This window comes from Nocardia sp. NPDC051900 (assembly GCF_044452545.1).
Classification (GTDB): Bacteria; Actinomycetota; Actinomycetes; order Mycobacteriales; family Mycobacteriaceae; genus Nocardia; species Nocardia sichangensis.
Genome location: NZ_JBITBU010000031.1, coordinates 1 through 52,286, shown reverse-complemented (window position 1 = coordinate 52,286; position 52,286 = coordinate 1). Strand labels below are relative to the sequence as shown.

Genomic DNA, 52,286 nt, shown 5'->3' with positions numbered 1-52,286 from the left:
GTCGATCAACCAACTACCGGAGACCTCGCCACATTCAAAACCCGCCCCCGCCAACCAGTCTCACACCTGCGGCATTACTTCGAGACACGCTCTAGCTGGTAATCCCCCTCGCACCGTAATTGAACTCGGCGTCAAGTTCAATAACTGTCAAAAGGGAAATCTGCGACAACCGCATCGGCAAGGAAACCGTGTGATGCGACCAGAACAGCCGCTAACGGTCGCACCGGGACTGCGCCGGTATTTCCGGTGACAACGCGGTCCCCGGCCAGTTCACTCAGCTCGCGGCCCCGTCGATTTTCAACACGTTGGCCCACAGGCGGGTAGCCGTTCGAACGAGGTCGTCCAGCGAGGTTTCCTCTTCGAGGGCACGCCTCGAAGTAGGCACGGTTGCTCGCCTCGATGACCGCTACCGGAGCGGCCCAGACCCTGCCCAGCCGGGGAAACCGGCTGGGCAGGGTTGGCGTCACTTCGCCGGGGCCGGGGCCGGGGCCGGCATCGGCTGGTTGATCGTCGTGAAGTACTGGACTGCCGCCATGATCGCGACCGGAGCGGTGACGAGAATCTGGCCTGCCAACGTCCCCAGCGCGCCGAGGGCCATGATTCCGCCCACACATCCGATGGCGGCTGCCGGAATGAAGCCTCCGAACAAGCCGATAATCGCCGCGGAAGCGACGGTCGCCCCGGCGATCCCGCCCAGCACGCAACCGACAGCCGCGCCGCCGATGCCGCCGACGGCGGTACCGATCGTCGCGCCCATGAGGATCGTGGAGGACAGTCGCGCCCAAGCGGCTTGTTCCCGGTCGTACTGGGTCTTCCAGGGAGCCTGGTCTTCGTAGGGCAGCGCCACCGGCCTATAGGCGGCGTGCTCGAGGTCGAACTGCGGCGTCAAGGTAGCAGTGCGGTCGCGGATATCGGCGGCGATCGGGAAGACGAAATCATCGACCCGGAAAGACAATTCCGAACCCGCCACCACAGCACCGCCGGGGGCCTTGATCTTCAGCACCCCCTCTTCGACGGCAATCGAGCCGGCCGCGAGATCGATCACCGATGACCGCTCTCCGACCGATACCTTGTAACCGACCGCCGCGGTATCGGCCGGTGCCGCCGATACCGTTCCGGCGGTTATGCCGAGCGTCGAGACGAGCAGCGACGCTGCTGCAATCGTTTTCCTCATCTTTTTCCTTCTTCTTTGTGCCTCGAACCAGACGTTCGAGAGACTGCGAACACGCACGGGTGCGATTCGATTCGGTTCCGCCGACGAAACCGTCTTCGACCGCTCCCGCGCATCGCGCCCGACTCCATCCACATCAGATGGAATCGAGGAATTTCACCAGCGCCTCGTTGACTTCCGCTGGTCGCTCCTGCTGAATCCAATGGCCGGCGCCTGCGATCACAATGTTTTCGCGCAGATCCGCGAGGACCGATGTCATCGTTTCGGCCGGCATGAACATGCGAACCGCGTCTTTGGAACCGGTCAGGAAAAGCGAGGGCTGCGTGATGACGTGACCGTCGAGCGGGGCCGTGAGCTCCCAATTCCGGTCCATGTTCCGGTAGTAGTTCAGTCCTCCGCTGAAGCCCGTGTGCTCGAACGCCTCAACGAATACCCGCAGCTCGTCCTCCGACAACCACGGGGGACGCGGTAGTTCTCCGCTCGGCCGCCGTGCCAGAGCCTGCGGCGAGGGTGTGTCGTTATTGAGGAGTGTCCATCGAACGTCCTGCGCGAGCATGGCATCCGCGACTCCCGGCTCCTGGAACCAGCACATGTAGAACGAATCTCCCAGCCGGGAACGCAGAATCCCCAGCGGTGGAACCGGCGCGCGCGGCGCCGGTGGAACGCTCAGTCCAGCCACCGCCCGCACCCGGCCGGGATAGGCCAGTGCCATCTGCCAGACCACGGCGGCACCCCAGTCGTGTCCGATGAACACGGCATCCTCCACGCCGAGGGCGTTCAACAGTCCTACCAGGTCGGCACAGATCGTCAATACGTCGTAGTCCTCGATCTCGGACGGCCGCGAGCTACCTCCGTAGCCGCGCATATCCGGGGCGATCACGCGATACCCGGCCTCGGCGAGGGCGAAAACCTGATGACGCCACGAGAATGCGAGTTCGGGAAATCCGTGGCAGAGGACAACCACCGGTCCCTCGCCATGATCGACGACCCGCAGTTCGATCCCGTTCGTGGCGATCCGCCGAGATCCGAGCGCCTGCCACGCCGCAACATCGACCGTCATCCGCACCTCCTCCTGCTCGAGCCTCGGCGCCCCGGTCACCGGCCGTCCCGGTACCGGGCGATCAGCTCGGCCGGGAAACCCAGATCGGCCTGCGCAACCGCCTTCGTCAGCGGCATGCCCAACTCGCCCAGTCGCGAACACCCCTCCGGTCCGATTGCTTCGTACGCGTACACGGCGAGTTGGTCAGTCCGGTCCTCGATGGATTGCCGGCGCCGCCGCCCTTCCTCGCTGAGGGCGAGTCCGGGCCCATCCAGAAGCCACCCGCGAGCACGCAACCGCTCGATGCCTGCGGCCCACTCCTCTTCGCTCCAGTACCGGCTGACGCGGAGGACTTCCGCGCTGATGGCCCCCGTCGCGGCATGCGTGATCAGCGCCTCCATCCCATCGAGGCCTTCGGTGAACAGCAGCGCGACGTGTCCGTCGCCTCGGAATTCGCGCAGCAGAGTCTGCGCGTGCCACAGCACCAGGTGCGGAGCGTCCGGCCACGGCAGCTGCGCGTGTCCGGCGAACAGCGGACGTCCCTGAGGCCGATCGCAGGCGCGTTCGGCGGCACGGCGTGCGAGATCGGCCGCCTCCCGAACCGTTGGACCGTCGACGTCGTCGCCCCATGCTTGGCGCAGCGAGCGGTCGACGGCCTCGTACCGCGCCTCCAGGACGTGCCCGGGCGTGGCGGTGTGCCAGGCCGCGGGCAGCGCGGAGCGCACCGCCACCGGATTGAAGTTGAAGAATGTCGCGACGGCGACTTCCGCGGGTACCGGGCCCATCGCTGCCGAGCGGGGCGCGAAATATGTCGGGGCCCGCCCCTGCAAGCCGATTTCGGCATAGCACTCCTGCCCGTGCGGGCTGAAGTAGATCATCCCGTGAATCAGTTCGAGAGCACGGAAGGTGAGCCGGGCGGTCTCCGGCGAAACAGTGGACATCGTCATTCTTTCGAATTCGACTGGCAGAAAGGTCACGGAACTCATCGCAGCTCGCCGACCGGGCCGGCGCCCTCGCTTGCGGCGGGTGCGACACCGACCTCGCGAAGCGGCCTGCCCGCGACCAGAAGCCTGCGAGACAGATCGTTCACAGTCAGGAGTGGGGCCATGCAGTTCCCTCGATCGTCGTGTTTCGGATCTAGGCTTCGACCCTCCCTCCGGCGGGCCGAACATTGAAGCTGAACTCAACATCAAGTTGTGACCTACGTCAAGTCTTGATCCGAAATCAACGTCATCTGCGGTCCTGCCGGAACGGCGGAACTCCCGGAGGCGCCGGTGTCGGCTGTCGCTCGACCCGCAGGGCTCCCGGTGGCTTCGACGACCTTGTCGGGGGCGACCCCGGCCGGTGGACCGGGAGCTATATTGTCGAAGACGACGGTTCGCCCTTCACCGAAAGTTCGAGTACCACCGTCTGGCACACCGGCCTGCGACCGGTCACACGACACACGAAATCACACAGGAAATGACCGGAAAAAGCGGGAAATGATGAGCACCAGTCAGCGCGGAGGTCGCCTGAAAGGTGCTTTGTGCGGCTCGGACGGGCCTGGCTCACAGCGGGGAGATGCGCAGCGCGTTGACCCATAACCGGGTTCCGATGCGCGTCAGTTCGTCCAGGTCGACCCTCAGATCCTCCGATGCGTCTTCACCGGTCACGAAGTAGTCGAACGCGAGCCGACTGATCATCCCGGACAGTGCGCGCGAGGCCAACAGCGGATCGACCTCCGTGTCCGCGAGTCCCCGCGCCTGCAGGGACTCGATGCTGCGGGCGTTTCGCCGAACGAACGCCTCCGCGCGCCGCTGACGCAGTTTGCGGAACTCCGGGTCGATGCTGGCTACCTGTTCGAGCAACGCCATCAGCTTGGCATTGCGCTTGTACGCCTCGAAGTACGCCCGGTTGCTCGCCTCGATGATCCCAGCCGGGTCGGCGTCGGGGTCCAGATGCGGCATTCCTGGATGCATCATGTCTTCCTGCGCCAACTCGAGGACAGCCGCGAAGATCTCCTCCTTGCTGGAGAAGTACGTATAGAAGGTGCCGGACGAGCATTTGGCCTCTGTGGTGATGTCGACCAGCCGGGTGTCGAGGTAGCCCGAACGCTCGAACACCGTACGGGCAGCTGCGATCAAGGCCGAGCGCGTCCGCAATCCCCGACCGGTAGCCGGAAGCTCGCGCAGCAGCGCGGAGTTCGCCATGGACGGCGGCGGGCCCTCGGGTTCTTCCCCGGCGGTCGATCGTGACATGGGAACAGTTATAGCAACGCAACCATCGGAGCTCGCCAGATCATGCCGCGGCGAACCGCAGGCGACGTCGACCATTGCGGCGGAGCCACGGTTCAGGGCGAAGCCGATCGCGACGATCCGGCCTTCGAAGGCGATGCACTTGGTCGACCCGCTGTAGGCGTCGCCGCCGACCGGGTCGGAAACGACATCCGCGCCGTGGCCGCCGGTGAACTCCTTGACTGCTTGCACGAAGTCTGCGCTCGGTTTATCAGCGCGTACTCCGCGAATGCGCCGCTCGGCAGTGCGGTGGTGCCGACGACCCGATCACCGACCACGGCGCGTCCGACACCGGCTCCGACCGCGACGACCTCGCCGCAGAGCTCGACACCCGGAGTGAACGGCAGTGGCGGCTTGACCTGGTACTGGCCGCGACCGAGCAGCACGTCCGGGAAGTTGGCCGGAACAGCCATCACCTTCACCCTGCCTGTCCGTCACCGGCGGTCGGCTGGGCGACGTCCTCGAGCTTCAGGACGTCCCGCGGCTCGCCGAGTTCGTTGACGCGTCATGCCTTCATAGAAGTTTCTCCTGACAAGTGCCGATGGTCGGGGATTCAGATCCCCGCGGCGTCGGCGATGGCGATGGCCTTGTGGACCAGAGCATCGATGCGCTCGACGGTCGGGGTGCCGGCTGCGGCCTTGTTCGCGGGAGTGTCCATCGCCCGGCGCATGACACCTTCGGCGATGATCGCCACCTTCCACAGACCGAGCGCGTGCCAGAACTTCAGCGCCTGCGGGTCCCGGCCGGTCTCGTCGAGGTACATCCGGGCGAGTTCGTCCCGGTTCGGGAATCCCGCGAGTGTGGAGACCGGGAAGTCTCCCCCCGTGTCCTCCCCCGGCTCGGGCCAGTAGGCGAGCATGGAACCCATGTCGGCCAACGGATCTCCGAGCGTGGACAGTTCCCAGTCCAGCACGCCGACGACCTCGCCGCTCGTGTGGGCGACGATCACGTTGCGCAGGTGGAAGTCGCCGTGCACGAGCGCGAGTTCGGTCTGCTGGGGCACCGCGGCCATCAGCCTGCGGGTCAGATCGTCGAGTTCGGGCAATTCCCGGGTCTTGGACTTCTCCCACTGGCCGGACCACCGCGCGAGTTGGCGTCGCGCGTACGGCTTGTGGCTCGCCAAATCGGACAGTCCGGTCTGCTCCAGGTCGACGGCGTGGATTTGCGCGAGGGCGCGCGGCAGGGACTCCGCGATCTCGCGACGCCGTCGCTGAGGAAGTGACTCCGCGATCTCCATCGTGTCGACGACCTGGCCGTCGATGAAGTTCATCAGCACCAACGGCACGTCGGAGATCGCGGAATTCTCCGCGACACCGAGGATCCGCGGTGCAGGGACGCAAGTGCCCGCGAGCGCGGACATGATCCGCGCCTCCCGCGCGACGTCGTGTGCCGAGGCCAACAGGTGCCCCAATGGGGGCCGGCGCAGCACCCAGCGCCGACCGTCGTCGTCCCGCACGAGGTAAGTGAGATTGGACTGACCGAGACCGATCCGGTGGAAGCCCAGCCAGCCGGCGAACTCGATCCCGAGGTCGCCGAACCAGCGGGTGACCGCCGTCGGATCGATGCCGATCTCATCTCGCGCCGAGGTCTCAGGCACCGAGCGTCGCTCCGTTCCGGTAAGGCGCCACATCGCCGAGCCGCTGGCCGCCGATGCCGCGCGAAGCGCCGGTGACGATCGCGGTTCTGCCGCTCAGATCCAGAAAAGACGCTCTGGCACGCGACGGCATGGGAGTCATGCTCAGATACCGTCCGGTCGCAGGTCGCGGTACTGGCGCAGTTCGCGGCGGGCGATAGCGCGCTTGTGCACTTCGTCCGGGCCGTCGGCCAGGCGCAGGGTCCGCAGGTGTGCGTACGACATGGCGAGCGGGAAGTCGTCGGTGATGCCCGCGCCACCGTGCACTTGGATGGCCCGGTCCACGATCTTCAGCGCGATGGCCGGGGCGGCGACCTTGATCGCGGCGATCTCGGTCTGTGCTTCCTTGTTACCGACGGTGTCCATCAGATATGCGGCCTTGAGGGTGAGTAGCCGGATCATCTCGATGTCGATGCGCGCTTCGGCGATCCAGTCCTGGATGTTGGCGTTGTCGGCGATCGGCTTGCCGAACGTGACGCGCGACTGGGCGCGCTTGCACATCAGTTCCAGCGCGCGCTCGGCCGCGCCGATGGCACGCATGCAGTGGTGGATGCGACCGGGGCCCAGCCGGGCCTGGCTGATCGCGAAGCCCTCTCCCTCGCCTTTGAGGAGGTCCTCGACCGGAACCCGTACGTCCTTGAAGTCGATCTCGGCGTGACCTTCTCGGTCGGCGTAACCGAAGACCGGCAGATTGCGCATCACGGTCACACCGGGTGCGTCGATCGGTACCACCATCATCGACTGCTGCCGGTGCGTCGGGGCGGCCGGATCGGTCTTGCCCATGACGATCATGACCTTGCAGTTCTTGTGGAGGGCGTTGGAGGCGAACCACTTCCGGCCGTTGAGGACGTATTCGTCACCGTCCTTGACCATAGACAGTTCGACATTGGTGGCATCGGAGCTGGCCACACCCGGCTCCGTCATCGCGAACGCGGACGCCATAGTGCCGTCGAGCAGGGGTTTCAGATACTTCTCTTTGTGCTTCTCGGTGCCGAAGAGCTCGAGGACCTCCATGTTGCCGGTGTCGGGGGCGTTGCAGTTGCACGCCTCGGGCGCGATGTGGCTGCGGCCCATGATCTCCGCCAGCGGCGCGTACTCGAGGTTGGTCAGTCCGGCACCGGTGGCAGGATGTGGATGGAAGAGGTTCCACAGGCCCCGCCTTCTCGCCTCGGCCTTGAGTTCCTCGAGTATCGGCGGATGGAAATGTGGATCGCCGGCCGCGCGCATCTGCTCCTCGTACACGGTCTCGGCCGGGTATACGTGTGCATCCATGAAATCCAGCAGTTCGTTCTGCAACTGCTGGGCGCGTTCGGAGATGTCGAACAGGGACATGAGAACTCCTGACGGGTCCGGAGGGAATCGGGGGTGCGGCGCTCGTTGTGGCCGACGTCAGCCTCGACGAGGTCGATGCCGCGGGAGGACCTCAGTCCTGCGCCAGCACCTTCGTCTGGTAGCGCCGCATGCCGCGCAGCCATCGGTCGTAGTCGGCGGCCTTGTGCCGGTACATGTCCAGCACCTGCGGGTGCGGCAGGATCAGGAAACGCTCTTCGTCGATCGCGGCGATCACGTCGGCCGCGACCTGGGCCGGTTCGAGCACCTCACCGGCGCTGGTGACGGCGCGGGTTGCCGCGGCGCCGAGGACTTCCCCGGACTCCCCACCGAACAGCAGCTTCGTATTGACGCCCTGTGGGCACAGGCAGCTGACCCGCACCCCTTGGTCTCCGTAGGTGACGCTGAGCCACTCGGCGAAACCGACCGCGGCGTGCTTGGTGACCGCGTAGGTGGCCGACCCGATCTGGGTGAGCAGCCCCGCCGCGGAGGCGGTGCTGACGAAGTAGCCCGCACCCCGCTCCACCCATGCCGGGACCAGCAACTGCGCGGCCCGGATGTGGGCGCGCAGGTTCACGTCGATCGCCAGGCTCCAGGCGGCTTCGTCGGCCTCGAGCCCAGGCGCACCGACGATTCCGGCGTTGGCGAAGTACATGTCGACGGGACCGAAGTGCTTGTCAGCCAACGCGATGAGTTGGCGAATCGCCTCGGTGTCCGATACGTCCGCGCCGGCGGACACCGCGGTACCGGGATGGTCGGCGTTGATCCGGTCGGCGACGGCCTGAGCGGTAGATGCGTGCAGGTCTGCGACGACTACGCGGGTACCCGCACCGACGAGAGCCCGCGCGATAGCGCCGCCGATGCCTCCGCCGCCACCGGTGACAATGGCGACCTTGCCTGCAACCTGCACTACCGAACCTGCTTTCGTGTCGATGGGGGCGCGCCGCCACATCCGAACGGACGGCTCCTACTACCAGCTGGACCCGATGCGGCCCCTGACATCTGTATAGTTGAAGTCGACGTCAGTTTCAAGCACTGCCACGCGCCGAGAATCGGCTCCAGTGCCGCCTCATCGCGAGCCGGACATGACCACACCTCTTGGTCACGCCACCCACCCCCGCTCCCTGCGAACGCGCAGGGTGGCGCGAAGCAACCAAGGTGCGCTTCGATAGATGTCGAAGGAATCAGCAGACGGGTCACGAAAGAGGTGACTTCATGCTGTTTCATACCTGTCTCGCGGTAGCTGGTGGAAGGTTCCCGGCATCCGCCTCGACCGTTCCGACACAAGTCGCGCGACGTCCTCGCGCTCGTGGCTGACGTCGTACAAGTTGGCGAACTTCGCCGTCTGGGCAGCAACAAGCTCGGCGAGATGCTGCTACTTCCAGTTGTGTTTGCACTCAGGGCATCAGGGTTGAGAGCACCACTTCCAGTGCCTTGCGCATATCGTCGGCCTCGATGCGCATCAAGGTTTCTTCGTCGAGCGCGCGGTGGTCGAGGCTGTCGTCCATGGCTAGGCGGTATTCGCGCTCTTCCTCTGCACTTTCGATGACATTTCGGATGAATCGACCGTTGCCGGCGAGGTCGACGCCGCGGCGGGGCAGGCCGCTCTGGTCGGTGCCTTCGGTGGCGTAGAGCGTCGCGCACGACTCGCGCAACAGTTCGACCGCATCGTCGGATACGGCAGAATCGCGTCTGGCGGCGATGAATTGGGCTATCTCGCAGAGTTCGCCGGGCGAGTAGGAGTCGAACTTCACGCGCTTGGCGAAGCGGGAGGACAGGCCGTCGTTGCTGGCCAGGAAGCGGTCGATCTCGCCGTCGTAGCCTGCGATGATGACGACCAGGCGGTCGCGATCGTTCTCCATCCGCGCCAGCAGGGTGTCGACGGCCTCGCGCCCGAAGGCGTCACCACCGGAAAGGCCCGCCTGGATCAGGGTGTAGGCCTCGTCGACGAACAGCACGCCGTCCATGGCCGAATCGATCAGCTGGTTGGATTTGATCGCGGTCGAACCCAGGTGCTGGCCGACGAAGTCGGATCGTTTGGCCTCCACGACCTTGTCGGTCTTCAGCAACCCGAGCCCGCAGTAGATCTTGGCCACCACCCTGGCGATGGTGGTCTTGCCGGTGCCAGGCGGGCCGGTGAAGGCGAGATGCTGGCCGCGGGGCATGCTGTTGAGGCCCTTCTCGGCCCTGATCTTGGCCATCATCGCCGAGGACTGCAGCTTGGCGACCTGCACCTTGACGGCACCCAGGCCGATCTGCGCCGCCAGTTCCGCGCGGGCGGCGGCCAGGATCAGCTCGGCCCTGTGATGCTGTTCCTCCTCGGCCGCCTCCGCCAGCGACGGCGCGGACGCCGGATCCCAACGGTCGGTGCGTGATTCGATCTGTTCCTTGGTGGTCACCATGATCCGGAACTTGGGATCGCGCATCGCGGTGGCGTTGGCGGCGAACCCGGGGACCTGCGTGTAGACGGTCTCGAACAACGCCCGCGCCTCGTCCTCGTGACCTTGTTCGCGCAACGCCAGCCCACGGCAGTACATGGCCGCGGTCCGGGCCGCCGGAATCGGGCCGCGCTCGGCCAGTTCGAGCCTGCGGGTCGCCTCGCCGAAGAGGCCGAGGTGGGCGCAGGCGGTGCCGACCATGACGTGCGCGCCGGCCGCCATGTATTGGTCCTGCCAGTCGGCCGACCCGGCCAGCACGCCCATCACCTCTTGCCACAGTTGACCGGTGAAATAGAGCACGCCGCGCGCATAGGCGCAGACCTTGTCGTCGACGGCACGGTCGGGATCCTCGGTCAGCTGCCTGCGACGCTCGTCGAGTTCGTCGAGAACGCGTTCGGCCGCATCGAAATCCCGGTCCTCGACGAGATGCATCGCCTGGGCGAGCCAGATCTCGGTGAGGCTGGCGATCGGATAGTCGATGTACTGGCCGATCTGGAACCGACCGGCCAGTTGCCGCGGCGGGAGACCGAGACGGCGCTGCTCACGCAGATGCGAAGTAGTCGAGGTGCGGTGTAACTGGCGTAGCACTTCCTGGGTGGCGTCCCCGGCCGCGACGCGCCCGAGCCAGGCGTCGCACATGTCGGGATCGAGCTCGGTCGCCCGGCGGAAGGCGACTTTGGCGTACTCGAGATTCTTCGCGGCTTGCTGGCCGTCGACCATCAGACCGAGCGAGAGGACGCCCGCATCGAAGACCTGTTGCGCTTGCCGAATCGCTGACATGCCCGGAAATTAGCGCGGACTCGGCTGTCCAGCCCAGCGAACCCGGACGGCGAGCACCGGCCATTCACGGACAGTTCACCCCGCCGCGCGCGCTCGACGCGATAACCGCATGTCGTTGCCACACCGCGGGTTACGACAAAGCGAACTCCGCGTCGGGCCACCGCCGCGCGGCACCGTGATTGCTACCTTCCTGATCGTCGTAACCAGGGAATTCGGGAGTCATCACGTGATCGAGTCAACGGCGATCGAGCCGCAGCTGTGCAGAGTCTCGGTGATCGGCGGGAATACTCAGGTCGATGTCGCGCTGCCCGCCACGATCCCGATCGCCAATTTCATTCCAGATGTGGTGACGCTCATCGCCTCTCGCAATCCGGACCTGTCCGAACACGAGGAGGACGGGCCGCTGGTCGCCCGGCACTGGACGCTGTCCCGGCTGGGCCACACCGCGATCGACCCGGTCCGGACGCTCACCGAGGCCGAGGTCTTCGACGGCGACCTGCTGGTGCTGGCCGCAGTGGATTCGGTCGACTCCCCCGCGCTCTTCGATGACGTAATCGACGCCGTGGCCCGGCTGACCGACAACTCGTTTCGCGGCTGGACCGCCGAGTCCGCGGGCCTGGCCGGGCTCGGCGGCGCGATCGCCGCGGTCGCGAGCGCCTGCCTCCTGTTGCTGTACGCGGCGGGACACGGGGCCGGCGGATGGGCCGGGGCGGCGGGCAGCGGGTTCGGGCTCCTAGTCCTGGTCGGAGCCGGGCTCGTCGCCCGGTGGTATGCCGCGACACTGGCCGCCACGGTCCTGGCGCTGTGCGGGTTGCTGCTGATGGGCGCCGGGGCCGCGGCGCTCGTGCCCGGTCTGCCGGGCGCACCGCACCTGCTGCTGAGTTGCGCCGTCACGATACTGCTCGCGACGATCGCGATGCGGGTGATCGCGGTGCGCCCAACCATGTTCACCGCCGTCATCACGATCGCGGCGTTCGGCCTCGGCGCCGCGGGTACGACCACGGTATGGCAGGTGGCACCGTCCAAAACCGCGGCCGGAGTCATCTTTTTCGCACTGCTCGGCATCACGCTGACGCCGCGGATCGCGGTCGCGGCAGCGCGGCTGCCGGTGCCGCCGGTGCCGACCGCGGGCGGAGTGATCGATCCGCGCGACCATGAGCCCCGACCGACCATCGAGGGCATCGGCGCGATCGGCGCGACCTCGATTCCCTCGGCGGCCGGGCTGGGCGAACGGGCCCGCCGGGCCAACGACTATCAGTCCGGGATGATCGCCGGGATCGTGACGGTGACGGTGATCGCGACGATCATGGTGGTCGCGACGGCCCGGGACCACCTCTGGCAGACCGCGTTGCTGGCGGTGGCGGTCGGCATCGTGCTGGCCCGGCGCGGGCGTGCCTTCTCCGACCTCACCCAGGCCGCGCTGCTGGTGCTCGGCGGCTGCTCGGCGCTGATCCCGCCGATGGTGCTGCTCGGCACCCAACTCACCGATGCCGCGTTGCCCGCTGCGGGCGCGCTGCTCGTCGTCGCGGCACTCGCGCTGCTGATCGGGGTGGCCGGGCCGAAGCTCGAGATCTCGCCGGTCGTGCAGCGGGCCGGCGAGCTGCTGGAGTACCTCATGATCTGCCTGATCGGGCCACTGGTGTTCTGGATCATCGACGTCTATGCCCTGGCCCGCAATGCGTGACCACGCACGATCGGCACCGGCCGCGCTCGCCGTCGCGGCACTTACGATCACGGCGGCGTTGCTGCCCACCGGTCCAGCCAGGGCCGTCGCTCCGCCCGGGGTCGATCCGGGCCTGCTGATCACCGGCGCCCCGGTGGCCCCGCCGGAACCCTCGCAACAGCGACTGCTGTGCTCGGAACCCAACTGGACGGGACCACCTCCGGCTGGGGTGCCCGCCGCCCAAAAGGCGCTCGGGCTCGCCGCCGCCTGGGAATTCGGTCGCGGCGCGGGACAGGTTGTCGCGGTGATCGACACCGGAGTCACTCGCCATCCGCGGTTGACGGTCGACGCGGGCGGGGACTACGTCTCCGATTCCGACGGCACGACCGACTGCGACGGGCACGGCACCCTGGTCGCCGGGATCATCGCCGCACACCCGTCCCCGGACGGTGGCGATGGTTTCGCCGGTGTCGCGCCGGGAGCCACGGTGCTCGCGATCCGGCAGACCAGCCTGGCCTATCAAGCCAAGAACAGCTACGGCAATGACCGGCCCGATGGCATGTCGGCCGGTGGGTACGGCACCGTCGCCACCCTGGCGCATGCCGTGGTCCGCGCGGTGGATCTGCACGCAACGGTCGTCAACATCTCCGAAGTGTCCTGCCGGCCCGCCGGTGCCGGCCCGGTGGACGGGATGCTCGGCGCCGCATTGAAATACGCTTACGACCGCGATGTCCTCGTGGTAGCGGCGGCGGGAAACCTGCAATCGCAGGGCGCGTGCAAGCAGCAGAACGGCGCCGGCTGGGATTCGGTCAGAACGATCGCGACGCCCGCGTGGTTCTCGCCCTATGTCCTTTCGGTGGCCTCGGTCGAGCCGGACGGCTCGCCGTCGCCGTTCACGCTGTACGGGCCGTGGGTCTCGGTGGCCGCCCCCGGCAGCAACCTGATTTCACTCGACAGCAAACCTGGTGGCACCGGCCTGGTCAACGGCACCCCACAAGCCGACGGTCAGGTATCGCCGGTGGCGGGAACCAGCTTTTCCAGCGCCTACGTCGCAGGCCTGGCGGCCCTTGTGCGCGCACGCTTTCCGCAGCTGTCCGCCAAAGAGGTGATGGATCGCATCATCGGCACGGCGCATGCCCCCGGCGACGGCCACGACGCCCGGATCGGCGCGGGCATGGTCGATCCGGTAGCCGCGCTCACCGCCGTACTGCCGAATCCGCCGCTCCATGATCCGGCGGCCGGCGAACAGATCGCGGGCCCGGCCCCGATCGCACCGGTGAACCCGTGGCCGCGGCGCATCGGCGTGACGGGCGCCGCGATCTGCCTGACCCTGCTCGCCATCTTCTCGACGCTGTCGATCCCCTTCCGCCGCAAGCAGCGCATGCCGCTCGTTCTGCCCGGCGACGACTGAACGGAACAGCCATGAGTACACAAGGTTTCATTCGGCTGGCCCGGATCGCCCCGCCGCGGCCGCCCGGCGGCGACGTGGTGCTCAACGCACCGCCGGAGATCACCGCGCCGGTGCCCGGCCCGCTGTGGCAGCGCCTGCTTCCGCTGGTCATGGTGGTCGCCATGGTCGGCATGATGGCGCTGATGTTCACCATGAGCGGCCGGTCGATGCTGACCAACCCCATGGCCATGATGTTTCCGATGATGATGCTGATGTCGATGGTCGGCATGTTCGCCGGTCGCACCGGTGGCGGTGGCAAGAAGGCCGCCGAGCTCAATGAGGAACGCAAGGACTATTTCCGCTACCTCGATCAATTGCGCCGTGACGTCCGCGGCACCGGCGCTGCGCAGCGGGCGGCGTTGATCTGGAGCCACCCCCACCCGGTCGACCTACACGCCCTGATCGGCACACGGCGGATGTGGGAACGCCGGCCCGGCGATTCCGATTTCGGGCATGTCCGGATCGGCGTCGGCAGCCATCGCATCGCCACCAAGCTGGCCAGGCCCGAGACCGGCCCGCTGGAAGACCTGGAACCGGTGGCGACGGTGGCGCTGCGCCGGTTCGTGCGCACTCACTCGGTCGTGCACGGCCTGCCGACCGCCATCTCGCTGCGCGCGTTCCCCGCGGTCAACATCGAAGGCCCGCGGGAGCACGGGCGCGCGCTGCTCCGGTCGATGCTGATGGAGCTGGCGACTTTTCACGGTCCGGACTTCATGATCTTCGCCATCGTCACCGCCGACCCCGATGCGGACGCCTGGCGTTGGACGAAATGGCTTCCACACCTGCAACATCCGCGAGACCGCGACGGGATCGGTGCGGCGCGCATGCTTTACGAGTCGCTATCGGAGCTGGAGACCGCGTTGAGCGAGGACCTGCTCGAGCGCGGCCGGTTCCTGCGCAACGCACCGCCGACCGCGGGCCGGCTCCACGTGGTCGTCGTCATCGACGACGGCTATGTCAGCGGTTCCGAGCGCACGATCAGCGACGCGGGCCTCGACTCGGTCACCGTCTTGGACCTGACCGCGCCACCAGCCGGGCTCGCGGTCCGGCGCGGCCTGCAATTGGTCGTCGACGAGGACGTGATCGGCGCGCGCACCGGCGGGTCGGTGGAGAATTTCGCGGGTCCCGATCGGCTGAGCCCCGAGGTGGCCGCCACCTTCGCGCGCGCCATGGCTCGGTTCCGGATCGCCACCACCGCCCAGATCGTCAATCTCGGCGACGACGTCTCCGGCGATCCCGGTCTGATGTCGCTGCTGTCGATTCCCGACGCCGCGACGATCGACGCCGAGTCCGTGTGGCGGCCTCGATCCGCGCGCGAACGCCTCCGTGTTCCGATCGGCGTCACTCCCGACGGCACGCCCGTCGAGATCGACATCAAGGAATCCGCGGAGAGCGGCATGGGCCCGCACGGACTGTGTATCGGTGCCACAGGTTCGGGCAAGTCGGAATTCCTGCGCACGCTGGTGTTGTCGATGGTGACCACCCATTCGCCGGATCTGCTCAACCTCGTCCTGGTCGACTTCAAGGGCGGTGCGACCTTCCTCGGCCTCGACCCTCTCCCCCATGTTTCCGCGGTGATCACCAATCTCGAGGAAGAACTCTCGATGGTCGACCGCATGCGTGACGCTCTCGCCGGTGAATTGACCCGCCGTCAGGAACTGCTCCGAGCGACCGGGAACTTCGCCAACGTCACCGAATACGAGAAGGCGCGCACCAACGGAGCCCAGCTCGATCCGCTGCCCGCCCTGTTCATCATCGTCGACGAGTTCTCCGAATTGCTGTCGCAGAAACCGGATTTCGCGGAACTGTTCGTAATGATCGGCCGGCTCGGGCGATCGCTGCGGGTGCATCTCCTGCTGGCATCGCAGCGCCTCGAGGAGAACCGGCTGCGTGGTCTGGACTCGCACCTGTCCTACCGAATCGGCCTGCGCACCTTCTCCGCCGGCGAGTCCCGCCAGGTGCTCGGCATCACCGACGCCTATCACCTGCCCGGTCAACCCGGCGCCGGATATCTCAAGAGCGACTCCTCGGACCCGCTGCGGTTCAACGCGACCTACGTGTCGGGCACCTATGTGCCGCCCGCCGGTGACCGTGCCGTCGCCGAGGCGACCGGCACAGCGGGCGCGGTCGACCTCTTCACCGCCGCGGCCGTCGCGGTCCGCGCGGCGCAGCCGGTCCCGGTGGAACTGCCGGACCTGAGCGAACTGCTCGGCGAGACCGCGACCGAAGCCCCCGCCCCCACGCACGAGCAGTCACTGCTGCAGGTGGTGGTCGAGCGGTTGACCGGGCACGGCAGACCCGCGCACGAAGTCTGGCTGCCGCCGCTCGACATCTCGCCCACCGTGGATATGCTGCTGCCCGAACAGGATTGGCGTTCGGAGAGCAACCGCAACGGCAATCTGTGGTTGCCGATCGGCATCGTCGACAAGCCCTACGAACAGCGGCGCGATGTCCTCACGATCGATCTGGCCGGCGCCCAGGGCAATATCGCGGTGGTCGGTGGGCCGCAGTCGGGCAAGTCGACCACCCTGCGCACCATCATCACGGCCGCGGCGGCGACCCACACCCCCGAGCAGGTGCAGTTCTACTGCCTCGATTTCGGTGGCGGCACCTTGTCCGCGCTCACCGGTCTCCCGCACGTCGGGTCGGCGGCAGGTCGCCTCGAAGGCGACCGCGTCCGGCGGACAGTGGCCGAGCTCAGCATGCTGTTGCGGCAGCGTGAACGCCGCTTTCTCGACCTCGGCATCGAGAACATGCGCGACTTCCGGAAACTGAAGGCACAGCTCGCCCAGCTGACCGAGGACGAACGCGCGGCGAACCCGCTCTCGGCCGACCTGTTCGGCGATGTCTTCCTCGTCATCGACGGCTGGGCGGCGTTCCGGGAGGATTTCGACATCGTCGAAGGCCAGGTGCTCGGTTTGGCCGCGCGCGGTCTGTCCTACGGCATCCACCTCGTGCTCGGCGCCAACCGGTGGGCCGAGATCCGGCCGGTGGTGAAGGACCAGATCGGCACCAGGATCGAACTGCGCCTCGGCGACCCGTCGGACTCGGAGATGGATCGCCGTGCGGCAGTGGGCGTTCCGATCAATCGCCCGGGCCGCGGCATGACTCCCGACAAACTGCACATGTTGATCGCGCTGCCCCGCCTCGACACCGACGTCGACCCGAGGACCCTCGCCGAGGGCGTCGCCGCGGCCAAGGAAGCCGTGGCGCGGGTCTATGGTGACCGCCACGCACCCCCCGTGCGCCAACTCCCGCTGGAACTGGACCGGGCACAGGTGCTGGAAACCGCACGAGCGCAGGGCCTGCGCCTGGACAACAAGCGGGTCCTGATCGGACTGAGCGAATCGGAACTGGCGCCGATGGTGCTCGACTTCCAGGAGCAACCGCACCTGCTGGTCTTCGCCGACGTCGGGTGCGGCAAGACCACACTGCTGCGCAATATCGCGCAGGGAATCGTGGAGAATTGCAGCCCGAACGATGCCCGGGTCATTATGGTCGACTACCGCCGCACCATGCTCGGCGCCATCGATGGCCCGCACCTGGCCGGATATTCGACTTCGGCGCAAACCTCGGTCCCGACCCTCAAAGAGGTCGCGGGATTTGTGTCCCAGCGGATGCCGGGCGCCGACATCACCCCCACGCAGCTTCGGGAACGCAGCTGGTGGACCGGCCCGGAGGTCTATGTGATCGTCGACGACTACGACATGGTGGCGTCGAACAATCCGCTGCTGCCGCTGATCGATCTGCTCCCGCAGGCCCGCGATATCGGCCTGCATGTGGTGATCGCGCGGCGAGCCGGTGGCGCGTCGCGTGCGCTCTACGACAATGTCCTGGGCCCGCTCAAGGACATGTCGGTCGACGGCATTCTGATGAGCACCCCCAAGGACGAGGGTGTGCTGCTCGGTGACGTGCGCCCGGCGCAGTATCCGCCGGGCCGGGGCATGCTGGTGTCACGCACGCGTGGGCGCGAGCTCGTCCAGATCTGTCAGCTGCCCGCCCTGTGATCCGGTCCGATCGGAAAGGCCTGTGATGAACGAGCCGAGCGTCCCCACGCACCTGCCGAGGATCGTGGCCGAGCGCGGCGATCGAGCTCCGGTCGTCGCGGTCGGCAGCGTGTGCATCGTCGTCGACGCGCGCATGGTCGATGCCGCGGGTCGCTACACGGTGGCGCCGGCTGATCTCCAGGTACTCGCCCTGGCCGCACTGCTCGCCCGGCCGGGCTTCACGCATCGCGACGAACCGGTACCCGACCGGCTCCTGACGCCCGAGCAAATCGCCGAAATGCGCCGCCGATCCGACGCTTTCGAGGAATCCCGGTTCTGAACGACGGTCGCTGAGCCGGCGCACGCCCGCTCAGCGACCACACGCTCAGGTCGCGACCGCGACCGCCGCCTTGACCGCGCCGGCGAGCAGCCGCATCGATGCGGGAGCGCCGGGATTGATCAGGACATCGATGCCCTCCTCCGGCAGCGCCGCGGCGAGTTCGGCCATCGAGACCTCGGTCCAGCCTTCGACCTGCGCGTGCCTGCGGTGCTCGGGCGCCGAGGTCACCAGCACGCAGGGGATCTGATCCGGGGACGCCGCGACGACCGGATTGCCGTTCTCGTCGACCGCGACACCGACCACCGCACCGCGCAGGGTCGCCAGCAGCTGGCCCGGTTCGGCCCGCTTCTCCAGGACCAGCCGCAATGTCGCGTCGATCGGATCGATGAACGACCCCTCGTCGGCGGGGCGATAATCCGGATTGGGCTGGAATTCGCCTGCTGTGCCGTCGGTATCGACGAACCAGCCACCCAGCACCGCGTGTGCGGGCGGGCGATCGTCCTCGTCGGCGGGCTGCCAGCCCGGATCGATCAGGAACAGCCATTCCGCGTCGTTGTCGTTGCTCTGCTCGGTCATTGATGAGCCCTTCTCGATCAGTCTTCTCAGCTGGATTCGGTCGAATCGGGGTGTGGCGGTGGGTGCCGGGTATGGTCGTGCCGGATCTGCTGGCCGTTGCGATAGGACATCCAGCCGGCATTGTGGCTCGCACCCAGCCAGCTGATCCGTATCGGCGGCCCCTCCTCCTTGTCGACCCGCAGGACATGAAAGTTGACGGTGCCGGTGCTCGCATGGACCGGGCGCCCCGGGAACACCCTGTCGAAGACCTCGGCGAAACCGGATCCCGCAACGCCCGCTGCCGCCTTGCATGCCATCAAGACGAAGGATTTCGGCGTCCCCAGCGCGTCGGCGAGCCCGGAGGCGAGCGCGTCGCCGAAGGGGTGCGCGGACTGGACGATCGAGGCGAAGGTCCGCCCGTCGACGTCGATGGTCACCCCGGATCGCAGGTTGATTTCGAAGAGGTTCGCATCGGCGTGCGCACTGATATATACCGGTCCATTCTTCCCGTTCGCATAGTCGAGGGCCCACGGCGCACGGACGTTTTCGGTGCGCGACGACTCTTCACGCAGGATTCGTTGCACCACCACACTCAAATCGTCGTCGCCGTCGCGCATTCTGGTGACCACGTTGTGGAAATTCTCCGTCCGCGCCCACAACAGCTCGCCCGCGAGATGGTCTGGCTGATGAAAACTGACGCCGATCGTGTCGCCGCGGTGATCGAGCATCGGGTTGACGAGTACGTCCGCGCCGAAGAAGCCGATTACCCGGTCGTCGCTGGTCACCCCGAAGTACGGTTCCTCACCGAAAAATGCCTCCGTCGAGCGCAACTGCTCGACCCAGTCGACGATATCGGTGTCATTCGCCGTCTGTTCGACGAATGCCGCCCTGCCATCGGTGGCCGGAGCGCCGTACCTCGTCGCGGCGTGGTCGGTCGCGACGGCGTTCAGGTAGGACATCCACCCCGCGTTGTCGCCGGCGGCCAGCAGGCCCACCCCGCGACCACTCTCCGCATGGACATCGACATCGCCGCGAGACCCGTAGATCCGGCGGTCGGGGAAAGTCTGGTGCAGTGCGGCCGAGAACTCCTCGCCCGCCGAGCCGTTCGCTACCGCACAAGCGATCATGACGACCGACCGCGACGGACCCGATGTCATTGCCGCCTGAAAGGCCGGCGACGCCTGCACGATGGCAGCGAAGGTCGCACCGTCGACGGCGATCGACCGCCCGCCGCGCGAGCGGACTTCGAAACCGCGGCTGTCGGCGTGCACCGAGATGTAGAACGGACCCGGCTTGCCCTCCTGGTACTCGGCCACCCACGGAGCCGGGACGAACCGGTCCAACCCGATCCGATTCCGGTCACCGGCGAGCGCGGCGGACCCGGCTTCGCCCGGCCGAGTGCGGAAAACCATCCCGTGGCCGTTCGGCGCGTTCCCCCAGGTACGCAGCACCTCCAATTCGTCGGGCCCGTAGAGGAAGGTGATGCCCACCGTGCGGCCCTGCTGATCGAGGATCGGCTCCTGGATCAGATTCTTCGCGCGGAACCGCACCACGGTGTGGTCCGCGGTGCCGGACAACTTGTTTCCACCGCCCAGCTGTCCGAGTACACCGAGGTGCTTCTTCCAATCGATCGGATGCGAGACGTGCGCGACCGCGTGACCGTCGCCCTCGTCGGCGCCAGGCAACTCGACGCCGAGAAGTTCGGCTGCGTCGGCCGACTGTGCCGGTTCCGGTGCCTCCGAATGAGTTCCGACCAGATCGTCGGCGCCCGGCGGGGCGAGCCGGTCGAGTCCGAACAGGCCGCGCGCACCCGGACCACAGATCGCGAGGGTGGCGAATTTGTTGAGATGCCGCAGTTCCACGTCCACCACCCCGTCGGCCTGGAAGGTGATTCCGGGCAGCGGAGGTTGTGCCGATCTGTTCGTGCCCCATGGGTTACGCAGCCGCAACGCCACCGGGTTGCCGTCCTCATCTCGCTGCACGCCGAGTGCCGTGTAGCCGTGATTGCCCGCCAGGCCTGGGAATCGAACGGTGTCGTCGCGACCCCAGTTGCGCGTACCCAGCATCACCAGATCGCCTCGGCCCAAGGCGAAGTAGACGCGTTCGGCGATGTGCCTGCCGGTCTGCTGGTCCAGCTCACGGGTGCGCCAGGACGCCGCCCGGTCCACGGAATCGACGAGGCGCTCGATGTTCGAAGCCCAGCGCGTGCGCTGCTGCGGGCTCAACTCACGGTGCAGGAAGCGCCGGAACCCCTCGGTCGAGCCGGGGTTGTCCGGCCGGATCAGCCGGTAGAACTCACGCACGGCCGCCCACACGTCGTTCCCGTTGCCGGCCACCAGTGCCAGCACCTGCGCGCGATCCGCGTCCGCACCCATCGGATTCGCCTCGCGTGCGCGATGGTCGCGCACCCGACCTTCCCACTCGCCACGCAATGCGCAGACCACGCGAGCGAACTCGTCATCGCTGCCGGCCAGGCTGCGGAGCTCGTCGATGTCCATCCGCATCGGATGATGGAAATAGGCATCGGTGACCGCCCGGGACGGCTGGAACCGCAATCCGCCGGGCAGCGTGGCGGGCAGCATCGTCGCGGCGGTGGCCCCGGGACTGCCGCCGTCGAGTCCGGCGTAGCCGAATTCACCGACGAAGACCGCGTAGGCCTTCTCCAGGACCGCGGGCCACAACACCCCCAGGTCGGCCGCGTAGCGAGTGCTGTTGTCGCCGTCGACATAGAGATCCTTGGAGACCCGCACCCAAGCCGCGTCACCGTTCTTGTCGAAGAACCGGACGGCGACGGAGTCACCGAGATCGGTCATCATTTCGCGGAGCAAGGGCAGCGGGCTGCGGGCCAGCGCCATCATGTTGGCGGCCAGGAAGCAGTTGCCCAGCGCGCCCTGCCGCACGTCCGACACCCGGGGGCCACTGATCTCATCCCAGAGGGGATTGTTCGACCGGCGCAGCTCGGGCACGAGTGGACCGAGGATGTCGCTGTCCAGGGTGTGCCAGGTAGCTGCCTTCGGACGCCCGAGCATCGTCCGGCTCGGATCCGGTGTCCCATCGGGATTCTGCGCGTGTTTCACCGCCACAACGGCACGCGGAGGTAGCCAGACCGGGGTGTCGCCGGACCCGTCGATTCCGATACCGGCACGGGCCAGGAAGTAGGTGGTCTCCCAGAAGAATGTGGCGGCATTCTCCTCGAATGCCTCGGCGAGCAACGTCTTACGGATCCGGATCGGACTGGCATCGTGCTTCTGATCCAGCGGAACCAGCCCGATGTATTCGGCGCCGGTGCCGGGATGGCTGAACGTTCCCTGCACGGCGCGCCAGCCGCTGCCGACGTCGAGCCGGTGCGCGGTACCGAGTCCGTCGATCAGCACGCATCGATCGCCGCGAACGAACGCCTCGGCGGCCGGGGCGACGTGCAACGGCAACGCCCCGAGGGTTTCCGTGGTCGGTGGGTGATGCTCCGCCATCGCGGCGGGTGGGCTCAGCGCCGTTGCCGTCGAGCCTTCGTCCGGGTCGGCGAACAGCGCGGCGAGTTCGTCATCACTCCAATGGATCTCGGCGTTGTCGGCGAGCAAGCCCGCGCCCGGCGCCGGGTGCCGGGCATCCTCGGACATATCCTCGAGATCGGCCAGTTCTTCGAGACCGGACCCGTCGCGCAGCGTGCGTCCACGCACCGCGTGGTCGAACGCGTCGTCGAACATGTTGCGAGTCAGCCACTTCCACAGGCGAGCGTCGTTCGCGGCCGCCTCCTCGGGAGTTGCCGCCGCGACCACCTCGGTGACTTCCTGGTCCGAGGAAAAACGCAGTGGAGCGCTGAGCGCGCCATGGATGGTCGATCCGGAGTCGACCACGCCGCTCGAAGCGGCGGCCGGGGCTGGGTAGCGAGTGGACGCATGGTCTGTTCGAGTGCCGTTGCTGTGCAATGTCACCCAACCGGCATTGCGGTCCGCCGCGATCAGGCGATAGTTGACATCCGGCCGTGCCGGATAACGCATGGTCGACTGCCACACCGAGGTAGCGGCGGCATGAACCGGCACATGCGGGAAGTTCTGGTGCAGTGTGCGCGCGAACTTCGTTGCCGCCGAACCCTTTGCGGGTTTGCAGGCCAGCAGAACGATCGAGGTCGCCGCACCGACGCTCAGCGGGCCTCGCAGTCCCGACCACTCGACGATCTTCGCGAACGTCGTACCGTTCACCTCGAGCGTGGTTCCGGTCCGAAGCCGGATCTCGAACGTATTCGGACCCGCGTGGGCGGTGACGAAGACCGGTCGATGTCCGGTCCGGGTGAACTCGGCGACCCACGGCGCGTCGACCACCTCCTGTCCGACCCTCAGCGGACCGTGAAAGGCCTGCTTCCCGGTCTGCCCCGGCTGGGTGCGCACTACCTTGTCGTGCCACTCCGTCGCGGCCGCCCAGCGTCGATTCGCGTCGAGTTCCAGATCGACGTGCTGGAAGCAGACACCGGTCAATGCTCCGGTCGATCCGAACATCTCGTGCGCGACGACGTCGGCGTAGGTGAAATTGATCGGCAACTCGAAGGCGTTCTTGCCGTGCAGGACGTCCGGATCGTTGGATACCCGCCACGAGTTCAGATACGTGCGCCAGCCACTGCTCACCGCGGGGGCGACGAGTGCCCCGGACTCCGCGGAAGTGTCGGCCACCTCGGGCACCTCGGGCACCGCGCCGGTCCGCGTCCCCGTAGACCGCCCGGGTGTCCCGCTCACCGCGGCGGGCGCATGCTTGATCGTGCTCTCCTGCACCACCTTCGCGCCATCGGAACCGATGGTGACCCAGCCCCGGTTGTCGTTGACGCCGAGAGTGGCGAAGGTCTTCCCCGCCTTCTTGACGCTGACCATCACCACGCCCGCGCCCGCGTGCACCGGGGCGGTGGGCAGCAGATCGCGCATCGCCAGCGCGAAATCGGTCGCCGCCGTCCGTTTGCCCGCCTTGCACGAGATCAGCACCAACGACCGGTCCGTCGCCTGACCACCCGTCCGCAGCGCCTCCTGGAAGTACTCGGCGGCCTTCACGATCTTGGCGTAGTTGGCACCGTCGACCCGCACCGATCGAGTCGACTCCTGCTTCGTCCCCTTCTTCCAGATGATCTCGACCATGAACCCCTTCGAGTCCGCGTGCGCGTCGATATAGACCGGACCCGGACCGTCCTGGGCATAGTCGGTCTTCCATGGCGCGTCGACGACATCCTTGCCGAATACCAAGCGCCGTTTGGTGACGTCGTCCACGTCCTGACCGCTGTCGGTCAGTACCACCATGTCCTGCCCGGATGCCGCGCGCGCCCACTTGATCGCCTCGCGCTGCCCCTCCGACTTGAGGACGAACGACACTCCGATCGCTGTGCCGTTCTTGTCGAGCAGGGCTCGGCTGAGTACGTCCGAGACTTCGAACTCGGTGCGCTGCTTGCTCGCGCCGCGCACGCCTTCCGCGGTGGTCGTCGTCAGGGGCGAGCTCACCGGTGGATCGAGGACTTCTTTCCATTGCCGCACGATCGGATTGCGGCTGGAAACCGATGAATTCGACCCTGCGAGCTCGGTGGCGACGGTGGTCGACGATCCGGTCGCGCCGGTGGGATAGCGGGTGCCGGCGTGCTCGACGCGGGTGCCGTCGCTGTGCAAACTCACCCACCCGGCATTGTTGTCGGCGGCGAGGTAGCGGTAACGAACAGTGGGCACGGCCGGGTTCCGCCAGTTGGAGATCCAGACCGCGCTGGCGGCGGCGTGCACCGGCGCGGCCGGAAACCTCTGGTGCAGCGTAGCCGCGAAGTCGGTGGCCGCCGAGCCTTTCGCAGGCTCACACGCGACCAGCACGAGCGAGCTGGGGCCGGCGGCGCCCAGCGCTCGCAGCGCCGGGGACTGCTCGACGAGCTTGGCGAATGTCGCGCCGCTCACCTCGAGCGTCGTTCCGGTTCGCAGCCGGATCTCGAAGGCGTTCGGACCAGCGTGGGCGTTGACGAAAATCGGTTCCCGGCCGACCCCGCCGTATTCGGCCGCCCACGGCGCCGCGACGACCTCGTGCCCGACCCTGGTCTGACCAGCGAAGACATCCTTGCCGGTTTGACCGGGCCGGGTACGCACCACCTTGTCGTGCCACTGTTGCGCACCCGCCCAGCGCTCGGCCCCCTCGATCTCCGACTCGACGTGCTTGTAACTGACCCCGATCGGCGTCCCCGCCGGTCCGATCAGGTCCTGGGTCACCACGTCGGCGTAGGTGAAATTGACCGTGACGCCCAGGAAGTTCTTGCCGTGCAGCGCATTCGGATCATCGGATGCGCGCGACGAGTTGAGATAGGTTTTCCATCCGCTGCTGATCGCGTGGTCCGCCTGCCCTGGCTTGTTTACGATCGGCGGGGCCGTGTGCGGGAGTACCTTCCAGGGAATTCCGGCTGCACGGAGCTGATCCCGCAGGGCTGATTCCGGCTCCCACTTGAAGACCACGTGATCGATGTCGGCACTGGTGACGCCACCGTGCACCTGCGCCTCCACATACCCCCACTTCCGGAAGTCCGGATGCGTCAGGTCTCGCCGCAGACCGACATGGGCGGCCGGCAAGCCGGGCCTGCGGGGCGGGTAGACGCCGAAGGACTCCGGTGCGGGATCCTCGAGGCTCGAAGGATAGACATTTTGCTTATGCTCGATGGAATCTCCCACGCACACCGTCGTGCGGGCCCGCACTGCGGACTTCAGGACCACCACGGCGTCGCCGTAGACATTCAATCGTTCGTCGTTCAGCTCGCCGACCGGCTGTTCACCGCCGACGCGAACGTACCCGTAGACGGCCCGCTTATCGATCGGATGGTCATTCACGTCATGGCCGAACCAGCGGGCTTCGAGCAGCGCTCGGTCATTCATTGCGGTGTCGGTGTCGCCCAGATCGAATATCGTTTTGAACCGGCCATCCCGCAGTACTTCCAGCAGCGACTCCTCGAAGATCCGCACGGCGATATCTTTGCCCGCGAGCGCCGCGACCAGCTCGGCCTTCATCTCCACGCGCGCCGTATCAAGCGAAATCTCGTGCTCGGCAGCAAGTTTCGCCGTGTGCCGATCGATGCTCCCCAGCTGTTTCGCGCGTGCCACAGCGATGGTGCGCTGCTCCTCCGGCAGTGTCGCGAAGTGATTCTCCAACTCGTCGTGCAATGCCTTCCGCTGCGCCGTCAACTTGTCACGCAGTGCGGAATCGTTGCGACTGCCTGCGATCTCGTCGGTCAGCTCCGCGAGCCGCTCGCCCAGCACACGACTCCGCGGGTCCGCGAACACTACCGCCGGCGCGGGTACGTGGCCGTTGACAATCGCCGCTTCGGGGACATCGTCACGCTGGAGCGGGCCGGTCGCCCGGCGTGGCGTCACGCCGATCCGATTCGCATCCACGGACAACCAGCCGACAGTCGACCCGCCGTACAGCGTGAACTTGGTCGAGTCGAGCGGATCAGGACGTCCGTAGACGGACCCGGCGGGCAACATCGACGTTGTCCCGGCGGTGACGACATGCGCCCCCGTCGCCGTCGAGCTCACCACCACCGTGCCGTCATCGCGCGTCCGGGTGGTGAAAAGCTCAGCCACCAGTGCGCTGTCGAGCACCACCGGACCGGAGTCCGGATGTTCGATCTCGTGCACGAGGTTCTGCTCGTGCGAATAGGTCCGCACCACCGGCATTTCCTCGGTCCCGAACGCGACCAGATGCCCAGTGGTATCGGCTACGAACAGGCCCGGGAAGTCGACAACGGCGAGCGGCGCCGGCGGACCGAACTGATCGTCGCCGAACAGCTGCGGCAGTTCGGTACCGCTCAGGTCGTCCGAAAGCGAACCGGTAGCCGGCTCAGAGACATCGGCATCCTGCTGCCCGAGGTCCGCCCGCTGCTCGTGTATCGGCGACGGGATATCCATGTCCCGTGCGGATGTGTGTGCTGCCACGCTCGCGGGGACGGCGGTCGGCGGCAGCACCGTGCGGCCCATCCGCCGTGCGGCGTTTTCCGCTTGCAGGTGCGACGCCGCGGCCCGCACCGCTGCCTCGGCGGCTTTGCGTTCGGCCGTCGCCGCCTGGTGCGCCTCCTGCGCGATGGTGTAGTCGCTGAACGCCGCGTCCCGGACCGTGCGGGTTTGCATGGTGCGACCCAGGTCATCGGCATGCTCCGCGCGCTCCTTTGTGTCCAACGCCTCATCGAGCCGGACGGTCGCGTTCTCATGGCTGGTGACCGCGTCGGTGTAGCGGATGATCGTCTGGGCGTGGTGCGGAGCGGTGGCGAACAGCGCGTCATCGGCGGCGAGGAAGTATTCGACACTGCCCTGCTGGCCGTTGCGCGCGGCGCGGTTTTCGGCCTGGATATCGATGTCACGCACATCCGACTTGCCCGAAATGCTGACATGCAGGCCACCGGCCGCGTTGACGGCATCGCTGATCTCGATATCGACGCCACGGCCGCCTTGACGGTTGATGATCAGGATCTTGCCGAGCTGACCGGCCTTGTCGAAGATCGCTTTCAGGTCGGCTTCCGCGGTGGGGCCCCGGTCGGCGAACCACCGGGCATCGACGACCTCGTGCGGAATATCCGCGAGCTTCAACCGGGCCGAGATCTCGGCGACCTCACTGTTGCGGTTGGCGATCACCAGTTCGGGACGCGCCTGGGCACGGTGCCGACCGATGAGTTTGTCGGCGATCGCATCGTGCTTGGCCGACTGGTTCGGAGCCAGATTCGCCTCGAGAGTGTCCAGTTTCGATTCCGTGAAGCGCGGAACCGTGACTACCGGCTTCATCCCATAGTTGTCGACGAGGTGGCCGGACACCCCCTCGGCCGTGCCCGAAGCGCCCGAGAGCCATTCGTACCGCTCCGCGAGCATGGTCTTGGCGGTGAGGCTTTGTGAAGACACCGAGTCGCCCCGGATCGTGATCCCGTGCTTGGCCTCGATGGCCTGCGCCAGACCGCCGTTCCACCTGCTCTCGGTCGAGGTCGCCGGATCGAACATCACCTTGTGGGTGGTTTGGTCGATGATGTAGACCTTGTCGACGCCGTCGCCACCTCGGTGCACGATGTAGTGGTCGTTCTCGACGAACTCCCAGTGCGCCGATGCGGCGGAATTCACCCGGTCGATCTGGACGGCGAGGTCGTCGGGGCTCGCGCCGGGATCCTCCTCGGCGAGCAGTCTTCTGACCTTCTCGGCGCCTTCGGCGTTGAGCTTCGCCGGGCCGCCGACCTGCCCGTCCGTCCGATCGAAGTCCGCGGGGCTCAGATCCCCGGAAGCAAGCCGATTGTCGAGGAAGTGCCGAGCCGCCATGATGCGGGAGGCGATATGCGGATCCGCGGCCAGGCTGGGGCCGTCGGAGATGATCCAGGTGGTGTCGGCGTAGTACAGCGCCTCGTCGAGTTCGTCGATGACGGCGATATCGCCGCGCATGAACTTGCCGCGGAGTTGCCCGAATGCCGCATCGTCGAGGGTGCCGATATAGATGGTCGGCTTCGCCGGATCGAAGCCGGTCTCGTCGGCGCCGTTCGGATTCATCCTGACCACGTTGAACACGTCCGGACCTAGCACCCCGAGAACCTGTTTGTACAGGTTGACCGCATCGTTGGCCAGAGTGTCGCGAGTGGTGAAAACGTGCACCGAGTCACCGGCGGCGGCCTTCAGAATCGAATCGGCGAGGAAGACGAACGTCTTGCCCTCGCCCGCGTCCATATTGATGGGACCCTCGCGCATTCCCATCGTGCCCATGACCTGGGTCCAGCGCAGGACCTTGCCCGGCGCCACCTCCGCACCGTCGTCGTCGAACTTCGTTGTCCCCCGCCGGATGGTTTCGACGGCGGCGGTCACCGCGCGGTGATATTTCGCAACGCTTTCCGCGTCGCGCGCATCGTGGTGGACGCTGCCTCGCAGCGCCTCCCGCAGGTCCTCGGGTGTGGCGTTCTCCCAATCTTCACGCTTGTACATCCGGGTGATGTCTTCGGCTTCCCGGAGGAAGTCCCGCTGCGGCTCATCGGAGACGGCACGGGTGAACGGCTCGGGCGGCTCAGTCGAATCAACCTCTGTCGCAGACGTCTTTCGCGAAGTCGGCGTCGGTTCGGCGGCCTGCGTCCACCCCTCGCGATCGGAATCGGTGTACTTGCGTCCCTGCTGGTCGTAATGGTCCAGGTCGCCGTAGATCCCGAGCTTTTCCAGCGCGGCTTTCACCCGAGTCGGCGAGGGCTGGTACGCACCTGCCCAGTCGTGCACCGCGACCATTTTCCCGTTGACGAATTGCGCTTGGAAAGCCACGTAGACGCCCGCGTTGTGGAATTGCTCGTGATGCAGGTTCTTGCCGACGTACCAGTTGCCGTCATGGTCACCGACCACGGTCCGCATTGCGGGCGCGGATATTTCGGCCCAGCGCTTGAGAATCGGGCCCTGGCGCGGCACCTCGATCGTCGTGGCGCCCTTGCGTGGGATCACGTCGGATTCGGGATCCGGCTTACCGTTGGATTCCGGATCGGAGGCTTTGGACCAGAGGCCGTCCTTGTCGATCGTGTACCGGTGATCGGGCAGCTCGTCGGTGTTGAACCGGAACACACCCCGGGAGTTCCGTTCGTCGTAACCGCGGACGCCGCCGCCCGCGCCCTCGCCGAGATCGTCGGTGACGGCCGTCTTCTTCTGGCCGAAGCCAGGGCGCATCGGCAAGTCGCCGTCCTGGAATGGCCGGAACAGCTCCCGACCTTCGTGCGGGGACTTGTTGCCACGGAGCATCTGCATTGTCTGCTCGAAGCCCAGGACTTCCCGGGTGAAGGCCTTGCCGCCCGGCCAGGCCGGATCGAGCAGCGATGTCTCGACCAGCCGCCAGCGCAGGCCGGTGGCCTCGTCGATCCTTCCGACGAGAGCCAGGTCGTCGCTGACGCCCTTTATGCCTTTGGCGCCCGCGCGGGCCCGCGGTTCGGCCACGGGTGATGCCGAGGTGTCGCGCGCCGGAGCCTTCTCCCCTTTGTCGCCCTGGGGATTCGGAGCACCGGCTGGTTCCTTGACCGGTGTTGTCTTGTCGGTTGCCGCGGCCGAATTCTCAAAGGTCGGCCGGGTTCCCTGCGGAGCGTCCGGCCGGTTCGGGGACACCGAATCGATCTCGGGTTGCGCGAATTCCGCACGCCGCTGGACCGGGTTCGAATGCACCTCGTCCGACTTGGTCGCGACGGTCGAGTCGGCTTGTTTCGCTTGAATGGACTCCGGAGCATCGAGTGCGCCACCCGCCCGCGGTTGCGCACGCGCCGAGTGGTCACCGGATACGTCGTTCCTCGGTGCCGTCGGCATGTTGTCTCGGCTTGCAACAACTTTGGTGTCCACGCCACGTTGGGCGGATGGCGACGAACTCGGGGACTTGTCCCCGCCGGTGGCGTTCGACGCCGCCTGCTGGGATGCGGTTGCCGCGTTGTGCGGCTGCGGTACGAGCTGACCGCCGTCGTGCTGCTGCGACGCGGGCTCGGCCGTCTCGGAAGACTGCCGTTGTGCAGTCGATTCCGATTGTTCATGGTTCGCGGGCGCGTGACCGGTGTTCGGTGCGGAAGAGTCGTCACCACCCGATTTCGCGGACGACGACTGCTGCGACAGGTTGTCCTCGGCGGTGTTCCGGTGCGTTGAGCTCACGATCGAGTCATCGGTCTGATCACCGCCCTGGTTGGATGCCGAGGACCCACTGCGGTGTTCGGACAGCGATCCATTCGGCTGCGCGCCACTCCCTCTCCCCGCGTTGCCATTCGGCGAGTCCGAAACGCTCTTGGGTGCAGCCGCGGGCCCGGTATCCGAGGGCGGCACTTTGGTCGGTGGTGTCGATCCGGCCGGACTGCGCGGGCCGCCGACGGGATCGACGTGCACTTTGCCGGCGCCGGCGCCACGCCAACGTCCCGCGCCGGAGCTGAACGCGCCGGCGGCACCGGCGCCGAGCATCCTCGGGTCCAGTTCGAATTCGCCACCGTTGATGACCTGGTTGGCGATGCCACCGCCGATCATTCCGCCGACACCACCGGCGCCGCCCTCGACGGCGCCGCGCATGAGCTGCTGGAACCTGCTGTCGAATTGCGAACGGGTGATCTTTCCGCCCAGGAGCTCGAACAGATCACCACCGAGCTTGCCGAACATCGCGCCGAACGCACCACCCAGCGCGCCGCCCAGCGCCGCGAACCACAAATCCTTACCGTTGACACCGTCGCGATGTCCGGCCGCCATTTGTCCCAGCTGGATCAGGAGCGTCAGAATCACCTGCTGCCCCATGGCTTTCAGCGCGGCGACGAGCATCTGCCGCAACAGCTGCTTCAGGTATTGGAAGACAATGCGGTACCACCCGATCAACGCCGCCTGCGTCGGGCCGGCGGTCGGCGGGAACAGCCACGCGAGCGCGATCTCGTAGACCAGCTGTACGAGGCCGACGATGATCATGATCTTGTTCTGTTGAATCGCGCAACCGACCTGATCGCACGAATCAGCGAGCTGACCGAGCGATTTGGCGATAGCTTGCAACGAGGCCTGATCCGACTCATCGGTGAGGTTCCGCAGGGTGCGCGACATGGCCGAACCCGAACCGGCCGACGGATACGCCGAGAGGATGTCGTCCACCGCGTCTTCGATAGTCGAGACCAGCCCGGTCAATCCCGCCGAGGCTTCCGACCAGGCGTCGGCGAGGGCGAACATGCCGTTCTCGCTGCCCTCCGGCCAAGCGCTACCGGCGACCCAGCTCAACCACCGCAGGTCCTCGGGCAGGTTGATATCGGATTGCCGTACCGCATCGGGAATCGACATCACCGGCCGCCGTCTCGCAGACCGGGCCCATGCCACGGGTCGGCAGCGTCGGGCTCGAACTGTTCCTCGACCGGCGGCTCACGACGCTCTTGCCGCTTCTCCTTGCCAGAGACCGACTGACCACTACTCCCCATCGCGGGCGTCCCCGGCATCCCCGGCATCGCGGCCTGGGGCAGTACGCCCGCACGCGACTGGGCGCCGATGCCACCGGCTTTCGGCACCAGCTTCTCCCCGTCATAGGCCGCCCCGAGCATCCGCGGCAGCGGCGCCGACGGAATGCCGCCGCCCTTGCCGCCCGTCGTCGGACCACCGGTCTTGTCAACCGGCACAACCGTTCCCGGATCGGTCGCGCGGTACACGTTCGGACCGAGAGCACCAGGGAGTGCGGGCACGCCGGGGTGTGCCGGGGTGCCGCCGAGCGTCGGTCCCGGCGTCGCGAGTGCGTCGATCGGGTTCGAGGAGGAAGCCTCTACGCTCAGTGGCGCGGCAGGATCGCGAGTACCGGTAGCCGCGAGATTCGGCGTGGAAGGCATGTTCGGCCGGTTGGCATCCGGGTCACCGGCCGAGGAACCAGCGGGATCAGAACCACCGCCGGTGGATCCACCCGAATTCTGTCCGCCTCCATTGCCGGACTGCTGGTCCTGATCACCCGGCGGCGGGCCGGACGGGTTGTTGTTTCCGGTGTTCTTGCCGAAGTTCGGTTCGGAGCTGAGCGGGCCCTTGTACGGACCGGGGTCGCCACTGGCGTTCTCGTCTACGTAGTTCTTCAGAATCCACTGGGCGTACAGGTCCTCGCCCGCGGCGAATGCTCTGCCCGCCTGCTCGATTGTGGTGCCATAGTTGACCAGTAGCTGTCCGAAGATCGGAATCGCCCCGGTGGCGTCCGATTCCCGACTCGCGTTGCCCACCAGCGCTTCGGCCGATGCCGAATAGCCTGTCGCGCCCTCGGCGAACTGTTTACCGAACTCGTCCGCCCCCCAAGGACTTCCCAGCCGCTGCAAGGAGTCGCTCAGTGTGCTGAGAATGTCGAACAGACCCTTCGGCGCGCTCGGCAGTTCGGCGAGCCGCTTACCCTTGTTGATCAGATCCTGCGGGTCGACCTTGATCGGGTCGCCACCGGCGTTGTAATTGGCCGGGCCGCCGTAGGGGTTCGAACCGCTGTTGGGCTTGCCGCCAGTGTTCGGGTTCCCACCGCTCGGGCGGTTGTTGACCGGTGGGCCGCCGCTCGGCCCCGCACCGCCGCCTTTCGGCGCGGGCTTCCCCGAGCCGCCCTTGCCGGACCCGCCTCCTGGCGCAGGGGCGCGATCGTCCCTGTCGCCCTTCGGATTCTTCTCGTCTTTATCTTTCTTATCTTTGTCGTCCTTATCCGCGTCCTTGACGCGCTTTCCGTCTTCGGGCTTGCCTTCGCCATCGAGATCCCAGGGCAATCCCGACGATTGCCAGTCCTCACCCAGATCCAAGAACGACAACCCCGCCGGCAACTCGAACCGCCCCGACTCACCGAACAGCGAAAGGAACGGGTTGCTACCGGCGTCAGGGTTAGGTGCCACAGGGCGATCGTGCCGTCGCCCTCGTGTCGCTCGCGCGGCGCGCCGACGGAGTTCACCAAACCTTCAGGCGTTCACCCGGATGTAAGATTCGGCGCGACCGCAGCCGGAAAGCTGGCCGTGACGACCAGACCGCACGGTTCGGCTACGTCGACGAAGAACAATCCCCCGTACTGGGCCGCCATGGTCGCCGCGATCGGCAGGCCGAGACCGGAACCGCCGGCCGTCGCCTGTGCTCCGCGAAAGAATCGAGTGGTCAGCTGATCGAGCTCATCGGGTGACACCCCGACACCGTCGTCGCGGACCGACACAACAACCGACTCGCATTCTTGGCTGACGGTGATCGCGGTATGGGCATCTCGGCCCGCGTAGCGTACGGAGTTACTCAGCGCGACATCGAGAATCTGGGCGAGCACACTCGCCGGAACACCGGCTTCGGCAACCTCGGTAGTCGCGTCGAGGGTGAGGGTCATGTCGGCGCGCTGGAACGCGGCATGCCACGCGTCCACTCGATCCCGTGCCACCGCTACCGCGTCACAGTCCGACGTGTTCGAGCGCGCGGCGGCGTGTCCGGGCGCGGCATCGGCCACCGCCGAGGCCAGCAAGCCGTCCAGCAACTCCGTGAGCCGGTCCACTTCGCTCACCACACCGGCGAAGGTGGCCGACGCGTGATCCTGGGCGATCATCGGCTGTAGGGCCTGCAACCGAACCGCGAGCGCGGCCAGTGGATTTCGCAGCGAATGCGCCGTATCGACCACCAGTTTTCGCTCGGCCGCGGCCAGGTCGGCGACGGCTCGGGTAATCGACGCGACACCGACCGCGAGTTCGACGATCTCCCGCGGCCCCCGGCCTCTGGACGGGGAACCCCCCGGCTCCGCGCGCCGCACCGGCAAGGTCGAGGTCAGCGCGTCGACATCGCGGCGCAATTTGGACACCGGTCGCAGGATCCACCCTGATACCCCGAGCGCCACGCCGCCGAACGCCAACAGGGCGGTGGCGGTCACGCAGGCGAGTTGAATCCAACTGTCAGTGATACCACGGCGAGTCGCCGAGGTCGAGATCGCGATGACGACCACACCGCCGGCTTGCTGCGAGGTTCCGATGGGCTGGCCGACCACCATCGGGTGCGTACTCCACGGATACAGCGTCTCCGGCGGGATGAACCGGTGTGCGTTGTTCGATACCTCGATGACCCGTGGGTCGGCGCGGTTCACCCCGACATCGACCATCACCGTGCCGCTGCCCGCGATCACCAGGACACCGTTGCCGGTCTGCTCGAAATAGGTCTGCGCCTCCCCCTCGAGGCGTGCCGGATCAACCGACGCCGTCGCCGCGAACTGGTTGGCGACCTGGATCCGATCGATCACCATCGCCTGGGTCCGGCTCGACGCCAACTCCATCCCGATCCCGATCGCGAAGCAGATCATGCAGATCGCCGCCAGCAGCGTGAATACACTGACCAACCGAACGCGCATCCGGCGAGGTCACCGAGTCCAGCGGTAGCCGAAGCCGTGAATGGTGGCGATCAGTCCTGGGCGGTTCAGTTTGGCCCGCAGCGCGCCCATGTGAACGTCGAGCGAACGAGACGTGGACGGGGTTTTCTCGCCCCAGATCTCGTCCATGATCGTGTCCCGGGCCACCGCGACGCCCGCGCGCTCGACCAGCACGCGTGCTATGGCGAATTCCTTCTGCGTCAGCTGTACCGGCAGACCGGCCACCTCGACGGAACGAGCTCCCAGATCTACCGCGACATCACCGGTAACCACCATGGCCGGAGCGGACTCCGTTGTCTGCCTGCGTCGCACGACCGCTTCCAGGCGGGCGGCGAGTTCACCGAGCCGCGGCGGTTTGACCATGTAGTCGTCGGCTCCGGCACGCAGGCACGACACCACCGCCAACTCGTCGCCCTCCGCGGTCAGCATGATCACCGGAACCGTGCTGACCTTGCGGAGCTGGCGCAACACCAGGTAACCGTTGACATCGGGCAGCCCTATATCGAGCACGACCGCGTCGTAGCCTGCGTGCGAAGTCAGCAGATCGAGCCCGTGTGACAAATGGTCGACGGCCGGGAAACCATGCGCTCGGAGGCCGTCGACAACAGCGCCGGCTACGCCCGCGTCGTCCTCCACCACCACCACACGCACGAACCCGGTCCCTTCCACACGTCCAGACCCGCACCTGAACACGAGGTGAGACTACCGCAGACGGTCACGCCTGCCGTCGCGGAGTGGAGCGTCGCCGATCGGTCAACATTGTTGTCCGGCAACGGTCCTCATCGAGGCGATCCGAAGTCAGGCAGTCGCTCTGCCGGCACCGGCGCGCGGCTCGGCCTGCGCGGCCGATGCGACCGCGATCGGCGGATAGCCGCTCGGCCGGGGGACGGGCGGCAGGCTGGTGAATCGTCGACGCAGGTTGTTCAGCTGCCGATAGACCTCGCGCTGCTCCTCGTGCAGCCTACGGATCTCGTGGTGTAGCTGTTCCGCCTGATCGACAAGCTGGGCATAGAAGTGGCGACCCTGCTCGAGTTGGGCCCGTTCGGCGCGCGCGCCGGTCAGGATCTCTTCGGCCGAGGTTCGCGACACAGCCGATCGGGCCGTGGCAGCACTCGGCCGGATCCGGCGCGGAACGGGAGTGCCATCGTCAACCTCTTTCACGACAACCCCAGCCTCTCGATAGAATAGTCAATGCGCCCCGAAAATGAATTATGCGCACCGCATCGAAAGCGATCAACCTCGCCGCGAATTCTTGATATCGACTTTGCGATTATTTACATATCTCGAATATTCTTTGGAATCTCTTGACAACCCCTCGAGTTCCCAGCACTCCGCCGGCGGGCGCGCGCGGTCAGGGCGACGGTTACGACCATCATCACCGCGACCACGACGATGGTGGCCAGCAATGCGTGCCGGTAGCCGACCAAGAACGCGTTCTGCACCGCTTGGGCGAGCGGCCCACCGAGTGTGTCGTCAACCGAGGCCGCCGTTGCCACGTTCTTGCCGAGCGGTTGCCCGACCGCGACGATGCCTTCGTGCGCGGCGACTTTGGCCGGAATGACGAGCTCCGCTTGATATCCCTGGTCCACGAGACCACCGGCTACTGCCAAACCGAGCAGGCTACCGAGTTGGACGACGGCCGACTGCGCCCCGAACAGGACGCCGTTGCGAGTCGGGGGCAGCGCGGTAGCGATCGCATCGAGCGCGACCGCCATGACAACGCCCATACCCACGCTCATCACCGCGACCATCCCCACGATCCGCTCCAGGCTGCCCGCAGCGTCCGCGGTCAAACCGACAGCCAGGCCATCCAGCACCATCGTCAAGCCGATGATCAGCGGAGTTGTCGCGCCGGTACGGCGTTGCAGCATCGCACCGGCCTTGGCACCCAGCGCGGAGGCCACGCAGGCGGGCAGGAAGATGAGCGCGCCCGCCACGACCGGGTCGGTACCACGCACCGCCTGCAGGTATTGGATCGTCACGAAGACAATGCCGAATTCCGCCACGACCGCCGCGGACAGCGCGAACATCGCGGGCTGCGCCCGCGGATCGGCTCGCAACAGAATGTCGTGCGGCAACTCGCCGCCACGGCGGGTGGCCGCCGCCACCACCAAGAGGACGGCGCCTGCCCCCAGCAGCGCCACGACGGGAGCCGCGGTCCAACCCCAGTCGGGCGCCTTGAACAGACCGAGCGCGACCAGCCCTGAACCTATCGTCGCCGCAACGACACCCGGCCAATCCACCGGAGCTTGCGGATCGCCGGGGCACCGCGGGACGAACTTGACGATGCCGACCAGCAGCGCCACCGCGACCACGGCATCGGCGAGAGCGACCCGGGGCCACCACAGATTATTCAACAGCAGGCCGCTGACCAGCGGAACGACTGTCACGCCCGCGGCCAGACAGCCTGCCCACAACAGCAGCGCCTGGGCGCGTGGCCGACCGGCATTGCTGACCAGCACGAGGATCGACAACGACGCTGGGACGATTGCGGCGACACCCGCACCCATGACGATTCTGGCCACCAGCAAGGGAATCGAGGTCGCGGCCAGCAGCATGTGGGCCAGCAGACCAGCGAGAAAGGTGACATACCCGGCAATCAGCACTCGCTTGGCGCCGCATCGGTCGGTGAGCACACCACCGACGAGCAGAAACACGATGAGCGACAACACATAAGACTTCGGGATCCACAGCGAGAACTCGAGCACGTCCCGGTCACCCAGCTGCTGCAGCAAGGTCGACACGGCGATGCTGTGCAACGAAACGTCCTGGCTGATCAGGAATCCGGTGCCGCCGACGAGCGACAGGACGAGTGCGCGCCGCCCGCGGCTCGACGGCAGCGCCGGTTGCGTCCGGGTCACTCGGCCTGGACGACTGATCTCGACTGCCATGGTGCGCCCTCGACTCGATAGCTCGGCCACCCCCGATCGAAGTCTCGACTATCGGTGGCGATCCCGCCAATCGGCGCGGTGCCGGTCCACTGCGGTCGGCGTCAGCCCAGGTGATCGCGCAGTGAGTTGATTGTGGCGAACAGATCGTCCGGTTCGGGCGCCTCGGCCTGATCGATGTCGAGCGGTGCCATCAGTTCCTTGGCTTTGCGCGCGACCTCGAGCACCGCCGCCCGCGACGCCGCGGTGACCGCGTCCGCGAGCTCCGCCGGGGTCAATTCGCCGATCGCGCCGGAAAACTTTATGTCGGTGGCGATCCCGTCGGCATTCACGGTGACGCGCACCCGCCGTCGCGCAGTGGTGGCGACGCCGGCAAGTAGCGCACGTTCGGCTTGCAGATCGGCGATTTCGGCCATCCTGGCCTGAAATTCCTCGACGGCAGCGTTGAAATCATCATCCATCGTGTCGGGTCCTTCTGTCGCGCTCACAATTCGGCGGTCGGCGTCATCGGTCGAGAATCCGATGATTATCGTTTCGACAGTCATTCAGCGTGTTTTGCGACGGCGAAGTAAGCGGTGCGGGGATGTGCTTCGGCAGTTGCGCCCGCAGCGCTGCCAGCCCTTCGAACAGATCCTCTGGCTTGGGCATTCGCGACCGCAACTCGGCCGCCCGGGCCAGGAGCGTTTCCTGCTCGGCGGCCACCTTCGCGGCCGCCGCCTGCGCCGCCTGCACTGTCGCGCGGGCGATTTGGCCATAGCTGAGGGTGTTGATGTCGTCGGCGTAGTACGTCTCGATGATCGAGCCCGAAGCATTGACCACGACGGTGATTCGGCCGTGTTCCACGGTGGCGGACGCGGTCAGCGCGTCGCGCGCACCGCGCAGACTGCGCATCTGGCTCAGCGCCCGGCCCACCGCATCGATCAGTTCAGCGGCATCGGCCGCCGTGCTCGCGTTCTCCGGTCGTATCACTGTGCCGCCACCTCTGCCATCGCTGCCGCCCGTTCATCGAATTCGACCCGCAGTCCGGCGTATCGCGATAGATACGCGATCACCGCCACGGGGTCTTGCTGGCCGTCGAGATCGGGCAGCAGCACCATGAACCTCGCCGGGTCCGGGTCCTGCTCCCCCACCAGCGCGATCAGCTGGCCGCTCCGTAAACGCAAGACCAGCACCGCCTGATCGTCGTCGGGAACCGCCGCAAAGCCCGCCTTCACCGCCCACTCCAGGGCGGAGATGCCGATATCCAGCCAGCCGATGAGCCTGCTCGACCCCGGCGTCGGCCAGGTGCGCGGGTCGACCGCGACCGTGACCGGGCCGGGCCAGGGCCGCCGCCGATCCAGCTCCGCCAGCAGGCGGGCGAAGAAGCCCAGGATCTCGTCGCGGTCGACGCCGTCGGCCGCCTCGACGGCGGGATCGGGCACCGTCTGCGTCGAAACGGCCTGCGCCAGCGCCGGATAGAACTCCTCGACCGTCTGGGCATAGCTGACGCGGTCGATCAGGTCTTCGGCTGCCGCGCCGACGACCTCGGCAGCGGACAGATCGTCGACATGGGCCATCGATGCGCAGAGCTGAACCAGCGCCGCGGACGCATAGTCGGCGAACTCGGGCGCATCGGTCGGCCCGACCGGTGCGGGCACGATGACGGGTTCGAGCGAGAAGAACGGGCGGTCGACCTCCGCCACGGCCGGCCTGTTCGGATAGTCGTCCCCGGTGTCAGGTCGATAGCGTAGGTAGAGCTCGGTTTCGGCACTGCTCAGTCCGGGCCGCTCACTGTCGCCTGGTTCGCCCTCGACGAACCCGACCTCCCAGGCCAGGATCGTCGCGAGCTGCGCCGCCGACAGCAGACCGGCGGGCATCGGCTCGTCGGTAACGGTGCAATCGCCGTCGTCGGCCGTGGCGCTGACCAACATCACCCGCAGTTGCTCCGGCGGTGTCGCACAGTGCCCGGCGGCGTCGAGGGTGTCGGATCCGACGATGACACACACCCCGCCGGCAGCCACAACCACGCCGCCATCGCTTCGCCTGCCCACAATCCGCGGCATCAGCAAGTTCCCTTCGCGCTCGACTGCCGGGAAAGTACCCAGCCCACGCACGGGCGGCGACCGGGCATGATCTGGTCGCCACAGCCGTTCACCTTCTCGTCACCCGCGGACACCGGCTACGCCCCGCCGGTGCGGACGACATCCCTGGCGATGAGGGCGGATCGGCGATCCAGCATCGGCCCGGCGGGCAGTTGGCTGATGATCTGCCACGGCACCAGCTTCGGCTCGGCGGTCTGTCCGAGCACGACTGCCGTCGCGGCGTCCGGAATACCGAATCGAACGCCGGTGTCGGTGACATAGAACAGGCCATCGCGCCGGGTGCTGTCCAGCTCGATACCGGTGGCCTGCACGAATTCGCCGCTGGCAGCGGGTATATAGGCCGTGTGGGCAGCCTCGCCCCCGACGAGACGCACCGGTGTCCGGCCGGACGCCAGCGGCAGTTGCCGGCCGACGAGCAAGCGCAGGGTGGCGGCTTGGTCGCTCGCGCTACGCGCCCAGCTCGCGCAGGCCACCGGATCGGTATCCATGGCGACGATGGACGGGACGCCGACCGGGAACTGCCCGATCGGCAGGGTGTTCAGCACCGGCAGACCGCCGATCGCGTCCGGGGACAGCAGCGGAATGACGGTATGCCCCATCGAGTTCGACGTGCGCAGTACCTGCGCGGTGAACTCCGAAATCTTCTGCACCCCGTCGGCGAGCACCACATACGGCTGCGCGCCGTTGAGGCCTTGGACCCGGATCACCGACCCCACAACGACATTGGCGACGCGCACGGCGCTGGGCGCACCCGCGTCGGGTATCGCCGGAGCGAGGAGTTCGGGGGCGGCGACGGTCGCGTTGAGCAGTCCGGCACCGATCGGCCGCGGCCGCATGTCGCGAATCTGCAAGGTAGCCACGACCGCATCACTGCTCATATCGATGCGTGCGTGCTTGCCGTCGTAGATCAGGTAGGTGGCGCCGTCATAGGTCGCGAGCACCGCCTCATCCGGTGAGGCGGGCCGGATCTGCGGGCCGAGCTGTGGCACGCCGTCGAGAACCGTACTGCGCAGACCGTCGGTCGCGTCTTCGCACAGCGTCCACTCGGAGCGATCGCGATCGACCGCCCCCGGCAGCGACGCGGGTGCGCCGGGGATGCCGAGCATCGGTCCGCGCGGTACCGAGGCCAGCTTGGAATCCTGCACCGACGTCGGTGATTCACTGGTGCCGGTGATCAGCCTGGCCGACGCCAGATTCAGCACCGGGTGCATGGTCTTGTCCACCATGACGTAGAGGGCACCGCTGTCGCCGGCCATGATGATCTTGGCATCGCCGAGTTGCCCCTGCGGCCGCAGGAACGCCAGGACGCCGCAGCCGGCCGTCACCAGCACTGCCAGCACCAAACCCGTCAGCAACGAACGGAATTGGATGCGCATGGGATCGTGCAGCATTCGCACATCGCGGCGAACCAGCGCGTGCTCGAAACGCTGCAACAGAAATCTGTATCCATTGACCTGCGCCCGGGTCGTCAACTGTGCCGGCATTTCAACTCCTCCGTGCGCACGAACACGTGCGCATGAACACCGTGTGCCTGAATGTGCACACTCGTACGACATATGAGAGGCTACCGCACCACACAGGCGAGCGCCGAATGGAGATGTTCTGAATGAATAGCGAGATAATGCCGCCGGAAGATACCGGGGAATCACCTGTTGTGCCATCGCCGACTTCGGGTCCGAGCGAACTGTTCACGCGGATTCCATTGTCCATCGTGCTGCCTTCAGCGGCTGCGGGAACAACGGCCGCCACCATAGCCATCGCCCTCTGCGCAGATATTCGAGTGGCGCTCGTCATCGGGATCACAATTGCGTTGCTCGGTGGCGTCCGAGTTTGGAAAACCAATGTTTGGCGAATTCTGGGAATGCGCGGCTCGCTCTGGTGGCGCAACCGGCGCGGTAGTGGTAATGAACCACGCCCCGAGTCGTTCGATGTCGATATCCCGGACTCCGGTGGCGCCCGCTGTGGCATGCGCTGGGACGGCAGCCACCTGATCACCATGGTCGGGCTCGGCGACACCGTGGTGCGGCCGACCCTGCTCGGATCGGCTCGGATCGAGGCGGGCGCGGCCATCTCACTCGCCGATGTGGCGCGGTGCCTGTCCCAGTTCGATATTCGGCTGGCCGCCGTCGACGTTGTCACGCTCGGTGTCCGCACCCAGGGCCCGCACAACGTCGTCCGGGTCTACGAAAAGCTGCTCGGGCCACTGCCTGCCGCCGCTACCCAGAACGTCTGGCTGGTCCTGCGTTTCGACCCGCTCGACAACGTCGGCGCGATCGACAACCGGGGCAACGCACAGGAAGGCGTGATCCGCACCGCCCTGGTCGCGACGCGCCGGGTCGCGGGTCGCATCGCCGCCAGCGGCGTCGGGGTATCGATCCTCACCGCCGACGAACTGGCGGCCGCGGAGGCCGCGGTCCTGCACGACAACGACCCACAGCAGTGGGCTGAGGATTGGCGCGTCTTGCGCAGCGGCGGCATCGAATTGGCCGGTTACGCAGTCCGGCCGCACCGGCTCGAACCGGAGATGCTGGCGGCGGTGTGGACACTGCCCGGCAAGTCGGTGCTGACCCGCTTGCGCATGACACCGGCCGTCGAATCGAACTCGCCGGGCCGGCGCGGCGCCATGGTCGCGCTGAGCGCGGTCGTGCGGCGCGACCTGGTCGGCGTCGGTCATCACGACGCCGAGGAACCGCCCGCCGAACTCGGGTTGCGTCCGTTGCGCGGACTGCAGCGCCAGGTCCTGCTCGACGGCGGGAACCTCGAGCCGTCCGCCGCGCTACGCGGGGTACCAGCGGCGATGTCGCGATTCACGGTGCAGGCCGCAGGGTGTGGTCAGGTGATCGGCGCTACCGATGACGGGCTCGGTGTCGCGGTGCCACTGTTCGGGCCCGCGGTCCGGCGGGTGGAAATCGTCGGGTCGCTGCGGCTGACCCAACTGATGGTGCTGCGCGCCATCGCGGTGGGTGCGCGGGTGATCGTGCACAGCGTTCGCCCCCGTGAATGGGAATGCCTGGTCGCGGCGGTCGGCGCGCCTGCCGCGCTGTCGTTGCCCGCCTCCGGTAGCGCGCGATACACAGCCACGGCGACGATGATCGTTTTCGACGGTGTCGCCTCGGCCGGACAGGTGTCGGAAGCGACGGCCGTGCATGTCCGTTCGCCGCGGGAGTCAGCGGCGGTTCTGCTCGGCGCCGATGTCGCGCTGATCGAATCGGCGGACGTGCCCGGGCGGGTGCACATTCGCAGCGCGGGCCAGGAACTGACCGTCCAGGTGGTCTCGATCCGGGAGGAAGTCGAGTACCTCGAGGGCGCTGGAACCGCCGCCGAAACCGAGGTCGGGCCGCGATCAGAGCCGACCCTGCGTTCCGCATGAAAACGGGGGCCCGCGGCCAGTTGGCGGCGGGCCCCCGGGGACTCCTCGGTGCCGGATCTACCAGACGAAGTCGTCCGCGACGTGCTGATCGGTCGCCCGGGCCTTATCCAGCGCGGCCTGCACGTTGTCACGTCCCTTCTTCAGCAGTACGAGCAGCTCGTCCAGGTCGGCGATCAGGGTCTTGTGCTTGGCCAGGAACGAGCCGGCGGCGCCGCCTTCGCCGCTCTGCCAGCCCTCCCGCACCAGCGAGGTCGCCGCGTTCTCCGCGTTTTCCCGCTCCGTGGTGATGGCCGCGTGGTAGTTGTCCATATCGGTGATCAGCTGGATCACGCCCGGCGGGTTGTACAACATTGTGTTGGTTCCGTTCTCAGAAGTGGTTTCGGTCGGTTCCGGTCAGAGGTAATTCGTGTTCAGCGTGGTGAATCCGCCCATGCTCTCGTTTTCGGTTGCCGCGACCTTCGTTTCACCGGTACGCAACGCCTCCGAGACCTGGCCCAGATCGACATTCACTTTGCGGATCCTCGCCTGCAGTTCGTCGGCGAATTTGGTGAACGCGACATTGGCTTCACCTTCCCAATCCTTCTTCGCGGCGATCACTGTGGCCTCGAGGTTGTCGACGCTCTTGTCGATGGGCGGGATCACGTCGGCGTACGCGTTCGCATACTTCTGAAATATGGCGAAATCAAGGTGGAGGGCATCTGCGCCGGCCATTGACATTTCCTTTCGGATGATGATGTGTTGAAAATTCCGGAGAAGTGACTCCGGACGATGAGTGGATGCGCGTACCGATTACGGCATCCAGCGGCCCTCGGGCAGCGCTTCGATCTGCGCACCCACGACATGGGCCAACCGGCGATCACTGCCGGGGGCCAAGGTCGTCCACGGTTGCCCGTCAGGGGCCATGCTGCCGCCGCCGATGATCCGGCCGGCCGCGGTGTCGTACACGGCGACGGCGGCGGGCGATCGCTCCGCGCTGCCGTCACGGTGGGAGTAGCACACCAACTCGGCGACCGAAATACACTGGCGCAGTGCCAGCCCCAGGGCCAGCGCGTCCGATTCGGACATGCCGAGCTGGTAGGCGGCGCTGGCCTCGGTGGTTCCCGTGTCGTCGAGCCGTCGACGCAGTTCGGCGGTGGGGGCGGTGAGCACCGGGATGTCCGCGGGTGGGCGGGCGCCGAGTGCGGCCAGCAGCGGCCGGGCCAGCACGACCGGATCCTCGTCACCCCACACGGTGCCGATCTGGATTTCGTCGCCCACTCGCACCGCCACCGCGTGGTCAAGGCCGCGCCGGGCCAAACAGATTCGATGCACGTCGGCGCGCCGGATCCGTAGGGCCAGTTGCCTTTCCGGACGGGCCAGGGCGGATATCGCCGTGGTCAGCTCGTCGTCGAGGACGTTCCCGTCCTCGTCGAGCACGCCGCGCGCACGCAACTCCGCGACAGCGGCGACGCGGGCGGCAAGGAAGTCGGCGTACTCGCTGTGTTGTGTGCGAAGGGCGAGAACCACCGGAAGGATCTGCGCGCCGAGAGTTTCGGCGACGACGAGGGCGGCATCGACGGTCAGGGTCATCATTGCGACGCCCCGGCGGTACGAGACTGCGCTACGCTGCCCAGAACCGGTGGTGCGGTGGCGATCCCGGCCTGGACGACGATCTGCTCGCCGAGAGCTCCGGCCTCGGCTGCCACCGCCCGCTGACCGGCTTGCGGCGACACCGGACCCGGCGGATTCGTGGGCGGCGCGAGCATCGACGGTGGCGATACCTGCGAGGCCGTTGTCACGACAGGAGCGCCGGCCGTTGCCGCCACGATCGGCGAGACGGGTTGCGGGATCGGCGTGATCACCAGCGACTCACCGCCGACTGTCAGGGTCGGAGTCGGAGCGAGAGTCAATGCCGACAGGTCGACGACTGGCGAACCCCGCAGTGCGGGAGAAGAAACGGCCTGCGCGTCGGGCGGCGGCCCCGATGACCCGTCGCCGACCGGCTTCGGCGCCTGCTCGGCGAGTAGGGCGGCTCCCGCGGAGACGATGGGGGCCGTCTCCTGCTCCCACGCTGCGGACAGCTTCGCACTGCCCGCCTCGTAGGTGCGCATCACCTGGGCGGCGTGGTCGCGCAAGGCATCGACCTGATGCTCGGCAGTGTCGAACAGTCCGGCAAGCGGTGCGCCGAGCAGCGTGCCGCTGACCGTCTCCTCGGCCATCCGCACCGCTGCCGCCACCTCGTCCACGTGCGGCATCGTGAGCTGAGCGATCTCGTAGGCCGCGGCCTGCTCGGCGGCCGTGGCAGCATTGTGCTCGGCGGCGGTGGTGAGATCGTCGAACCAGTCGGCCAGCTGCGCCAACCGGGCGATGCCCTCCGCGCTGGAATCCGATCCCCACGCGTTCCCGACAATGGCGAGAATGGCGCGATACTCGGCACCGGCCTCACCCAGGTGCAGTGCGAGCGCTGCGTAGGCAAGCCCCGCCTCGGCCATCGGCACGACGCCGGGACCGGTCGTCAGCTCGCGTGCCAGCTGCTCGGCCGGTACGGCGTCCCACATCGTGCCGGTGAAACCGGCGTGCGGAAGTTCGACCATCGCGTCACTCCTCGTCTCGGTGGTCGGCGCGCGGTGCTACGCCAGGCGCTGGAACGACTGCACGGCGTCGTCATCGGAATCCCCGACGAGGTCGGCGTGGGAACGCAGGTTCGCGGCGATCTTGCGCAGTTCGCCGACGCCCCCCAGGCAGGACTGCTCGAACGAAGCGCTGACTTGTCGTAGCACCTGCGCGGTGTGCCGCGACACCGGGTCGGCGGCGGCCGGCACCGGACGCAGCGCGTCACTGTGCTGAAGTAGCCCGCCCTCCAGGTCATCGGCCAGCATGTCCAGCCGACCGGCCGCCATCCTGGCGAGTTGGTGATCTATCGCGATGTTGCTCATCAACGTTCTCCTCTTACAGGCTGAATGGCGTATCCGGGTCGGCGGTCGTTTCCACGCCGATGATGGGTGCTGCGGCCTCGGGCAGGCGGCCTCCCACCAGTTCGTCGCCATAGCGGGCATCGACAGGCGACTCCTGGCGGCCGCCCGCCGGGCGGGCCCGGTCGTCGCCGATCGAGCTGGCACCGGGTGCGAAAGGCGGTAGTACTTCATGCGAGTACGTGGAGGCCGACGCCGAAATCAGCGGCGTGCCGATCGGGCTCGCGGTCGCCGCGATGACGCCTTCGGTTTGCCACACGCCCAGCGGAGCCGCCGCCGGGGCGACCGCCGCTCCCCCGCTCGTCGACCCGACCGGCACGGCTGCCGCAGCGGAGCGCGTCGGAGCCGGCGCCGCGGGGTCGGCGCCAGGCTTGGCCGGGAACTGCGCGGTGACCTCTTTGCCGACGGTCTGCGCGACCGAGATCAACGGCGTCACCACCTGCTGCAATTGCGACAGCAACTGCGTCACGGTGGGCTGGTTCGGCGAGGAGGGCGCGACCCCGGCGGTGGCGAACGCCGATCCCGAGGAGGACCGCGAACCGACCGCCGACACATCCGGCGCCGAGGGACCGGCCGCCGAAACCGTCTGGGTGAGCGAACGCTGGACTTTGCCGAGGTCCGCACGTTTCGGGCTGCGAGTCGGCACCGGCTTGCCCGCCTCGGTCATCTCCGCCGACTGCGCCAGCAACTGCGCCTTGGTCTGGGCGGTGATCGCCGTCGCCTCGGTGCCCGCCTCGATGGCGGTGGCCAGCAGCGCCGCCTGGCCGGGCGGCGTCACCAGCGTGGGCCCGAGCGCTGCGGTGGTGAGTGCGAAACGCGTCGCTACCGCCGCCATTTGCGCATATCCGGTAGCGACGGTGCCCGCGGCGCCACCGGTGGTCAGGTTGATCCGCGCGGCCTGCTCGGAGATCGATGCGGACGTCGCCACGGTGTCGACCGCCGCCGCCGTCGCCGCCGTTGCCCCTGAGCTCTCCATCGACTGCAGCAGCTGAATGCCCGTGGAGGCCAGCTGCATCGCGGTGCGCACCGCGTCGACGACATTCCGCATCAACGTTTGCGGATTGAACTCCCCCGCGCCCAGATTGCCGTTGCCGTAGCCGCTGATCAGGTCGGTTACCGGTTTGAACAGTGCCGCCGGGTCGAGCGGCGGGAGGACCGGCAGACCCGGCAGCGGCGGAAGAGCGGGAAACTGCGGCAAGCCGATGCCGGCCAGCAACTGCTGGGTCGGCTGATCGAGAATCGGAGCAGCCGGCGTATTTCGGAGCGCGTCGAGAACGGTCGGATGTAGCGGCGCCACAGAGGGTTGCGCGGGAGTCACTGTTCGGCGCCCGTCAGCGTACCGAACGAAGCGACGCTGTGCTGCTCGGTCAGTTCATAGGACGCCGCGGCCACCCGCGCGGTATCGGCGGTGGTGGTGAGGATTTCGACGAGCTTGGTCAGTGCGGCGAAGTGGTTGGCCTGAGCGTAGGCGAAACTCGTCAGGAATTCGTGACCGATCAACCCGAAGGTCGGAGCGATGGCCGCTATGACAGCGGCCTGGTCGACGGCCCCCGCGACGGCGACCGTCGCCGCCATCCCGTCCGAAATCTCGCCGTATCGGCGGAATGTCTGCGGCTGCACATTGAGGACGTTCATCGCGGTACCCTCCTGGGCTGGTTCTGTGATCTCGATACCTAGACGGCTCGCGTCAGAAATCTAATTCGGGCCGCGGTGTCCGCAAGCGGTGCGCGAGCGGCGACCCCCGCTGTTCACCTGCCCGTTGACTCGGCCCTCCGGGCAGGGCAGCGCTAGCTGTTCACTTGACCGTTGAATTCATCGATCAGTTGTCCGCGCGTTCCCAAAGCCCGCCGCACCGCCGCAGCGGCGGTGGCAACGAGCACCCTTTCGAACTCGGACGGCGACAGCATCGCAATCGCCTGTGTCAGACGGACATCGAGCAGTCGGCCCACCCCGTCGACCGACACGGTGATGGCCTCGTCGGCATCGGTGTGGTCGACCCGGATCGCGGCGAGATCCGCGGCGAGCCGTCGCATCCGATCCAGTCGTGCGCGAGCACCCGCCTCGAGGGCAGCGAAATCTGTCACCACGAATCTCCATCCCGGTCGAGCCAGCTGTGCGGCTCGTACCCGTGCTCCGATTCCGCTGCGAGCTCGTAGTGTTCGACCGCGTCCTGGGACGGCAGTTCGAGCAGGTCCAGCGCCGATTCCGGGACACCGATCTCGGCCAGGTACGCACGCCGGAGCAAGCCGGCCCGGTTGGCCGCGAGCTTGCACAACCGCAGAATGTCGTCACCGAGATCATCCGGGTCGCGCCGGAGTTGGTCGGCGGTGAGCCGAACCGCCAGCGGCACAGCCGAATCAGTCGCGCTCACCATGATGTCGCCACCGCGCAATGCGGCCTCGCCGGTCGAATAGGGCGTGAAATCAGATTTCGGTGCTTCCAGTTCCGGCGCGTCCCGATCGAGCGTCGTCTCCGGGTCTCGCCCGGCCTCGGCTCCGTCGAAAACCGGGCTCTCATGGATCGTCGCGCCGAACATCGAGTCCGCGGACCACTCGGCGTCGATTCTCGGGGGTTGTTCAGACACGTCGCTCGTCCTCCATGGTCTGTGACACGGTCGCGATATCGGCGGCGATCATGGACGCCAGCGCCGTCCGATCGACCGCTGTCGCGACCGGTCCTGCCGTCTCGGCGACGGCGTAGCGGCCGTCGTCGACCAGATCTCGCCATTCGATGCGGTAGGGCGTGATGCCGCGCGGCCCGAAGATCGAACTACCCATACGGGTTTCGATCACTCCGAGCCGCTCCGCGGGCCGTCGCAGCCACGCCGCGCTGGCGTGATCGGCCGCATAGTTGTCGTAGACCGGAGACCGGCCGTAGTGGTGGTCGGCCTCCGCGCTCGCCGGGCTGGTGATCAACGGAGTATCCGGCCCGCGCCCGGCCGCCCGAGCGGGGAGCGCGCCGACCACCGCACCGGCGAGCCGATCGGCATCGCCGCTGGTGATCACATAACCGCCACTGTGCCAACGCGTTTCGCCGGGCAGCTGGCGAATCAGGACCGCCACGTCGCCCTGCCGGGCTCCGACCAGACGAAGCTCCCCTGCGGGGTCGCCGCAATCGCGCGGGTCGAACGCCACCGCTGTGACCCGAATATCGGCGTGGGCGACGCGGGTGAGGGCGTCGTGCAGGGCGCCGTCAGCCGTCTCGTCCAGCCCGGCCAGCGCCGCCGCCGCCAGTCGCGCCCAGTCCCGCGTGTTGTCGCCACGATTCAGCGCGAACAGCGGCAACGGTAGCCGGTCCTGGAACAGCTTGTCCCACAGGGCGATCAGTTCCGTATCAGTGAGCTGCCAGGTGCGGCTCACCGATCGAGCACCGGTCTGATCGCGAGCCCCGGCTGCCCGAGCGCCTCGTCGAGATGCTCGGTCGAATCCAGCAGCTCGGACCGCTTCTTCTCCTTCTCCTCGCCATTCGGGCGGCCGGGGTGACCGCCGAACGGGACACCCGGTTCGCGCCCACCAGCGGGTCCGGCCCGTCCGGTCAACTTCTCGTCCGGAACGGCGGTGAGGCGGGGGAACAGCTTGGCCTCCTGGTTTTTCAGCTGTTCCAGGGCGAATACGCGACCGGTCCCACCTCCGCCGCCACCGCCCTTGCCGACGAACGGGACGTTTCCTGGCGGCAGGAGGGCGGAATTCATCAGCCACGGGGTGCTGCCCGATTCTTTCGAGGTCAGGTCGTCGGGCAGGTTGCTCAACGTCTCGAATGGTTTGTCCTTCAGCCCTTCCGGCAGGTTCGAGGTGTTCGGTCCCGTTTCGGTTTGGGGATTCGGGAGCCCGGAGGAGGGATCGCCGCCGTCGACGGGCGGGTTGCCACCGCCCGTCGGATTGTCGCCGACGGGCGTCGCGTCACCGCCGTTGTCGTCAGGGCCGGTCGGCGGCTCGTCGCCGGAATCACCGCCGGACCCGTCTGCACCGGGCGTGTCGAGCGCCTCGATCGGCGCGGTCCCGCCGACGTCCAGGCTCGGCGTCACCACCTCGTTCGGCTGCGGTAGCGCCACGATATGGGTCGTCAAATGCGTGTAGTTCTCGGTGTAATGCGTCTGGAAATGCTCTTGGAACCGGAGCAGGTCCGCGTCGTTCTGCGTCCTGGTCGTCGAGGGCGGTGGTTCGGGGGTCTGCGGCATGCCGTTCTTCGTCCGCTGCAGCCAGCCCGAGCTGAACACCAGCGAGTCACCCAACAGATTCATATCCGTCGTGAGCTGCTCGGAGGCGAATACGTACTGCGTGGTCGCCAGAATCGCCGCGTCCGCACCCGCGCCGGTCCATTGATCCGACGCACCGGCGATGGCGGTCCGCAGGGTGTCGAAACCACGGTCCAACCCCTTGGACAGCCAGTACCACACACCACCCGCGTCGGCGACCGCCTGCGCATTGATCGACTGGCCGACGTTGTACAAAATCGACCAATCCAGCTGCGAGCCCGCCTCGGGCCAGAACAAGGCCGGGTCGTAGAGCGTCGTGGTATCCGGCTTGTTCGAATGCCGGGGAATCTGCACCGATTTGGGCGCTCCGCTGGGTGGCGTGCCCGGCGGGTTGTCGAAGGAGATCCCCTCGAAGCTCACGGCCGAGTTGTGCTCGGTGCGGGCGTATTTCTTGCCCGCGGCGAGAAACGTGTTGCCCATATTGGTGAGGATGTTGCGATGCCGATCCATGCGTTCCAGCAACTCGGTGGCGATCTTGGAGTTGAACAGGGCCCACATCTGCACCCCCGAGGCGCACGCGGCGAACACCGGACTCGCGCGTTCATAGTTGCCCTGCACCCAGCTGTGCACGCCGACAACGACATTCAGCATGTCCTCGACGTGCTGCGCGCACTTCTGCGCCGTCCCCGCCTCGAGCAGAAGCTCCGCGCCGCCCAAGCTCGCCCATTTGGTGTTGTCCGAGACATCGGAATCAAGTGCCATGTCGCAACTCCTATCAGCGCAATCGGTTCGGATCGGTCGTCTCAACGGCCGTCGTCGTAGACGCTGAGTCGCGAGATTCCACCGCGCGACTCGTCTCCCCGGACGCGCTGCAGTTCACCGCATTCCCGTTCGATGAGCCGCACCAGCCGCTCGGCATCGGTCGCGACCGCGGCCACCGGCGGCCCGGCATCGACGATGTAGCGGCCATCGCCGGGATGGTCTTCCCAGAAGATCCACTTGGTCACCTGCCCGCTCGGGCCGAAATTCGAGTGACCGTGTGTGATCTCGATCCGTCCGACCGTGGATTTCGGCGCGGCCTGCCAACCTCGGCTCCGGGTGTCGACATCGCGGTCGCCTTCGTCGAACAGCGAACTGCGACCGTGCCAGTGATCGAACACGGGCTCGGCCGTCGAGCTCAGCAATTCGATCGGCGACTGGCCGCCCGCCACCATCGGGGGAAGCTTGTCCACGATCACTCGTGCGAGCTCCAACGCATCGCACTCGGTGATCACCAGTTCGTCGTGACTATAGGGCGACCGCACGCGGAATCCCTCGACCAGGATCGCTCGGTCGCCGAACAGCTTGCCCGCCATCGTCCACTGCCGGGCCAGATCATGGGGAGCGCTCTCATCATTGGCGAGCACCGCGATCCGCACATCGGCCTGCATCGACTTCACCATCGCCTCGGCCAGCGCCGGGTCCCACGCGGCCTGCAGCTCACCCCAGACCCGAGCCTTGACGAATTGGAAGTCGAAATGTCCCTTCACGTCGGCGACGTAGGCGAACGGCCAGCTCGTGCGGCGTCCTACCAATCGCTCACGCAGCACCAGGTATTCGAGGCCGGTGAGCCGCCAGGTCCGTGCCATCAGTTGCCACCCTCCGCCGTGATACCCGGGACGCCCGCCGATCCGGGCGCGCCGACGACGTCATCAGTCGACCTCGCCGTCGTGAAATCCTGGAATACCGCGGGCTGATTGCCCGCCGCACGTCCTGGTACCCCCAGCTGAAGTAGTTCGAGCGCCTCGTTCGGGCTGGGCAACAGCGCCCGCGAGTCCACCGGCCCGGTCGCACCCGGTGGGAGGAGTAGCTCCTCGACCTCAGCTATATCCTCGCCGATCCGCTCGGCAGCCTCGGCCAATGCCTGCTTCACCGTCAGGGTGCCGTCCTCGACGGCTTTGGTCAGCGCTTGCAATCCCGGGCCGAGTTGGGCGGCAAGTTGATTACCGAGTTGCGCGAGAGTCGTGATGCCGGAAGTGATGAGCTGCAACACTTCCGAGAACATACTGAGCATCTCGGAGGCGGAGAGAGCGCCGCTGGAGCCGGTCCCGGGGGCACCGCTCGGACCGGTACCTTGGCCGGGATCGCCCGAGGGTGCGCCGCTCGGGCCGCCGTTTCCACTGGACCCGCCGTTTCCACTGCCCGAACCCGCGCCCGATCCGTTGCCGCTGCCGCCGGGTCCGCTTCCGGATCCGCCGCCGGTGCCACCGCTTCCGTTTGCGTTGGATTTGCCGCTGTTGTTGCCTGCGCCGCTGTTGTTGCCGCTGCCGTTGTTGTTGCCGTTGTTGTTGTCTCCGGTTCCCC

The 52,286-nt window shown here is 67.1% G+C and carries 38 protein-coding genes and 1 pseudogene; 5 read left to right on the top strand and 34 right to left on the bottom strand.

The features are described 5' to 3' along the window. Positions 1 to 463: 463 nt before the first annotated feature. From ACIA5H_RS35030 to eccA, 10 genes and pseudogenes are all read right to left on the bottom strand, one after another. Complete coding sequence (locus tag ACIA5H_RS35030) at positions 464 to 1,174, bottom strand: hypothetical protein (protein ID WP_397080319.1); 711 nt, start codon at positions 1,172 to 1,174, stop codon at positions 464 to 466. A 133-nt stretch (positions 1,175 to 1,307) separates the two neighbouring features. Further along, positions 1,308 to 2,231: an alpha/beta hydrolase gene (locus ACIA5H_RS35025; RefSeq protein WP_364433993.1), complete on the bottom strand. Its 924-nt coding sequence runs from the start codon at positions 2,229 to 2,231 to the stop codon at positions 1,308 to 1,310. A 35-nt stretch (positions 2,232 to 2,266) separates the two neighbouring features. Next, complete coding sequence (locus tag ACIA5H_RS35020) at positions 2,267 to 3,151, bottom strand: hypothetical protein (protein ID WP_397080316.1); 885 nt, start codon at positions 3,149 to 3,151, stop codon at positions 2,267 to 2,269. A 606-nt stretch (positions 3,152 to 3,757) separates the two neighbouring features. Then, positions 3,758 to 4,447 carry a TetR/AcrR family transcriptional regulator gene (locus ACIA5H_RS35015; protein ID WP_397080321.1) on the bottom strand — a complete coding sequence of 230 codons (690 nt, stop codon included), beginning with the start codon at positions 4,445 to 4,447 and terminating at the stop codon, positions 3,758 to 3,760. Positions 4,448 to 4,543: 96 nt separating this feature from the next. After that, positions 4,544 to 4,955: pseudogene (locus ACIA5H_RS35010) on the bottom strand (alcohol dehydrogenase catalytic domain-containing protein); the annotation flags it as partial. An 81-nt stretch (positions 4,956 to 5,036) separates the two neighbouring features. Then, the gene (locus tag ACIA5H_RS35005) at positions 5,037 to 6,113 is read right to left on the bottom strand and encodes a phosphotransferase family protein (RefSeq protein ID WP_397080314.1); all 1,077 of its coding nucleotides are present in this window, start codon (positions 6,111 to 6,113) and stop codon (positions 5,037 to 5,039) included. Beyond that, on the bottom strand, positions 6,073 to 6,210 hold the full coding sequence (locus ACIA5H_RS35000; protein ID WP_379253667.1) for a hypothetical protein: 138 nt from the start codon (positions 6,208 to 6,210) through the stop codon (positions 6,073 to 6,075). The genes ACIA5H_RS35005 and ACIA5H_RS35000 overlap by 41 nt, the downstream gene beginning before the upstream one ends. An 11-nt stretch (positions 6,211 to 6,221) precedes the next feature. Then, complete coding sequence (locus tag ACIA5H_RS34995) at positions 6,222 to 7,448, bottom strand: acyl-CoA dehydrogenase family protein (protein ID WP_397080312.1); 1,227 nt, start codon at positions 7,446 to 7,448, stop codon at positions 6,222 to 6,224. A 91-nt stretch (positions 7,449 to 7,539) separates the two neighbouring features. Further along, a complete protein-coding gene (locus ACIA5H_RS34990; protein WP_364433901.1) occupies positions 7,540 to 8,355 on the bottom strand; it encodes an SDR family oxidoreductase in 816 nt (271 codons plus the stop codon). Between the two features lie 487 nt (positions 8,356 to 8,842). Then, the gene (gene eccA / locus ACIA5H_RS34985) at positions 8,843 to 10,663 is read right to left on the bottom strand and encodes a type VII secretion AAA-ATPase EccA (protein WP_356967624.1); all 1,821 of its coding nucleotides are present in this window, start codon (positions 10,661 to 10,663) and stop codon (positions 8,843 to 8,845) included. A gap of 226 nt (positions 10,664 to 10,889) precedes the next feature. Here eccA and eccD point away from each other — a divergent pair, with 226 nt between their 5' ends. From eccD to ACIA5H_RS34965, 4 genes are read left to right on the top strand one after another with little or no spacing between them, the layout of a single operon-like run. Next, positions 10,890 to 12,347, top strand: a complete 1,458-nt coding sequence (gene eccD / locus ACIA5H_RS34980) for a type VII secretion integral membrane protein EccD (protein WP_397080308.1) — start codon at positions 10,890 to 10,892, stop codon at positions 12,345 to 12,347. After that, the gene (gene mycP, locus ACIA5H_RS34975; RefSeq protein WP_379253417.1) at positions 12,325 to 13,737 is read left to right on the top strand and encodes a type VII secretion-associated serine protease mycosin; all 1,413 of its coding nucleotides are present in this window, start codon (positions 12,325 to 12,327) and stop codon (positions 13,735 to 13,737) included. The genes eccD and mycP overlap by 23 nt, the downstream gene beginning before the upstream one ends. Positions 13,738 to 13,748: 11 nt before the next feature. Continuing rightward, positions 13,749 to 17,783, top strand: a complete 4,035-nt coding sequence (eccCa, locus tag ACIA5H_RS34970; RefSeq protein WP_397080305.1) for a type VII secretion protein EccCa — start codon at positions 13,749 to 13,751, stop codon at positions 17,781 to 17,783. A gap of 25 nt (positions 17,784 to 17,808) precedes the next feature. Next, positions 17,809 to 18,102: a hypothetical protein gene (locus tag ACIA5H_RS34965; RefSeq protein ID WP_397080302.1), complete on the top strand. Its 294-nt coding sequence runs from the start codon at positions 17,809 to 17,811 to the stop codon at positions 18,100 to 18,102. Between the two features lie 45 nt (positions 18,103 to 18,147). Here the strand turns inward: ACIA5H_RS34965 and ACIA5H_RS34960 are convergent, their stop codons facing one another. The 11 genes from ACIA5H_RS34960 to eccB form a co-directional block, all read right to left on the bottom strand. Continuing rightward, positions 18,148 to 18,678, bottom strand: coding sequence for a type VII secretion system-associated protein (locus ACIA5H_RS34960; RefSeq protein ID WP_379253414.1), 531 nt, complete (start codon positions 18,676 to 18,678; stop codon positions 18,148 to 18,150). Positions 18,679 to 18,704: 26 nt separating this feature from the next. Then, positions 18,705 to 31,418 carry a C2 family cysteine protease gene (locus ACIA5H_RS34955; protein WP_397080300.1) on the bottom strand — a complete coding sequence of 4,238 codons (12,714 nt, stop codon included), beginning with the start codon at positions 31,416 to 31,418 and terminating at the stop codon, positions 18,705 to 18,707. After that, complete coding sequence (locus tag ACIA5H_RS34950; protein WP_397080298.1) at positions 31,418 to 32,968, bottom strand: hypothetical protein; 1,551 nt, start codon at positions 32,966 to 32,968, stop codon at positions 31,418 to 31,420. Before ACIA5H_RS34950 ends, ACIA5H_RS34955 begins: the two co-directional genes overlap by 1 nt. A 71-nt stretch (positions 32,969 to 33,039) precedes the next feature. Then, a complete protein-coding gene (locus tag ACIA5H_RS34945) occupies positions 33,040 to 34,440 on the bottom strand; it encodes a sensor histidine kinase (RefSeq protein WP_397080296.1) in 1,401 nt (466 codons plus the stop codon). A gap of 9 nt (positions 34,441 to 34,449) precedes the next feature. Next, on the bottom strand, positions 34,450 to 35,109 hold the full coding sequence (locus ACIA5H_RS34940) for a response regulator transcription factor (RefSeq protein WP_397080294.1): 660 nt from the start codon (positions 35,107 to 35,109) through the stop codon (positions 34,450 to 34,452). 147 nt (positions 35,110 to 35,256) lie between these two features. Further along, entirely contained in the window at positions 35,257 to 35,547 is a 291-nt protein-coding gene (locus ACIA5H_RS34935) for a hypothetical protein (protein WP_397080292.1), read from the bottom strand. Between the two features lie 185 nt (positions 35,548 to 35,732). After that, a complete protein-coding gene (locus ACIA5H_RS34930) occupies positions 35,733 to 37,349 on the bottom strand; it encodes an MFS transporter (RefSeq protein WP_397080290.1) in 1,617 nt (538 codons plus the stop codon). Positions 37,350 to 37,450: 101 nt separating this feature from the next. Next, positions 37,451 to 37,891, bottom strand: coding sequence for a YbaB/EbfC family nucleoid-associated protein (locus tag ACIA5H_RS34925; RefSeq protein ID WP_397080288.1), 441 nt, complete (start codon positions 37,889 to 37,891; stop codon positions 37,451 to 37,453). Further along, positions 37,851 to 38,315: a YbaB/EbfC family DNA-binding protein gene (locus tag ACIA5H_RS34920; RefSeq protein ID WP_397080286.1), complete on the bottom strand. Its 465-nt coding sequence runs from the start codon at positions 38,313 to 38,315 to the stop codon at positions 37,851 to 37,853. The genes ACIA5H_RS34925 and ACIA5H_RS34920 overlap by 41 nt, the downstream gene beginning before the upstream one ends. Beyond that, positions 38,312 to 39,394, bottom strand: a complete 1,083-nt coding sequence (locus tag ACIA5H_RS34915; RefSeq protein WP_397080284.1) for a hypothetical protein — start codon at positions 39,392 to 39,394, stop codon at positions 38,312 to 38,314. The genes ACIA5H_RS34920 and ACIA5H_RS34915 overlap by 4 nt, the downstream gene beginning before the upstream one ends. A gap of 110 nt (positions 39,395 to 39,504) precedes the next feature. Continuing rightward, a complete protein-coding gene (gene eccB, locus ACIA5H_RS34910; protein WP_397080282.1) occupies positions 39,505 to 40,911 on the bottom strand; it encodes a type VII secretion protein EccB in 1,407 nt (468 codons plus the stop codon). A gap of 122 nt (positions 40,912 to 41,033) precedes the next feature. On the opposite strand from eccB, the gene eccE reads away from it, so the two are divergent. Then, positions 41,034 to 42,797: a type VII secretion protein EccE gene (gene eccE, locus ACIA5H_RS34905; RefSeq protein ID WP_397080280.1), complete on the top strand. Its 1,764-nt coding sequence runs from the start codon at positions 41,034 to 41,036 to the stop codon at positions 42,795 to 42,797. A gap of 57 nt (positions 42,798 to 42,854) precedes the next feature. On the opposite strand, the gene ACIA5H_RS34900 is transcribed toward eccE, so the two are convergent. The 13 genes from ACIA5H_RS34900 to ACIA5H_RS34840 all read right to left on the bottom strand — a co-directional run. After that, a complete protein-coding gene (locus ACIA5H_RS34900; protein ID WP_379253402.1) occupies positions 42,855 to 43,148 on the bottom strand; it encodes a hypothetical protein in 294 nt (97 codons plus the stop codon). A 42-nt stretch (positions 43,149 to 43,190) separates the two neighbouring features. Then, positions 43,191 to 43,508 (bottom strand): WXG100 family type VII secretion target, encoded by a 318-nt coding sequence (locus tag ACIA5H_RS34895; RefSeq protein WP_356967654.1) that lies wholly within the window; start codon positions 43,506 to 43,508, stop codon positions 43,191 to 43,193. 78 nt (positions 43,509 to 43,586) lie between these two features. Next, on the bottom strand, positions 43,587 to 44,369 hold the full coding sequence (locus ACIA5H_RS34890) for an ESX secretion-associated protein EspG (protein WP_397080277.1): 783 nt from the start codon (positions 44,367 to 44,369) through the stop codon (positions 43,587 to 43,589). After that, positions 44,366 to 45,370 carry a PPE domain-containing protein gene (locus ACIA5H_RS34885; protein WP_397080275.1) on the bottom strand — a complete coding sequence of 335 codons (1,005 nt, stop codon included), beginning with the start codon at positions 45,368 to 45,370 and terminating at the stop codon, positions 44,366 to 44,368. Before ACIA5H_RS34885 ends, ACIA5H_RS34890 begins: the two co-directional genes overlap by 4 nt. Before the next feature lie 36 nt (positions 45,371 to 45,406). Beyond that, positions 45,407 to 45,712 (bottom strand): PE domain-containing protein, encoded by a 306-nt coding sequence (locus ACIA5H_RS34880; protein WP_397080273.1) that lies wholly within the window; start codon positions 45,710 to 45,712, stop codon positions 45,407 to 45,409. A gap of 13 nt (positions 45,713 to 45,725) precedes the next feature. Continuing rightward, positions 45,726 to 47,045, bottom strand: coding sequence for a hypothetical protein (locus ACIA5H_RS34875; protein WP_397080271.1), 1,320 nt, complete (start codon positions 47,043 to 47,045; stop codon positions 45,726 to 45,728). 17 nt (positions 47,046 to 47,062) lie between these two features. After that, complete coding sequence (locus tag ACIA5H_RS34870; protein ID WP_356967663.1) at positions 47,063 to 47,383, bottom strand: type VII secretion target; 321 nt, start codon at positions 47,381 to 47,383, stop codon at positions 47,063 to 47,065. A gap of 152 nt (positions 47,384 to 47,535) precedes the next feature. After that, complete coding sequence (locus tag ACIA5H_RS34865; RefSeq protein ID WP_397080269.1) at positions 47,536 to 47,781, bottom strand: YbaB/EbfC family nucleoid-associated protein; 246 nt, start codon at positions 47,779 to 47,781, stop codon at positions 47,536 to 47,538. A 47-nt stretch (positions 47,782 to 47,828) separates the two neighbouring features. Beyond that, complete coding sequence (locus ACIA5H_RS34860; RefSeq protein ID WP_379253395.1) at positions 47,829 to 48,332, bottom strand: hypothetical protein; 504 nt, start codon at positions 48,330 to 48,332, stop codon at positions 47,829 to 47,831. Continuing rightward, positions 48,325 to 49,107: an ESX secretion-associated protein EspG gene (locus tag ACIA5H_RS34855; RefSeq protein ID WP_397080266.1), complete on the bottom strand. Its 783-nt coding sequence runs from the start codon at positions 49,105 to 49,107 to the stop codon at positions 48,325 to 48,327. Before ACIA5H_RS34855 ends, ACIA5H_RS34860 begins: the two co-directional genes overlap by 8 nt. Next, positions 49,104 to 50,705 carry a hypothetical protein gene (locus ACIA5H_RS34850; RefSeq protein ID WP_379253392.1) on the bottom strand — a complete coding sequence of 534 codons (1,602 nt, stop codon included), beginning with the start codon at positions 50,703 to 50,705 and terminating at the stop codon, positions 49,104 to 49,106. Before ACIA5H_RS34850 ends, ACIA5H_RS34855 begins: the two co-directional genes overlap by 4 nt. A gap of 41 nt (positions 50,706 to 50,746) precedes the next feature. Beyond that, positions 50,747 to 51,571, bottom strand: a complete 825-nt coding sequence (locus ACIA5H_RS34845; RefSeq protein ID WP_379253391.1) for an ESX secretion-associated protein EspG — start codon at positions 51,569 to 51,571, stop codon at positions 50,747 to 50,749. Beyond that, the coding region (locus tag ACIA5H_RS34840; RefSeq protein ID WP_379253389.1) for a hypothetical protein at positions 51,571 to 52,286 on the bottom strand (716 nt) is incomplete at its 5' end. The genes ACIA5H_RS34845 and ACIA5H_RS34840, both read right to left, overlap by 1 nt.

Coding starts and splice junctions, on each gene's coding strand:
- ACIA5H_RS34890 (WP_397080277.1), bottom strand. CDS start 44,369: ATGATGACCCTGACCGTCGATGCCGCCCTCGTCGTCGCCGAAACTCTC.
- eccE (WP_397080280.1), top strand. CDS start 41,034: ATGAATAGCGAGATAATGCCGCCGGAAGATACCGGGGAATCACCTGTT.
- ACIA5H_RS35020 (WP_397080316.1), bottom strand. CDS start 3,151: ATGTCCACTGTTTCGCCGGAGACCGCCCGGCTCACCTTCCGTGCTCTC.
- ACIA5H_RS34885 (WP_397080275.1), bottom strand. CDS start 45,370: ATGGTCGAACTTCCGCACGCCGGTTTCACCGGCACGATGTGGGACGCC.
- ACIA5H_RS34850 (WP_379253392.1), bottom strand. CDS start 50,705: ATGGCACTTGATTCCGATGTCTCGGACAACACCAAATGGGCGAGCTTG.
- ACIA5H_RS34960 (WP_379253414.1), bottom strand. CDS start 18,678: ATGACCGAGCAGAGCAACGACAACGACGCGGAATGGCTGTTCCTGATC.
- ACIA5H_RS34900 (WP_379253402.1), bottom strand. CDS start 43,148: ATGTTGTACAACCCGCCGGGCGTGATCCAGCTGATCACCGATATGGAC.
- ACIA5H_RS35000 (WP_379253667.1), bottom strand. CDS start 6,210: ATGCCGTCGCGTGCCAGAGCGTCTTTTCTGGATCTGAGCGGCAGAACC.
- ACIA5H_RS34945 (WP_397080296.1), bottom strand. CDS start 34,440: ATGCGCGTTCGGTTGGTCAGTGTATTCACGCTGCTGGCGGCGATCTGC.
- ACIA5H_RS35005 (WP_397080314.1), bottom strand. CDS start 6,113: ATGTGGCGCCTTACCGGAACGGAGCGACGCTCGGTGCCTGAGACCTCG.
- ACIA5H_RS35030 (WP_397080319.1), bottom strand. CDS start 1,174: ATGAGGAAAACGATTGCAGCAGCGTCGCTGCTCGTCTCGACGCTCGGC.
- ACIA5H_RS34965 (WP_397080302.1), top strand. CDS start 17,809: ATGAACGAGCCGAGCGTCCCCACGCACCTGCCGAGGATCGTGGCCGAG.
- ACIA5H_RS34880 (WP_397080273.1), bottom strand. CDS start 45,712: ATGAGCAACATCGCGATAGATCACCAACTCGCCAGGATGGCGGCCGGT.
- eccB (WP_397080282.1), bottom strand. CDS start 40,911: ATGCCGGCACAGTTGACGACCCGGGCGCAGGTCAATGGATACAGATTT.
- ACIA5H_RS34845 (WP_379253391.1), bottom strand. CDS start 51,571: ATGGCACGGACCTGGCGGCTCACCGGCCTCGAATACCTGGTGCTGCGT.
- ACIA5H_RS34955 (WP_397080300.1), bottom strand. CDS start 31,418: ATGTCGATTCCCGATGCGGTACGGCAATCCGATATCAACCTGCCCGAG.
- ACIA5H_RS35015 (WP_397080321.1), bottom strand. CDS start 4,447: ATGTCACGATCGACCGCCGGGGAAGAACCCGAGGGCCCGCCGCCGTCC.
- eccA (WP_356967624.1), bottom strand. CDS start 10,663: ATGTCAGCGATTCGGCAAGCGCAACAGGTCTTCGATGCGGGCGTCCTC.
- ACIA5H_RS35025 (WP_364433993.1), bottom strand. CDS start 2,231: ATGACGGTCGATGTTGCGGCGTGGCAGGCGCTCGGATCTCGGCGGATC.
- ACIA5H_RS34895 (WP_356967654.1), bottom strand. CDS start 43,508: ATGGCCGGCGCAGATGCCCTCCACCTTGATTTCGCCATATTTCAGAAG.
- mycP (WP_379253417.1), top strand. CDS start 12,325: ATGCCCTGGCCCGCAATGCGTGACCACGCACGATCGGCACCGGCCGCG.
- ACIA5H_RS34995 (WP_397080312.1), bottom strand. CDS start 7,448: ATGTCCCTGTTCGACATCTCCGAACGCGCCCAGCAGTTGCAGAACGAA.
- eccCa (WP_397080305.1), top strand. CDS start 13,749: ATGAGTACACAAGGTTTCATTCGGCTGGCCCGGATCGCCCCGCCGCGG.
- ACIA5H_RS34865 (WP_397080269.1), bottom strand. CDS start 47,781: ATGCGACGGCTCGCCGCGGATCTCGCCGCGATCCGGGTCGACCACACC.
- ACIA5H_RS34925 (WP_397080288.1), bottom strand. CDS start 37,891: ATGACTGTCGAAACGATAATCATCGGATTCTCGACCGATGACGCCGAC.
- ACIA5H_RS34870 (WP_356967663.1), bottom strand. CDS start 47,383: ATGAACGTCCTCAATGTGCAGCCGCAGACATTCCGCCGATACGGCGAG.
- ACIA5H_RS34930 (WP_397080290.1), bottom strand. CDS start 37,349: ATGGCAGTCGAGATCAGTCGTCCAGGCCGAGTGACCCGGACGCAACCG.